The 55504-nt window shown below is 74.4% G+C and carries 57 protein-coding genes and 1 tRNA gene (1 of these 58 cut by a window edge); 31 read left to right on the plus strand and 27 right to left on the minus strand.

Going from position 1 to position 55504, the window contains the following annotated elements; genetic code table 11:
• From KIK08_RS05720 to KIK08_RS05735, 4 genes are all read right to left on the minus strand, one after another.
• On the minus strand, positions 1-833 hold an 833-nt coding region (locus tag KIK08_RS05720; protein ID WP_214401940.1), incomplete at its 3' end, for a coiled-coil domain-containing protein.
• 44 nt (positions 834-877) lie between these two features.
• A complete protein-coding gene (locus tag KIK08_RS05725) occupies positions 878-2317 on the minus strand; it encodes a coiled-coil domain-containing protein (protein WP_214401941.1) in 1440 nt (479 codons plus the stop codon).
• Positions 2318-2965: 648 nt separating this feature from the next.
• Complete coding sequence (locus tag KIK08_RS05730) at positions 2966-3187, minus strand: hypothetical protein (protein ID WP_214401942.1); 222 nt, start codon at positions 3185-3187, stop codon at positions 2966-2968.
• 962 nt (positions 3188-4149) lie between these two features.
• Positions 4150-5229 (minus strand): alpha/beta fold hydrolase, encoded by a 1080-nt coding sequence (locus KIK08_RS05735; RefSeq protein ID WP_214401943.1) that lies wholly within the window; start codon positions 5227-5229, stop codon positions 4150-4152.
• A gap of 224 nt (positions 5230-5453) precedes the next feature.
• On the opposite strand from KIK08_RS05735, the gene KIK08_RS05740 reads away from it, so the two are divergent.
• Positions 5454-7040 (plus strand): alpha/beta fold hydrolase, encoded by a 1587-nt coding sequence (locus KIK08_RS05740; protein WP_408004645.1) that lies wholly within the window; start codon positions 5454-5456, stop codon positions 7038-7040.
• A 40-nt stretch (positions 7041-7080) separates the two neighbouring features.
• Here KIK08_RS05740 and KIK08_RS05745 read toward each other — a convergent pair whose 3' ends face one another.
• Positions 7081-8352: a VOC family protein gene (locus tag KIK08_RS05745; protein ID WP_214401944.1), complete on the minus strand. Its 1272-nt coding sequence runs from the start codon at positions 8350-8352 to the stop codon at positions 7081-7083.
• Complete coding sequence (locus tag KIK08_RS05750; protein ID WP_214401998.1) at positions 8349-8834, minus strand: RNA polymerase sigma factor; 486 nt, start codon at positions 8832-8834, stop codon at positions 8349-8351. Before KIK08_RS05750 ends, KIK08_RS05745 begins: the two co-directional genes overlap by 4 nt.
• Before the next feature lie 167 nt (positions 8835-9001).
• Between KIK08_RS05750 and KIK08_RS05755 the strand changes: the two genes are divergently transcribed.
• On the plus strand, positions 9002-9805 hold the full coding sequence (locus KIK08_RS05755; protein WP_214401945.1) for an MBL fold metallo-hydrolase: 804 nt from the start codon (positions 9002-9004) through the stop codon (positions 9803-9805).
• Here KIK08_RS05755 and KIK08_RS05760 read toward each other — a convergent pair.
• Positions 9793-10614: a class I SAM-dependent methyltransferase gene (locus KIK08_RS05760; protein WP_308257422.1), complete on the minus strand. Its 822-nt coding sequence runs from the start codon at positions 10612-10614 to the stop codon at positions 9793-9795. The genes KIK08_RS05755 and KIK08_RS05760 overlap by 13 nt on opposite strands.
• Before the next feature lie 123 nt (positions 10615-10737).
• Here KIK08_RS05760 and KIK08_RS05765 point away from each other — a divergent pair, with 123 nt between their 5' ends.
• Together KIK08_RS05765 and KIK08_RS05770 are read left to right on the plus strand one after the other, a co-directional pair.
• Positions 10738-10935, plus strand: coding sequence for a hypothetical protein (locus KIK08_RS05765; RefSeq protein ID WP_214401946.1), 198 nt, complete (start codon positions 10738-10740; stop codon positions 10933-10935).
• A 26-nt stretch (positions 10936-10961) separates the two neighbouring features.
• A complete protein-coding gene (locus KIK08_RS05770) occupies positions 10962-11999 on the plus strand; it encodes a LacI family DNA-binding transcriptional regulator (protein WP_214401947.1) in 1038 nt (345 codons plus the stop codon).
• 4 nt (positions 12000-12003) lie between these two features.
• Here KIK08_RS05770 and KIK08_RS05775 read toward each other — a convergent pair whose 3' ends face one another.
• The 4 genes from KIK08_RS05775 to boxC all read right to left on the minus strand — a co-directional run bounded on the left by KIK08_RS05775 (position 12004) and on the right by boxC (position 16199).
• Positions 12004-12255 (minus strand): hypothetical protein, encoded by a 252-nt coding sequence (locus KIK08_RS05775; RefSeq protein ID WP_250556384.1) that lies wholly within the window; start codon positions 12253-12255, stop codon positions 12004-12006.
• 69 nt (positions 12256-12324) lie between these two features.
• Positions 12325-12843 (minus strand): TrmH family RNA methyltransferase, encoded by a 519-nt coding sequence (locus tag KIK08_RS05780; RefSeq protein WP_308257423.1) that lies wholly within the window; start codon positions 12841-12843, stop codon positions 12325-12327.
• Positions 12844-13068: 225 nt separating this feature from the next.
• Complete coding sequence (boxB, locus tag KIK08_RS05785) at positions 13069-14481, minus strand: benzoyl-CoA 2,3-epoxidase subunit BoxB (RefSeq protein WP_214401948.1); 1413 nt, start codon at positions 14479-14481, stop codon at positions 13069-13071.
• 8 nt (positions 14482-14489) lie between these two features.
• Positions 14490-16199, minus strand: a complete 1710-nt coding sequence (gene boxC / locus KIK08_RS05790) for a 2,3-epoxybenzoyl-CoA dihydrolase (protein ID WP_214401949.1) — start codon at positions 16197-16199, stop codon at positions 14490-14492.
• Between the two features lie 173 nt (positions 16200-16372).
• Between boxC and KIK08_RS05795 the strand changes: the two genes are divergently transcribed.
• Positions 16373-16981, plus strand: a complete 609-nt coding sequence (locus tag KIK08_RS05795; protein WP_214401950.1) for a hypothetical protein — start codon at positions 16373-16375, stop codon at positions 16979-16981.
• A 6-nt stretch (positions 16982-16987) separates the two neighbouring features.
• Here the strand turns inward: KIK08_RS05795 and KIK08_RS05800 are convergent, their stop codons facing one another.
• On the minus strand, positions 16988-18580 hold the full coding sequence (locus tag KIK08_RS05800) for a benzoate-CoA ligase family protein (RefSeq protein WP_214402006.1): 1593 nt from the start codon (positions 18578-18580) through the stop codon (positions 16988-16990).
• A gap of 133 nt (positions 18581-18713) precedes the next feature.
• On the opposite strand from KIK08_RS05800, the gene KIK08_RS05805 reads away from it, so the two are divergent.
• Together KIK08_RS05805 and KIK08_RS05810 are read left to right on the plus strand one after the other, a co-directional pair.
• Positions 18714-19850, plus strand: coding sequence for an NDMA-dependent alcohol dehydrogenase (locus tag KIK08_RS05805; RefSeq protein ID WP_214401951.1), 1137 nt, complete (start codon positions 18714-18716; stop codon positions 19848-19850).
• A gap of 116 nt (positions 19851-19966) precedes the next feature.
• Positions 19967-21808 (plus strand): AAA family ATPase, encoded by a 1842-nt coding sequence (locus KIK08_RS05810; RefSeq protein WP_214401952.1) that lies wholly within the window; start codon positions 19967-19969, stop codon positions 21806-21808.
• A 21-nt stretch (positions 21809-21829) separates the two neighbouring features.
• Here the strand turns inward: KIK08_RS05810 and KIK08_RS05815 are convergent, their stop codons facing one another.
• Complete coding sequence (locus KIK08_RS05815) at positions 21830-22513, minus strand: helix-turn-helix domain-containing protein (protein ID WP_250556385.1); 684 nt, start codon at positions 22511-22513, stop codon at positions 21830-21832.
• 70 nt (positions 22514-22583) lie between these two features.
• Here KIK08_RS05815 and KIK08_RS05820 point away from each other — a divergent pair, with 70 nt between their 5' ends.
• Entirely contained in the window at positions 22584-23384 is an 801-nt protein-coding gene (locus KIK08_RS05820) for a PIG-L family deacetylase (protein WP_214401953.1), read from the plus strand.
• On the opposite strand, the gene KIK08_RS05825 is transcribed toward KIK08_RS05820, so the two are convergent.
• Both KIK08_RS05825 and KIK08_RS05830 read right to left on the minus strand, forming a co-directional pair.
• On the minus strand, positions 23385-24128 hold the full coding sequence (locus KIK08_RS05825) for a hypothetical protein (RefSeq protein WP_214401954.1): 744 nt from the start codon (positions 24126-24128) through the stop codon (positions 23385-23387).
• Positions 24125-25369, minus strand: a complete 1245-nt coding sequence (locus tag KIK08_RS05830) for a polymorphic toxin type 30 domain-containing protein (protein WP_214401955.1) — start codon at positions 25367-25369, stop codon at positions 24125-24127. Before KIK08_RS05830 ends, KIK08_RS05825 begins: the two co-directional genes overlap by 4 nt.
• 129 nt (positions 25370-25498) lie before the next feature.
• Here KIK08_RS05830 and KIK08_RS05835 point away from each other — a divergent pair, with 129 nt between their 5' ends.
• The 5 genes from KIK08_RS05835 to KIK08_RS05855 all read left to right on the plus strand — a co-directional run bounded on the left by KIK08_RS05835 (position 25499) and on the right by KIK08_RS05855 (position 31075).
• Positions 25499-26023: a pyridoxamine 5'-phosphate oxidase family protein gene (locus KIK08_RS05835; protein ID WP_214401956.1), complete on the plus strand. Its 525-nt coding sequence runs from the start codon at positions 25499-25501 to the stop codon at positions 26021-26023.
• Between the two features lie 128 nt (positions 26024-26151).
• Complete coding sequence (gene ctaD, locus KIK08_RS05840) at positions 26152-27906, plus strand: aa3-type cytochrome oxidase subunit I (RefSeq protein ID WP_214401957.1); 1755 nt, start codon at positions 26152-26154, stop codon at positions 27904-27906.
• Positions 27903-29156, plus strand: coding sequence for a phosphoserine phosphatase SerB (gene serB, locus KIK08_RS05845; RefSeq protein WP_214401958.1), 1254 nt, complete (start codon positions 27903-27905; stop codon positions 29154-29156). The genes ctaD and serB overlap by 4 nt, the downstream gene beginning before the upstream one ends.
• A complete protein-coding gene (locus KIK08_RS05850) occupies positions 29153-29875 on the plus strand; it encodes a peptidyl-tRNA hydrolase (protein ID WP_214401959.1) in 723 nt (240 codons plus the stop codon). The genes serB and KIK08_RS05850 overlap by 4 nt, the downstream gene beginning before the upstream one ends.
• 21 nt (positions 29876-29896) lie before the next feature.
• Positions 29897-31075 (plus strand): winged helix DNA-binding domain-containing protein, encoded by a 1179-nt coding sequence (locus KIK08_RS05855; RefSeq protein ID WP_214401960.1) that lies wholly within the window; start codon positions 29897-29899, stop codon positions 31073-31075.
• A 16-nt stretch (positions 31076-31091) separates the two neighbouring features.
• Here the strand turns inward: KIK08_RS05855 and KIK08_RS05860 are convergent, their stop codons facing one another.
• On the minus strand, positions 31092-33113 hold the full coding sequence (locus KIK08_RS05860) for an ATP-dependent DNA helicase (RefSeq protein WP_214401961.1): 2022 nt from the start codon (positions 33111-33113) through the stop codon (positions 31092-31094).
• A 201-nt stretch (positions 33114-33314) separates the two neighbouring features.
• On the opposite strand from KIK08_RS05860, the gene KIK08_RS41550 reads away from it, so the two are divergent.
• Together KIK08_RS41550 and KIK08_RS05870 are read left to right on the plus strand one after the other, a co-directional pair.
• Positions 33315-34202 carry a thioesterase family protein gene (locus KIK08_RS41550; RefSeq protein WP_214401962.1) on the plus strand — a complete coding sequence of 296 codons (888 nt, stop codon included), beginning with the start codon at positions 33315-33317 and terminating at the stop codon, positions 34200-34202.
• Positions 34203-34343: 141 nt separating this feature from the next.
• On the plus strand, positions 34344-34730 hold the full coding sequence (locus tag KIK08_RS05870) for a DUF397 domain-containing protein (RefSeq protein ID WP_214401963.1): 387 nt from the start codon (positions 34344-34346) through the stop codon (positions 34728-34730).
• On the opposite strand, the gene KIK08_RS40905 is transcribed toward KIK08_RS05870, so the two are convergent.
• The 3 genes from KIK08_RS40905 to KIK08_RS05880 form a co-directional block, all read right to left on the minus strand.
• A complete protein-coding gene (locus KIK08_RS40905) occupies positions 34727-34861 on the minus strand; it encodes a hypothetical protein (protein WP_256446132.1) in 135 nt (44 codons plus the stop codon). The genes KIK08_RS05870 and KIK08_RS40905 overlap by 4 nt on opposite strands.
• Positions 34862-35233: 372 nt before the next feature.
• Positions 35234-35788, minus strand: coding sequence for an isochorismatase family protein (locus KIK08_RS05875; RefSeq protein WP_214401964.1), 555 nt, complete (start codon positions 35786-35788; stop codon positions 35234-35236).
• A gap of 1 nt (position 35789) precedes the next feature.
• A complete protein-coding gene (locus tag KIK08_RS05880; protein WP_214401965.1) occupies positions 35790-37094 on the minus strand; it encodes a nicotinate phosphoribosyltransferase in 1305 nt (434 codons plus the stop codon).
• Between the two features lie 65 nt (positions 37095-37159).
• On the opposite strand from KIK08_RS05880, the gene clpS reads away from it, so the two are divergent.
• The 14 genes from clpS (at position 37160) to rdgB (ending at position 46174) form a co-directional block, all read left to right on the plus strand.
• The gene (gene clpS / locus KIK08_RS05885; protein WP_214401966.1) at positions 37160-37456 is read left to right on the plus strand and encodes an ATP-dependent Clp protease adapter ClpS; all 297 of its coding nucleotides are present in this window, start codon (positions 37160-37162) and stop codon (positions 37454-37456) included.
• Positions 37457-37460: 4 nt separating this feature from the next.
• Positions 37461-38012, plus strand: coding sequence for a DUF2017 domain-containing protein (locus KIK08_RS05890; protein ID WP_308257425.1), 552 nt, complete (start codon positions 37461-37463; stop codon positions 38010-38012).
• Entirely contained in the window at positions 38009-38899 is an 891-nt protein-coding gene (locus KIK08_RS41555; protein ID WP_214401968.1) for a GNAT family N-acetyltransferase, read from the plus strand. Before KIK08_RS05890 ends, KIK08_RS41555 begins: the two co-directional genes overlap by 4 nt.
• 9 nt (positions 38900-38908) lie before the next feature.
• On the plus strand, positions 38909-39364 hold the full coding sequence (locus KIK08_RS05900) for a M67 family metallopeptidase (protein ID WP_214401969.1): 456 nt from the start codon (positions 38909-38911) through the stop codon (positions 39362-39364).
• A gap of 43 nt (positions 39365-39407) precedes the next feature.
• The gene (locus KIK08_RS05905) at positions 39408-39680 is read left to right on the plus strand and encodes a MoaD/ThiS family protein (protein WP_214401970.1); all 273 of its coding nucleotides are present in this window, start codon (positions 39408-39410) and stop codon (positions 39678-39680) included.
• A gap of 19 nt (positions 39681-39699) precedes the next feature.
• Positions 39700-40650, plus strand: coding sequence for a PLP-dependent cysteine synthase family protein (locus tag KIK08_RS05910; RefSeq protein WP_214401971.1), 951 nt, complete (start codon positions 39700-39702; stop codon positions 40648-40650).
• A 191-nt stretch (positions 40651-40841) separates the two neighbouring features.
• Positions 40842-41432, plus strand: a complete 591-nt coding sequence (locus KIK08_RS05915; RefSeq protein WP_308257426.1) for a rhomboid family intramembrane serine protease — start codon at positions 40842-40844, stop codon at positions 41430-41432.
• On the plus strand, positions 41433-42260 hold the full coding sequence (locus KIK08_RS05920) for an MOSC domain-containing protein (RefSeq protein WP_308257428.1): 828 nt from the start codon (positions 41433-41435) through the stop codon (positions 42258-42260).
• A 9-nt stretch (positions 42261-42269) separates the two neighbouring features.
• Positions 42270-43088, plus strand: a complete 819-nt coding sequence (gene murI, locus KIK08_RS05925) for a glutamate racemase (protein WP_214401973.1) — start codon at positions 42270-42272, stop codon at positions 43086-43088.
• A gap of 33 nt (positions 43089-43121) precedes the next feature.
• Positions 43122-43487: a hypothetical protein gene (locus tag KIK08_RS05930; RefSeq protein WP_214401974.1), complete on the plus strand. Its 366-nt coding sequence runs from the start codon at positions 43122-43124 to the stop codon at positions 43485-43487.
• Positions 43480-43905: a hypothetical protein gene (locus KIK08_RS05935; RefSeq protein ID WP_214401975.1), complete on the plus strand. Its 426-nt coding sequence runs from the start codon at positions 43480-43482 to the stop codon at positions 43903-43905. The genes KIK08_RS05930 and KIK08_RS05935 overlap by 8 nt, the downstream gene beginning before the upstream one ends.
• Positions 43906-43913: 8 nt before the next feature.
• Positions 43914-44696, plus strand: coding sequence for an MBL fold metallo-hydrolase (locus tag KIK08_RS05940; protein WP_214401976.1), 783 nt, complete (start codon positions 43914-43916; stop codon positions 44694-44696).
• Between the two features lie 114 nt (positions 44697-44810).
• Entirely contained in the window at positions 44811-45581 is a 771-nt protein-coding gene (gene rph / locus KIK08_RS05945; protein ID WP_214401977.1) for a ribonuclease PH, read from the plus strand.
• Positions 45578-46174 (plus strand): RdgB/HAM1 family non-canonical purine NTP pyrophosphatase, encoded by a 597-nt coding sequence (rdgB, locus tag KIK08_RS05950; RefSeq protein WP_214401978.1) that lies wholly within the window; start codon positions 45578-45580, stop codon positions 46172-46174. Before rph ends, rdgB begins: the two co-directional genes overlap by 4 nt.
• 9 nt (positions 46175-46183) lie before the next feature.
• Here rdgB and KIK08_RS05955 read toward each other — a convergent pair whose 3' ends face one another.
• Complete coding sequence (locus KIK08_RS05955) at positions 46184-47035, minus strand: aminotransferase class IV (RefSeq protein WP_214401979.1); 852 nt, start codon at positions 47033-47035, stop codon at positions 46184-46186.
• 107 nt (positions 47036-47142) lie between these two features.
• On the minus strand, positions 47143-47544 hold the full coding sequence (locus KIK08_RS05960) for a carboxymuconolactone decarboxylase family protein (RefSeq protein ID WP_214401980.1): 402 nt from the start codon (positions 47542-47544) through the stop codon (positions 47143-47145).
• A gap of 262 nt (positions 47545-47806) precedes the next feature.
• On the opposite strand from KIK08_RS05960, the gene KIK08_RS05965 reads away from it, so the two are divergent.
• A complete protein-coding gene (locus KIK08_RS05965) occupies positions 47807-48508 on the plus strand; it encodes a TVP38/TMEM64 family protein (protein WP_214401981.1) in 702 nt (233 codons plus the stop codon).
• Between the two features lie 3 nt (positions 48509-48511).
• Here KIK08_RS05965 and KIK08_RS05970 read toward each other — a convergent pair whose 3' ends face one another.
• The 5 genes from KIK08_RS05970 to bcp all read right to left on the minus strand — a co-directional run bounded on the left by KIK08_RS05970 (position 48512) and on the right by bcp (position 54112).
• Positions 48512-50017, minus strand: a complete 1506-nt coding sequence (locus tag KIK08_RS05970; RefSeq protein WP_250556387.1) for a High-affinity nickel-transporter — start codon at positions 50015-50017, stop codon at positions 48512-48514.
• Positions 50014-51390: a tetratricopeptide repeat protein gene (locus KIK08_RS05975; RefSeq protein ID WP_214401982.1), complete on the minus strand. Its 1377-nt coding sequence runs from the start codon at positions 51388-51390 to the stop codon at positions 50014-50016. The genes KIK08_RS05970 and KIK08_RS05975 overlap by 4 nt, the downstream gene beginning before the upstream one ends.
• Positions 51391-51539: 149 nt before the next feature.
• Complete coding sequence (locus KIK08_RS05980) at positions 51540-53270, minus strand: DUF4331 domain-containing protein (protein WP_214401983.1); 1731 nt, start codon at positions 53268-53270, stop codon at positions 51540-51542.
• A 251-nt stretch (positions 53271-53521) separates the two neighbouring features.
• Positions 53522-53595 (minus strand) — tRNA-Leu (locus tag KIK08_RS05985).
• 49 nt (positions 53596-53644) lie between these two features.
• Entirely contained in the window at positions 53645-54112 is a 468-nt protein-coding gene (gene bcp, locus KIK08_RS05990) for a thioredoxin-dependent thiol peroxidase (RefSeq protein WP_214401984.1), read from the minus strand.
• 106 nt (positions 54113-54218) lie between these two features.
• Here bcp and KIK08_RS05995 point away from each other — a divergent pair, with 106 nt between their 5' ends.
• Positions 54219-54440, plus strand: a complete 222-nt coding sequence (locus KIK08_RS05995) for a DUF3618 domain-containing protein (RefSeq protein WP_214401985.1) — start codon at positions 54219-54221, stop codon at positions 54438-54440.
• Between the two features lie 173 nt (positions 54441-54613).
• Here the strand turns inward: KIK08_RS05995 and KIK08_RS06000 are convergent, their stop codons facing one another.
• Positions 54614-55504 carry the 3' portion of an NAD(P)/FAD-dependent oxidoreductase gene (locus tag KIK08_RS06000; RefSeq protein WP_214401986.1) on the minus strand. The gene runs 330 nt beyond the window's last position, so only the last 891 of its 1221 coding nucleotides appear in the window; its start codon lies off the right edge, out of view — the gene reads right to left on this strand; the stop codon is at positions 54614-54616.

Here is a 55504-nt window from a genome sequence, read left to right on the forward strand (position 1 = left end):
TGCAGGGTCGCCTGCTGACCGCCGGGCTGGGGGGCGCCCGGCGCCGGGCGGCGCTGCTGCGGGGCCGCGGCGCCGTTGGGGGCCGGCCGGCGGCCGTCGCCGCCCTTGCTCAGCTCGCCAGTGAGCAGGTCGGCGAGGCGGCCCAGCTCCGAGCGGATGTCGGCCTGCAGCCCCTGCAGCCGGTTGATCTCCTGGGCGGCCTGGTCCTGGGCCCGCTTGGCCGCGGTCTCGGCGCGCAGCCGGATCTCCGCCGCGTTGGCCTCGGACTCCTCGCGGAGCCGGTCGGCGGCGCGGGCGGCGGTGGAGTGCAGCTGCTCGGCCTGCTCGCGGGCCGCGGCCAGCTGGTCGGCGATCTGCTGCTCGCGCTCCTGCAGCTCGGTGTTGCGCTGGGCGGCCTGCTGCTCCAGCTGCGACGCCCGCGCGATCAGGTTCTGCTCGACCTCGTGGCGGTGCTTCTCCGCCTCGGTGCGGGCCCGCTCGATGATCGACGCCGACTCCTTGGTGGCGTGGCTGCGGGCCTCCGCCGCCTCCTGCTCGGCCAGCCGCAACAGCTTCTCGGCGCGGTAGCCGAAGCTGTCCTCCTTGGCCGCGGGCTCGCCGTGCGGCGAACGGGCCCGCAGCTCCCGCAGCTCCTTCTCGGTCGCCTCGGCGTGCTCGGTGGCGAGCTTGCGCTGGCGCTGGGCCTCGGCCAGCTCCTCGCGGAGCGAGGTGACCTCGGCGCGCCGCTGGGCGAGGAAGTCGTCGACCTGGCGGCGTTCGTAGCCGCGCAGGACGGTGTCGAAGCTGGGCTCGGGATGGGTGGCGGGGGACGGCACGGCTGAGGGGGCGGCCACGTGGAATTCCTCTGGTCAGGGCGGGGCGGGTGGGAACGGGAGGGTCAGTTGTCCGACCGGGAGCCCGCGCCGATGCGAGCCGACGGGCTCGGGCGGTCGCCGGTCGGTCTCGGCCGCGGAGTGGCGGACGGCCGGCCGCCCGGGTCCGCGTCCGGCTCCGGGGCGGCGCCATCGGCGGCCGCCGGGGCGGCGGGGCGCGGGCCGCTGGACAGCGACTCCGGCATGCCGGGCGCGTCGTCGGACAGGCTCGGCGGGCGGTGGGTGAACAGGTCGGCCGGGTCCGACTGGGCGGGGATGTAGGGCCGGGCCAGCCCGGGACCGGCCAACTGCTCGGTCCGCTCGGCGTCGCCGAGATCGCGACCGGGCGCGCCGCCCGGATCCCGGTCCGGGACGGTGGGCGCGGAGCGCTCGGCCTCGATCACCGTGCGGCCGGTGCCCGGCCAGGACGCGTCGGCGGGCTCGTCGTCGGACCGGTCGTCGCGCGCGCCGCCCGCGGCCCAGCCCGCCGACCAGCCCGCCGCGCGGGCCGGGGCGATGGGCGTGGGCTCCACCGGCGTCGACGGCTTGGACTCGACGAGCCGCAGGTCGGGGGTGCCCTGGCTGGGCGCGATCATCCGGGGCAGCGTCCAGTCCAGCAGGGCGCGCACCGAGGTCAGCTGCTCGGAGACCTGGTGCTGCAGCATCCGCAGCTCCTCCAGCTCGCGGTGCGCCTCGGCGACGCTCGCGGTGGCCTCGCTGCGGATCAGCTCGGCCTGCGCGGTGGCCTGCGCCAACAGCTCGCGAGCCTCCTTCGCGGCGGCGTCGCGGATGCGGATGGCCTCGGCGCGGGCCAGGGTCTCCTTCGCGCTGAGCTCGTCGAGCACGGCGCCGCGCCGCTGGGTGAGCACGTCGTCCAGCTCGGCCTCGGCCGTGGCCCGCTGCGCGTCGAGATCGGCGGCGAGCTGCTCGATGTGGCGCTCGCGTTCGGCGCGCAGCGCCTCCAGCCGGGCCCGGCCCTCCTCCAGCTCGTCGCGCAGCGCCTCGCGGGCGGCCCGCAGCTCGGTCTCGAACGCGGCCCGCTCCTGGTGGGACCGCTCCTGCAGCTCGTCGGCCTCGGCCTGGGCCATGCTCAGCACCTGGGCGGCGCCCGCGGTGGCCCGCCTGCGCATCTCGCCTGCGTCGTCCTGCGCGATCTGCACCATCTGCTGCAGGCGCTGGCTCATCCCGTCGACCGTGGACGGCACGGTGGACAGCTCGGCCACGGCCGCGGTGAGCCGCTCGATCTCGGCGCGCGCCTCGTTGGCCGCCGCCCGGGCCTCGTGCGCGTCCGCGCGGGCCTGCTCCAGCTGGGAGGCCGCCATCCGCAGGTCGTCGCGGGCGACGTCGCGGGCCAGCGTCGTCGAGTCCAGCTCGGCGCGCAGCCGGCGCAGCCCGTTCTCCACCTCGACCCGGTCGTACCCGCGGCGCACCACGGCGAAGGGGACGTCGTCGTGCTCAGGTCTCATCGGGCGGACGCTCCTCGATCATCACGCGATGCCCGCGCACCTGGTGCCGCCGAGGCGTCCGACCGGTGGGAGCGGCCGGGCCGGGGGAGCTGACGCCGGGCGACAGGTACGCAGCGTGCAGCAGACACCTTTTCAGGGGAGCAGCAGAAGAGCAATCCTCCGAACGGCATCTCGCGCTGGGTGGTCGGTCGTCACCGTGAGACGTGGGGGCGACACGCGGGCGTAACCGTCGGTGGGCTGTGGTGCACTGGTGGTATGGCCTTCGTGCACGGACACGCCCGCGACAGCGGCTGGGTCGTGGCGCACGTGCGCGCCCCCGTCGACGCGCAGGAGGGTCAGCTGTCCCTCGTCCCGGAACCGGACGAACCTGAGCCTGAGACATCCCCCGCCGGCGAGGACGAAGGCCCGGCGAGCGCGGCCGGGAACTCCGCGATCACCCACAGCTGATCGCCGCGCCGCACACCCCGGTGTTGCCGTCTTCGCAGGGGGAGCGTGAACCCAGCAGGTGCCACAGCATCTGCGAAGACCCCACCGCCCCTGCGACGACGGGCCGGCGCGGCCGCCGGTCCGTCAGAGTGGAGGTCGGTCAGCGGGGGGTCGGTCAGCGGGGGGTCGGTCAGCGGGGGGTCGGTCAGCGGGGGAGGTCGGTCAGCGTCGAGCTCGTCGGGGCCGGGTCGCTGCCCATCCGCTGCAGCCCCACCACCCGCAGCAGCGCCAGCGCCTCGGCCGCGCGGGCGCCGGGGGCGCGGAGTAGACCAGCAGGTGCTGATCGTCGCCGCTGACCTCCAGCGCCGTGCACTCCAGCTGCAGCACGCCCAGCTCGGGGTAACGGTTGTACTTGACGTCGCCGGCGTGCTGCGAGGGGCCCACCCTGGGCTGCGCAACCCGCCCCGTGCTGCGCGTCCGGCCCCTGGTGTCCTCGCAGGCCCAGCTGTGCCTCGCAGCGCCCGGTGGGTGTTCGCAGTCCGCCGGCGTGCTGCGAGGGCGCACCCCGGGCTGCGGGACCCGCCCCGTGCTGCGCGTCCGGCCCGACGCGCGTCCTCGCAGCTCCTGCTGCGTCTCGCAGCGTCTGGTGGGTGCTTGCAGTCCGCCGGCGCGCTGCAGCACGCACCCCGGGCTGCGGGACCCGCCCCGTGCTGCGCGTCCGGCCCTTGGCGTTCTCGCAGGCCCAGCTGCGCTTAGCAGCGTTCGGTGGGTGTTCGCAGTCCGCCGGCGTGCTGCGAGGGCGCACCCCGGGCTGCGGGACCCGCCCCGCGCTGCGACGATCCGGCCCCGTGCTGCGGGGGCCCCACCTCGAGCTGCGGGACCCGCGCCGCGCTGCGCGCCCCTGCCCGGCGGGTTCTCGCAGGCCCAGTTGCGTCTCGCAGTGTCTGGTGGGTGCTCGCAGTCCGCCGGCGCGCTGCGAGGGCCCACCCCGGGCTGCGGGACCCGCCCCGCGCTGCGCGTCCGGCCCCTGGCGTCATCGCAGGTCCGGTGGCGCCTCGCAGCGTTTGGTGGGTGCTCGCAGTCCGCCGGCGTGCTGCGAGGGCTCACCCCGTGCTGCGAGGGCGCACGCCGCGCTGCGCGCCTGGCCTGGCGCGTCCTCGCAGGCCCAGCTGCGCTTCGCAGCGTTTGGCGGGAGTTCGCAGTCCGCCGGCGCGCTGCGAGGGTGCACCCCGTGCTGCGAGGGCGCACCCCGTGCTGCGAGCGCACCCCGAGCTGCGACGACACATCCCGCGCTGCGCGCCCGGCCAGGGCGTCCTCGCAGGCCAAGTTGCGCCTCGCAGCACCCGGTGTGGGTGACCCGGGAGTTCCTGCCGCTGCTGCGGCGGTGTCCCGTCCCCTGTGAGGCGTCAGGACCCGAGGAACTCGGTGAAGATCCCGACCCACTTGTCGGCCGAGTCCAGGAACGGTGCGTGGCCCGACTCGGGGAACATCTCCGAGCGCACGGTGCCGCCCGCCGCAGCGTAGCGGCCCAGCACCTGCCGGATCTGGCTGACCATCGGCTGCTGCGGGTAGACCGCCGCGCCGGGCCACCCGGGGATCTGGCCGGCCGCGCCGAGCACCCCGGCCTCCAGCGGGGAGCCGTCGGCGATCACCAGGTCGGCGGCGCCGTGGGTCCAGAGGATCGGCGGCTTGGGGTCGAGGTCGAGGATGCCGGTCCAGTTGCAGTACTTCGGGGACAGGGCGTTGAGGATGCCGCGGTCGCCGGGGGCGAAGCCGGGCCAGTTCGGCGAGGTGGTCGAGTCGCCCGGGTAGTTGTCCGGGCCGGTGGAGGTCTTGAGGATCTCGGCGACCAGCATGTCCTCGCGCTCGGGCTGCTCGCGGAACGTCGGGGCCACGTAGAAGGTGCGGAACAGGCTGCGCGCGGAGAACGGGTTCTCCGCCGAGGTGTCGCCTGCCTCGATGGCCTCGACGACCCCGGGGTTGATCCCGCCCCCGCCGGAGCCGGCGAAGTCGTCGAAGCAGGGCCGCCCGTCGGGGTGCGTGCCGCCGTAGCCGTAGGGGGAGACCGGGTCGACGTAGGTCAGCGACGCGACGGGGTGCGCCATCGCGTAGGCGGAGATGGCGGCGCCGCCGGTCGACCACCCGGCCAGGTGCGGCGCGCGGGTGACGTCGAGGTGCTCCAGCACGGTGCGGATGTCGGTGGCCCAGTCGCGCAGGCCGCCGGTGGCGTCGAGGGGGACGGGGCTGGAGTCGCCGAAGCCGCGCATGTCCGGGGCGATGACCCGGTACCGCTCGCCCAGCCTGGGCATGACGTGCTCCCAGAACCGGGAGGTGGACAGGTTGCCGTGCACGAGCACGACGGGTTCGCCGTCCGCGGGGCCGGTCTCCAGGTAGTGCAGCCGGGTGCGGTCGAGCTCGGCGGTTCCCTCGCGCACACCCGGGGGCAGCGGCAGGCGGTCGGCCCCGGCGGGCCCGGCAGTCGTCATGGGCGGAATGCTCCTGCCGGGGGAAGGCGCTGGTCAAGTGGCGGGTACCGACGAGTAGATGATCACCGCCGGGCTCCGCGCGGCTACCAGGGGTGACCGCTCACCTCTGTCGTGTTCCCCCGTCAGGGACGGGGTGGCACGCTCTTGCCGGTCGACCCCGACCCAGCGATAGCTTGCCCCTCCCGGTCCCACCCGCGGCCGGAGGTGCGAAACAAGGGAGTGCAGTGCGCAGAATCCCGGCAGTGCTGACGACGGCGGCCCTCGTGCTCGCCGCCGCGTTCGCCGCCCCCGCGGCGGCCCAGGCCGACGAGCCGACGCCGCCCGACTTCCAGCCGGCCCCGGTCGCCTGGGCGCCGTGCACGAGCGCGGGCCTGGCCTCAGCGGGAGCCGAGTGCGGCTTCGTCGAGGTTCCCCTCGACTACGCCGACCCGGCCGGCACCAGGATCAAGCTGGCGGTCTCCCGGATCAAGGCGAGCGTGCCGGCCGACCAGTACCAGGGCGTCATGCTGGTGAACCCGGGCGGCCCCGGCGGTTCCGGGCTGGCGTACTCGCAGCTGGGCGCCGCGGTGCCGGACGGCGCGGGCGAGGCCTACGACTGGATCGGCTTCGACCCGCGCGGCGTGGGCTCCAGCGTCCCCGCGCTGAGCTGCATCCCGGACTACGCCGGCTACAACCGGCCCGACTACCAGCCCGAGGGCGGCCAGGAGGCCGAGTGGCTGGCCAGGGCCGAGTCCTACGCGAACGCCTGCGCGGCCAACGGCGGCGAGCTCCTCGACCACCTCAGCACGGTCGACGCGGTCACCGACATCGACAGCATCCGCAAGGCGCTGGGCGCCGAGCAGATCAACTGGTACGGCTTCTCCTACGGCACCTACCTGGGCCAGGTCTACGGCACGCTGTTCCCCGACAACGTCCGGCGCATGGTCCTCGACGGCGTCGTCGACGCCCGCGACGTCTGGTACGAGGCCAACCTGAACCAGGACGTCGCCTTCGAGCACAACATCCAGGAGTTCTTCGACTGGGTGGCCGAGGCCGACTCCGTCTACGGCCTGGGCGCCACCGGCGACGAGGTCGAGGCGCTGTACTACAGCACCCAGGACGAGCTGCGCGCCACGCCGGCCGGCCCGATCGGCCCGTCGGAGTGGAACGACCTGTTCCTGGGCGCCGGGTACAACGTGCTGTCCTGGCCGGGCATCGCCGACGCCTTCGCGGCGTGGGTGAACGACAAGGACGCCGCGGCGCTCAAGGACGCCTACGACGGCTCGACCGACACCACCGACGACAACGGCTACGCCATCTACCTGGCGGTGCAGTGCACCGACGCGCAGTGGCCGACCGACTGGGACGTCTGGCGCGCCGACAACACCCGGGTCGACGCCGAGGCGCCGTTCGAGACCTGGGCCAACGCCTGGTTCAACGCCCCGTGCGCGTTCTGGCCGGCGAAGGCGGGCGAGCCGGTGGAGATCGACGGCTCCGGGGTCGAGAGCGCGCTGCTGATCAGCGAGACCTTCGACGGCGCCACGCCGTTCAACGGTGCGCTGCACGCCAGGGAGCTGTTCCCGAACTCGGCGCTCATCGAGGGCGTCGGCGGCACCACGCACTCGTCGTCGCTGTCCGGCGTGGCCTGCACCGACGACAAGATCGCCGCCTACCTGGCCACCGGCGAGCTGCCCGAGCGGCAGCCGGGCGAGGGCTCGGACGTCCAGTGCGACCCGCTGCCCCAGCCCGAGCCGACCGCGGACGCGGAGGGCGGCGACGGGTCCGGGGCGAGCACCGGGGCCCGGGTGGCCGAGGGCCTCACCCGCAGGTAGCCCGTTGGCGGGTCTCCCGGTCCCGGACCGGGAGACCCGCTCACGCCCCCATCAGGCCGAACGCGGTGCCCTGGTCGTCGACGCACTCGGCGAGCACGCCGTCGCGGCCCGGCGCGGGCTCGGTGGCGGTGCCCCCGGCGGCCCGGACCGCGGCCACCGCGGCCCGGATGTCGGCGACCTCGAACCACGGCACGACGACCGCCGTGTCGCCCCGCACGAGCCCGCAGGACGGCGCCGGCCACCGGCCGTCGGCGAGCGGGTGCCAGTAGCCCGGGTCGGTGCCGGGGTGGAACCGCCAGCCCAGCACCGTCGAGTAGAACGCCCGGCTGCGGGTCGGGTCGGGGCTGCGCAGCTCGTAGTAGCCCAGCTCGCCGGGCCCGTGCGGGGCGCGCGCGCCCCCGCCGAGGCCGTCGGGCGGGGTGAACACCGCGAACGGCTGGCCCTGGTCGTCGGTGCACCGCGCGGACCGGCCGTAGGGCTCGTCGGTCGGCTCCTCGGCGGTGCCCCCGGCGGCGCGCACCAGTGTGGCGGCCTCGGCCACGTCGGCCACCGCCCAGCACGGCATGAGCGTGGGCCGCTCGCCGCCCCACAGGCCCAGGCGCGAGCCGAGTCCGGTGACCTGGCGCCCGGGCTCGGTGGGGTCGCCGGTCACGGTCCAGCCGAGCACGGCGGTGTAGAAGCGCTCCGCGGCCGCCACGTCCGGGGTCCACAGGGAGGCGTAGCCCAGGTCGCCCGAGCGCGGTCCGCCGGGCGCCGCGGAGACCATCCAGCGGTGCCCCGACGGGTCGATGACGACGCCACCGCGCCCGTGCGGCGAGTCGGTGACCGGCCGGTCCAGCTCCCCGCCCGCGGCGAGGGCCGCGGCCACCGCGGCGTCCGGGTCGGGCACCTCCAGCATCAGCGACTGGCTCGTCCCGCCGCGCGTGACCGGCGCGGCCAGGCCGAGCTCGGGGAACTCGTCGGCCAGCATGAGCACCGAGTCGCCGATGGCCACCTCGGCGTGCCCGATCCGGCCGTCCGGCATGACGATCGGCTCGCCGCGGCGCACCGCGCCGAACGCGGCGACGTAGAACTCGACGGCCCGGGCGGAGTCGGTGACGGCCAGGTACGGCGTCAGCGCGTGCAGTCGCGCGGCTGCCGGGGCCGGGACCGGGCCGGCGGCGGTTTCGGTGGTCGTGGTCATGACGTCCCCTTCCGGTGCGAGCAGCGCCCGCTCGATCCGGGCGCGCAGGGCGGCGGCGAACCCCGGGTCGGGGTCCACCGGTGCGAGCGGGGCGCGGAGGGCGAGCAGCGGGTCGGTCGGGTCGGTCATCGGTCCCCTCCTCCCCCGAGTGCGGCGTAGCTGCGGCGGAACGCTGCCCTGGCCCGCACGAGCAGCGCCTCGGTTGCGCCGACGGTGCGGCCCAGCGCCCTGGCGACCTCGGGGACCGGCAGCCCGTCGAGGTAGCGCAGGGTCAGGGCCGCCCGGTGCATGCCGGTCTGCTCGTCGAGGACCTGGCGGGCGAGCAGCGCGTCGAGCCGCTCGTCCCACGGGTCGTCGGGCGGGTGGGGTTCGGACCCGACGGCGCGCAGCCCGCGCCGCTCCCGCTCGGCGGCCCGCCAGTGGTCGACGAGCTTGTGCCGGGCGATCCCGACCAGCCAGCCCGTGCTCGGGGCGGGCGGGGGAGTGCGCCGGCACGCGGTCACCGCGGCCAGGAACGTCTCCGCGGTCAGGTCCTCGGCCAGCGCCCGCCGCCCGCACCGGGCCAGCAGGTAGCCGTAGACCTGGGGCAGCGCGTGGTCGTAGAGCGCCATGAGCGCCGCGCCGGCATCCGCCCGGACCTTCCGTTCCACGTCCCTCCATCGTCGGGCGGGCCGGCATCCCGACGGTGCGTCACCTGGATGGAGCAATGGGCGGATGTCCGGCCGCGGGCGCGGTGATCGGATGGTCACGCACCCGTGGGCGGGGTAGTCCGCGGGACATGGACGCTTCCCTGACCTTCGTCGGCACGGCCACGACGGTGCTGCGGCTGGGCGGGTTCACGCTGCTCACCGACCCCAACTTCGTCCGCAGGGGGCAGCGCGTGCACCTCGGCTACGGCCTGACCAGCAAGCGCCGCACCGAGCCCGCGATGCGGATCGCGGACCTGCCCGACCTGGACGCCGTGCTCCTCTCGCACCTGCACGGCGACCACTTCGACCGGGTGGCCAAGCGCGACCTGCCCCGCGAGCCGCGGGTGCTGACCACCACCCACGCCGCCCGGCGACTCGACCGGTGGGGCTTCCACCCGGTCGGCCTGGACACCTGGCAGGAGCACGTGCTGCGCCGCGGCCCGGAGGTGCTGCGGGTGACCTCGGTCCCCGGCCGGCACGGCCCGGTCGGCGTGCACCGGCTGCTGCCGCCGGTGATGGGCAGCGTGCTCGACCTGGAACGCGACGGCCGGCGGGTGCTGCGCGTCTACGTCACCGGCGACACGCTGAACGTGCCCGAACTGCGCGCGGTCCAGGAGCGCTTCCCGGACGTCGACGTGATGGTCGCCCACCTCGGGGGAACGCGGGTCCTGGGCGTCCTGGTCACGATGGACGGCCGGCACGGCGGCGACCTCGTCGAGCTGATCGGGCCGGGGGCGGTCGTACCGGTGCACTACGACGACTACGGCGTGTTCCACAGCCCGCTGTCGGCGTTCATCGCCGAGATGCGCGGGCGCGGGCTCGGCGGCCTGCTGCGCACGGTCACCCACGGCGACACGGTCGAGTTGCGCTCCCGGACGGCTCAGAACGCGTAGCGCAGGTAGCGGCCGACGTCGCGCAGCCTCGGGATGCGGGCCAGTAGGCCCATCTGCAGCCGCCCCACCAGCGGGAACTCCTCGATCCCCGGTACGGCGACCGAGCGCACGTCGTCGAGCAGCCGCAGCCGGGGGTGCCAGGCCAGCGGGGCGCGCGGGTCGTCGAGACCCCAGTGCAGCCGCGAGCCCGACGTCCGCACGGCCGTGACCCGGCGCTGCAGGCGGATGCCGATCGTGCCGTAGACGTCGAACAGCAACTGCCCGCTCGGGAACCGGCCGGCGATCCGCTGCACCAGCCGCCGGACGTCGGCCTCGTGCAGGTACATGGTCAGACCCTCGGCCACCGCGACGACGGGGCGGTCGGCGGGCACGTCGGCGAGCCGGCGCTCGTCGAGGACGGACGCGGCGACGAGCGCGTAGTCGCCGTCCGGGCGCGGCAGCAACCGCTCCCGCAGCGCGACGACGTCGGGCAGGTCGACGTCGACCCAGCGCACGGACGGGCCGTGCTCGACCCGCAGCGACCGCGCGTCGAGCCCGCAGGCGAGGTGCAGCACGGTGGCGGTGGGCTCGGCGGCGAGGAACTCCGCGGTCCAGCGGTCGAACCACCGCGAGCGCAGCGCCACGCCCGCGGCGCTGGTCGGGTTCATGCCCGCCTTGGCGACGTCGTAGTCGACCTGGTCGAGCACCCGGGCCGCCCACGGGTCGCCCAGGATCGGGTGGTCGGAGCGCGCGTCGCGGGCCTTGCCGCACAGCGTCGCCAGCATCGTCTCCGGCGGCCCGGTCAGTGCGACCCGCGCTCGTTCCGTCACGGCTTCCCCCGTCCGTACGCCGGCAGTGCGGCGAGCATGCTCCTCCGGAAGTCTCTTGACCGCTATAGAGAGCGGACGTACTGTAGCGCTAAAGTTCTGGAGCGCTACAGAAGGAGACCCGCTGTGTACGAGCTGCCGATCGCCACCCACATCGCCACCGACGCCGTCCGCCGCCAGTTCGACCCGGCGGCGCCCGCGGAGCCCGACCGCCCGCCGCGCGCGTTCCGCCCGGTCCGACGCGTCCGGGCCGCCACCGCCGTCGCGCTGCAGCGCGTGGCCTCCGCCGTCGAGCCCCGGCCCGAATGCAACCCGGCACGCTGACACCTACCCTCGGCACCGTGCCGAGGGTGACCCTGAAGACCGTCGCCGACCGGGTCGGGGTCAGCGCGATGACCGTGTCGAACGCGTTCTCCCGGCCCGACCAGCTCTCCGCGGCGCTGCGCGAGCGCATCCTCACCGTCGCGGCGGAGCTGGGCTACGTCGGGCCCGACCCGGCCGCGCGCACCCTGGCCCGCGGCGCCACCGGCACCGTGGGCATCCTGCTCACCGAGTCGCCGCAGCACGCCTTCTACGACGAGTACACGATCGCCTTCCTGGCCGCGATCACCCAGGAGCTGGCCGGCGCGGGCCTGGCGCTCACCCTGCTGCCCAGCGGCCGGGCGGGCGACGTCGTCCCGGCCCGCGACGTCGCCATGGACGGCGCCATCGCCTACTCCTGCCGACCCGGCGTCGACGGCGTCGACTGGCTGCGCAAGCGCAGGCTGCCCCTGGTGTTCGTCGACCAGCAGCCCGAGCGCGGCCACACGTCGATCAACGTCGACGACCGGGCCGCGGCCGCGGCCGCCGCGCGGCACGTCGTCGACCTCGGGCACCGGCGGGTCGCGCTGGTAACGGTCGGCCGCGAGGTGACCGACCCGGACACGGCCCCCAGCGACTACATGGTCGCCCGGCAGCGGATGCGCGGCTGGCTGGACGTGCTCGAGCCGGCCGGGATCGAGCCGGTGGTGCGGCGGTCGGACTACGACAACCCGGAGGCGGGTGCCGCGGCCCTGCGCGACCTGCTCGACGGCCCCGACCGGCCGACGGCCGCCCTGTGCTTCTCCGACGCGCTCGCGTCCGCCGTCGTGCGGGTCGCCGAGGACGCCGGGCTGCGGGTGCCCCACGACCTGTCGGTCGTCGGCTTCGACGACACCCCGCTGGCCCGGCGGATGCGCCCGGCGCTGACCACCGTCCACCAGGACGCCGGCGAGAAGGGCAGGCTGGCCGCCGCCGAGCTGGCCGCCGCCGTCGCCCGCCACCGGGCCGGGGAGGAGCCCGTGGTGCGCAGGCTGGAGCTGCCGACCGAGCTGGTCGTCCGGGAGAGCACGGCGCCGCCGCCGGCCTGATCCCTCAGCAGGCCTCCAGGGCCGCCGGGGCCGCGAGGATCTCGTCCACCAGCCGCGGCACGAGCCGATCGGTGTCGAACCGGTAGCCGAACTCGGCGTAGGCGGACAGCTCGCGCTGCAGCAGTGCGCCGACCGGGCCGGGGTGCACCCGCCGGGCGTGGAACGCGGCGGCGCGCACCCGCGACCGCTCGTGCGCGGTGAACTCGCGGGCATCGCCGCGCAGCTTCGGGCCGGTCGGGCTCGGGTTGGGGATCATCGGTTCGCCCTCCTTCTCGTCGACCCGACACGGGAGCAGGAGGTGGCGAGGGTGCCCGCAGATACGCGGTCAGATCATCCCGGCGAGCCGGTAGGCGACCAGCGACCCGGCCACGGCGACGTTCAGGCTGAGCCCGGTGCCGATCATCGGGATCTCCACGGCGCCGTCGGCCATCGCCATCGCCTCGTCGGGCACACCGTCGCGCTCGTGCCCGAGCAGCACGACCGTGCGCTCGCGGGCCGCGGGCAGGTCGCCCAGCCGCACGGCCCCGTCGGCCAGCTCGACGGCGAGGACGCGCGTGCCCAGGCCGCGCTGGTGGGCCAGCCACCGCAGCGGGTCGGCGGCCCGGTGCACGCAGGACCTGCGGCGCAGGGTGTCGCCGCGGGCCAGCGGCGCGTCCCATCGGCGCCCCCGGGGGACGACGAGGCAGGCGCCGACCGCGTCGCAGGTGCGCAACAGCGTGCCCAGGTTGGCCTCGTGCATCGGCCACAGCGGGGCGATGAAGAGGTGGTCCCAGCACGGGTGCGTGCGCGGCCGGCGCTGGCGGCGCAGCTCGGCCCGGCTGCGGACGTGCGGGTGGCCGGTCACCGGCCCGAGGGGGGTCGCCCTTCCATCGCAGCGGCGCTTCGCGGTGCGCCGGGACCATCGACGGGGATGTGTCCGCCCACGGTACCGCGCGCGACACCGGGTCAGCCCTCCTCGCCGCGGGCCCGGCGCAGCACGAGCCGTCTTCGCAGAGGCCGTGTCCTCCTAGCAGGCTTCAGGGAGCCTGCTAGGAAGACAGAAACCCTGCGAGGACAACACCAATCCTGATTACGCCAGGTGGACGTACTCGTAGTCGACGGGCTTGTCGTTGATCCCGTTCGTCGGCGGCGCGATCCAGCCGGCGATCTTGCCGGGCTCGTACACCGGCCGCATCAGCGAGCGCACGTGGGTCTTGTCGGCCTCGGTGGGCAGCCACTGGTCCTTCTTCGCCGCCCACGCGTCGGGCCCGACGACGTCGCCCTTCGGCGTGACGTGGTGCTCCCGGAACTGCCCGACCTCCCGGTTGAACCCGACGTGGGGCAGGTAGAGCCGGTGGGTCAGGCCCGACTTCTCCAGGATCCGGTTCCAGCGCTTGAGCCCGGTCTGGCAGTCGGCGATGTACTCGCGGCGCAGGTCGTGGTTCAGCGCGAGCAGCGCGGAGATCTCCTCGGTGGCCACCTGGTTGTCGCGCACGACGTCGATGAGGGCGGCGTCCTCGGTGAGCCGGTGGTCGTCCTTGCGCCGCTCCTCCTGCCAGCGGCCCTTGAGCCCGGCGGTGAAGTAGTTGGCCGCGTTCGTGGAGCGCTCGGAGCCGAAGAGGTCGAGCGAGACCGAGTAGTGGAAGTTGACGTACTTCTGGATCACGTCCAGCGGGATGCCGCCGTGCGGGGCGATGTCCTCGGTGTCGTGCTCGCGCATCAGCTCCACGGTCCGCGTCACCACCCGGTCGATGCCGGTGGTGCCCACGAACATGTGGTGGGCCTCCTCCTTGAGCATGAACTCGCAGGTGCGGCTCAGCGGGTCGAAGGCGCTCTCCTTCAGCGACCCGAGCTGGTACTTGCCGTCTCGGTCGGTGAAGTAGGTGAACATGAAGAACGACAGCCAGTCGGGCGTCTCCTCGTTGAACGCGCCGAGCATGCGCGGGGAGTCGAGGTCGCCGGAGTTGCGCTGCAGCAGCGCCTCGGCCTCGTCGCGGCCGTTGCGCCCGAAGTAGGCGTGCAGGAGGTAGACCATCGCCCAGAGGTGGCGCCCCTCCTCCACGTTCACCTGGAACAGGTTGCGCAGGTCGTAGAGCGAGGGGGCCGTCTCGCCGAGGCGGCGCTGCTGCTCGACCGAGGCGGGCTCGGTGTCGCCCTGGATCACGATCAGGCGCTGCAGGTCGGCGCGGTACTCACCGGGCACCTGCTGCCAGACCGGCTCGCCCTTCTGCTCGCCGAAGGCGATGCGGCGGTCGTGGTTGCGCTCGGCCAGGAACACGCCCCAGCGGTACTCGTCCATGGCGACGTGCCCGAAGTGCGCCCAGCCCTCGCGGCCTACCGCGACGGCGGTGCGCAGGTAGACGTCCTCGGTGGGGACGGCCGGGCCCATCGTCTTCCACCAGGTCAGGAAGTTGGGCTGCCAGGACTCCAGCGCCCGCTGCAGCTTGCGGTCACCGGCGAGGTCGACGTTGTTCGGGATCTTCTCGCTGTAGTCGATGCTCATTTCTTCCCTCACACCCGCCTGCGGTCGAATTCGGCCCGTCGTCCCGTTCCGTAGCGGCGCAGCGCGCCGTCGGGCCCCGATGCGTTCGGTCTGATGAAGATCCAGTTCTGCCACGCGGTGAGCCGGGCGAAGATCCGCGTCTCCATGGTCTCCGGGCCGACGAACCGGTGGTTGGCCTCCATGCCGGTCAGCGCGTCCGGCGACAGCGACGCCCGCTCCTCCAGCATGATCCGGATCTCGTCGTCCCAGTCGATGTCGTCCAGCGCCTCGGTGACCAGGCCCAGCTCCATGGCCTCGACGGCGTCGATGCGGCGCCCGGTCTCCTGCTGCAGCTTCGCGACGTGGTCGTCGTCCCCGTAGAAGCGGCTGGCCAGCCGGGACAGCCCGTTGCCCATCGGGAATGCGCCGAAGTTGGACCCGGTGAGCACGATCTGGGCCGGCTCGCCCTCCTGGCTGTCCTCCTCCAGGAAGCCGTCGAGCATGTACTGCCGGTCGCAGGCCAGCGCCAGCTCCAGCAGCGCCCCGGCGAAGCACGAACCCGGCTCGATCAGCGCGACGAGGCTGCGCGAGGTGACGTCCAGGCGCTTGAGGACCCGCTTGAAGTAGTGCCGGATCTCGTTGACCAGCCAGTCGTCGCGGCTGTGCTCGGCGATCACCCGCTCGAAGGCCAGCGCGTCCTCGACGTCGCCCCTCGTCCGGATGACCCAGGTGCCCAGCTCCAGCTCGTTGGCCCGCAGCCGCAGCACGAGGTCGTCGAGCTCGCGGGTCATGGCCAGCGGCCAGAACGCCGCGCCGAGTTCGTGGACGCGCTCGACGGTGTCCGGGACGTCGCCCTCCGGGCCCAGGACGGTGATCTCGACGAGCCCGCGGTCGCGGTCGAAGGCGGCCCGCACGTGCTGGTAGCTGATGCCGTCGGGGGTCTCGGTGCGCTGCAGCGGCGGCAGGTCGATGCCGGTGGCGCCGGTGGGGCGGCTCGACCGGGCGGCGGCCTCGGCGGCCCGCCCGGCCACCTTCTCGTCCCACTGGCGCTTGGGGACGACCTCGTCGACCAGGCGCCACTCGACGGCCTGCTTGCCCCGCACGCCCTCGGACCTGGTGGCGAAGACGTCGGCGCGGTCCTTGCGGACGCGGCGCTTGTCGGTCACCCGGGTGAGCCCGCCGGTGCCGGGCAGCACGCCCAGCAGCGGCACCTCGGGCAGCGCGACGGTGGAGGAGTTGTCGTCGATGAGCATGATGTGGTCGCAGGCCAGCGCCATCTCGTAGCCGCCGCCGGCTGCGGTGCCGTTCACCGCCGCGATCCAGGTCTGGCCGGAGTTCTCGGTGGCGTCCTCGATGCCGTTGCGCGTCTCGTTGGTGAACCGGCAGAAGTTGACCTTCCACGGGTGCGGCGAGCCGGCCAGCATGCGGATGTTCGCGCCGGCGCAGAAGTTGCGCTCCCGGGCGCTGGTCAGCACGACCGCGCGGACCTCGGGGTGGGAGAAGCGCAGCCGCTGGGTGGCGTCGTAGAGCTCGATGTCGACGCCCAGGTCGTAGCTGTTCATCTTCAGCTCGTAGCCGGGGACGAGCCCGCCGTCCTCGGCGACGTCGAGCCGGAGGTGGGCGACGCCCGTGTCGGCCGCGCCGTCGAGGTCGAGGTGCCAGTGCCGGTACGAGCCGGGTTCGGCGTCGAAGGACACCTTCGGGACGGCCTCGCGGTCCGGATCGACGGTGCTCGTCATCGGGCTCCTCCAGGCGCGGCGGGGCGGACGGCCGAAACTCTACAGGTCGCTGTCGAATCGCGCTAATGCTGTCGAACGATTAATGTGCAGAGCAGTGCTCTTGACAGTGAGCGGCTGTCTCGGCAACATTGCACTCATCAGAGAGCACCGCTCTCAAACAGGAGGATCCGCCCGTGTCCACGATCACCGCCCCCGCGCCGACCGCCCGCGTGTCCGCCGGCACCGTGCCCTTCGCGGCGGCCGGTCTGCTCTTCGTCGCCTACCCAGTGCTGCGCCCCTGGGCCGACCAGGCCCCCGAGGGCATGCCGGAGGCGTTCGCCTCGCCCGCGTGGCTCGCCGGGCACCTGGCGGCCGCGGCCGGGTTCCTGCTGGTCGGCCTCGGCCTGCTCGCCCTGCGCGACCGGCTCGGCACCGCGACGGCGCGCGCCGCGCTCGTCGTGTGGTGGACCGGCGCCGCCATGACCCTCACCTACTACGGCGCCGAGACGTTCGCGCTCAACGCGCTCAGCGACCGGCCCGACCTGCCGGCGATGGCCGAGGCCATCCGGATGGGCCCGACGCAGGTCGCGGTGTTCGGCGTCGGGCTGGTGCTGCTGGCCGTCGCGGGCGTCCTGACCGCGCTGGCGCTGCGCCCGGGCTGGGTCGGGGTGCCGTTCGCGCTCGGGATGGTGCTGTTCCTGCCGCAGTTCTTCACCGGGCCCGAGCTGCGCATCGCCCACGGCGTGCTGCTGGGGGCGGGCTGCCTGCTCATCGCGGTGCGGGCAGCGCGGACCCACCGCTGACGACGGTCAGGCCTGGGCCTCGGCGACGTCGGTGGGCAGGGACGGGGGAGGGGCGACCTGGGCCGCCAGGGCCCGCAGCCGGAAGCGCTGGATCTTGCCGGTGCCGGTCTTGGGCAGCTCGTCGATCTCGATCACCCGGCGGGGGCGCTTGAACGCCGCCATCCCGGCCCGGCAGAACGCGATCACCTCGGCCTCGTCGACGTGCCGGCCGGGCCGCGGCACGATGTAGGCGACCGGCTTGTCCAGGCCGTCCTCGTCGGGCACGCCCACGACCACGGCCTCGGCCACGTCCGGGTGCTCCAGCAGCCGGGTCTCCACCTCGGCCGGGCTCACCCAGATCCCGCCCACCTTCAACACGTCGTCGGCGCGGCCCAGGCACGTGTAGCTGCCGTCCTCGCCGAGCACGTACTGGTCGCCGGTGCGCATCCACTCGCCCTGGAACACCGCCCGGTTCACCGCGGTGCGGCACCAGTAGCCGGTGCAGACCGACTCGCCGGCGACGAACAGCATCCCCGGCTCGCCGGGCCGGTCGATCACCGAGCCGTCCGGGCGGCGCAGCTCGACCCGGTAGCCCGGGACCGGGAAGCCCGAGCTGCCCGGCACGACCTTGCCGGCGACGTTGGAGATGAAGATGTGCAGCGCCTCGGTGGAGCCGATGCCGTCGAGGATCTCGAAGCCGTACTGCTCCAGGACGCCGTGGTACATCCGGGCGGGCAGCGCCTCGCCGGCGGAGATCCCGTTGCGGACGGTCGCGAACGTCTCGCGGGGGAAGTCGGCGGCCATCAGCGGCCCCCAGAAGCTGGGCCCGCCGAAGAACAGCGTCACCCCGTGCTCGGCGATCCGGTCGGCGTAGAGCCGCGGGTTCGGCCGCGAGGGCTCCAGCACCGCGCTCGCCCCGGCCGCGAGCGGGAAGAACAGCGAGTTGCCGATGCCGTAGGCGAAGAACAGCTTGGCCGCCGACAGGCAGACGTCGTCGGGGCGGACGCCGAGCACCTGCGCGCCGTAGGTCTCGGCGACGAACCGGATGTCGGTGTGGCGGTGCATCGCGCCCTTGGGGGTGCCGGTGGTGCCCGACGTGTAGAGCCACAGCGCGGGCGACTCGTCCCAGGTGGCGTAGGCCGCCTCGACGGGCGCGGCCTCGCGCAGCCGGTCCCAGGTCAGCGTGGTCACGCCGGGCACGTCGGGCGCGGTGTCGCCGGTGAGCACCAGGTGGCCGAGGTCGGGGGCGCCCTGTGCGGCGGCCACGACCGAGCCGGCGAACTCCCGGCTGCCCAGCAGCACCCGGGCCCGCGAGTCGACCACCAGCTTGGCCAGCTCGCCGCCGGTGAGCATGGTCGATGTCGGCACCGCGACGGCGCCGAGGTACATCGCGGCCAGGATCCCGGTGGCCAGCTCGACGTCGTCGGTCATGCACAGCATGACCCGCTCCTCGGGCCGTACACCGAGCGCGGCGAGCCCGCCGGCGACGCGGCGCACCTCGGCGGAGAGCTGTTCGTACGTGTGCGAGCCACGCGGATGACGCAGCGCTATCCGCTGTCCGTCGCCCTCCGCAACCCGTCGTTCGGTGAGGTACACAGCGGCGTTGAACAGCTCCGTCACGACGGCCCTCCTATGGTGGGGATGCGCGGCGCACTCTACTGCGTGACCTCCGGCGGGCCACGTTTCGTAGACCTTCCCAACGCATGCATGCGCTGCTATGAACGGCGATGACGTCGATCGAAGGAGATCAGAGATGGCAAAGCTGTCGACCCGCGGAGCGGTGATCCGCCAGGCCCCCGGCAAGTACGAGGTGGTCGATCTCGAGGTCGACGACCCGCAGGACAACGAGATCCAGGTCCAGCTGGTGGCCTCCGGCATGTGCCACTCCGACGACCACGTCGCCACCGGCGACATCCCGGTCGGCAAGTACCCGTTCGCCGGTGGCCACGAGGGCGCCGGCATCGTCACCAAGGCCGGGCGCAACAACAAGGGCCTCAAGGAAGGCGACCACGTCGTCTTCTCGTTCCTGCCCTCCTGCGGGCACTGCCGCTGGTGCGCCTCCGGCCAGCAGAACCTGTGCGACCTGGGCGCCACCCTGCTGACCGGTTCGCGCTGGGGCGACCCGAACGACTACCGCATCCACCTGGCCGAGGGCGGCGACCCGGTCGGCCAGATGTGCGGCATCTCCACGTTCCTGCAGGTGACCACGACGTCCGCCGACTCGGCGGTCAAGGTCCCCGACGACATCCCGCTGGACAAGGCCTGCCTGGTCGGCTGCGGCGTCGGCACCGGCTGGGGCTCGGCGGTCAACTCCGCCGAGGTCAAGCCCGGCCACACCACGATCGTCATGGGCATCGGCGGCATCGGCATCAACGCCGTGCAGGGCGCCGCGCACGCCGGGGCGTCGAACATCATCGCCGTGGACCCGATCGCGTTCAAGCGCGAGAAGGCCCAGGAGCTGGGCGCCACGCACGCCGTGGAGTCCATGGAGGAGGCCACCGAGCTGGCCAAGCAGTTCACCAACGGGCAGGGCGCCGACTCGGCGATCGTGACCGTCGGCGTGGTGAAGGGCGAGCACGTCGGGCAGGCCATGGCCTCGATCCGCAAGGCCGGCACCGTGGTCGTCACCGGCCTGGGCGACATCACCGAGGTCGGCGTGCCGATCGCGCTGTCCGACATCACCCTGATGCAGAAGCGGCTGCAGGGCGCGCTGTTCGGGCACTCCAACCCGAACTGGGACATCCTGCGCCAGCTGCAGCTCTACCGCGAGGGCGTGCTCAAGCTCGACGAGCTGATCACCAAGACCTACAGCCTCGACGAGGTCGCGCAGGGCTACCAGGACATGCACGACGGCAAGAACATCCGCGGCGTCATCATGTACGACAGCTGACCTTCCGCACAGCAACGTCACGAAAGCCACCGTCGGACACCTGGTGCTCCGGCGGTGGCTTTCCTGATACTGAATCCGGTGTCCGAGGCGGACGCCGGCGCGGACGAGGAGGTTCGGTGGCAGAAGCAGTGGTCGGTTTGCGGCGGGAGCGGGAGGTGCTCACCGTCGCGCTGGCGACCGGGCGGCACGTCGTGCTGGAGGGGCCGCCGGGCACCGGGAAGTCGACGCTGCTGCGGTCGATCGCCGGCGAGAGCGGCCGGCAGATGGTGTTCGTGGAGGGCAACGCCGAGCTGACCCCGGCCCGGCTGGTCGGCCAGTTCGACCCGGCCCAGGTGCTGGCCGAGGGCTACCACCCCGGGGCGTTCGTGGACGGCCCCCTGCTCACCGCGATGCGCGAAGGCGGGCTGCTCTACCTCGAGGAGCTCAACCGCATCCCGGAGGAGACCCTCAACGTCCTGATCACGGTGCTCACCGAGGGTGAGATCGTGGTCCCGCGGTTGGGCCACGTGCACGCCGACAAGGGCTTCCGGCTGATCGCGGCGATGAACCCGTTCGACGCGGTGGGCACCGCCCGGGTCAGCCAGGCCATCGCCGACCGCATGTGCCGGGTCGTGCTGGGCTACCAGGACGAGCCGGCCGAGCGCACGATCACCGGCTCGGTCACCGGCCTCGACGGCCGGGCCGTCGAGCTGGCCGTGGCGCTCACCCGGGCCACCCGCGAGCACCGCGACGTGCGGATGGGCTCGTCGGTGCGCGGCTCGATCGACCTGGCCACGATGCTGGTCGGCCTGTCCGACCTGCGCGGCGAGGGCATGCTCCGCAAGGAGACCGGCCGCGACGCCGCGCACGCCGCGCTGTCCGGGCGCATCCGGATCGCCGACGGCGTCGACCGCACCCCCGAGTCGGTGATCGACGAGCTGCTGGACAGGTTCTGGCCCGACGAGGACGGCGAACCCGGCCAGGAGTCCGACAGCGACACCTCCTCGGACGGCCAGGGAAAAGCTGACGGCCTGCCGGAACCCCCGGCAGGCTTCCAGCCCCGCTCGCGGCCCGGTCGGGAGCGGGCCGGGCGCACGACGAGCCGCCAGCAGCTGAGCGCCCGGCACGAGGGCTTCGAGGAGGTGTCGCCGGAGCTGGGCGAGCTCGACGAGCAGGCGTTCGAGGCGCTCGCCCAGCAGGACCCCGACGCCGCCGCCGCGATGCTCGCCGACCTGGCCGTGGCCACCGACGAGCAGCTGCGCGCCGCGGCGCGCCGGCTGGCCGGGCGCGTCTACCTGCGGATGGCCCGGATCGGGCCGAGCCGCTCGCGCGGCACCCGCAAGCTGGGCGCCTCCCGCAGGCTCGACGGCGACCTGGACCTCGACCGCACCCTGGACGCCTGGGACCCGGCCGGGACGCGCCGGCCCGGGGTCGACGACGTCGTCACCCGCACCTGGACCGCGCACCGGCGGGCGGTCTGCCTCGCGGTGGACATGTCCGGCTCGATGCAGGGCCTGGCGGTCGCGCTGGCCTCGGTGGCCGCCGCCGGCGTCGTGCTGGCCGACGACGCGATGGGCGGCAAGCTGGAGTCCTCGGTGCTGGCCTTCGGCCAGGACGTGCGGGTCCTGCAGGCCCGCGGGGTGCGCCGCGCGCCCCAGGAGCTGGTGGCCGAGCTGGTCGGGCTGCGCGGGCACGGCACCACCGACCTGGCCGCCGCCCTGCGGGCCGCGTCGGTGCAGCTGTCCGGCGCGGTGGCCGAGGAGAAGCTCGTGCTGCTGCTGTCGGACTGCCTGCACACCAGCGGCGACGAGCCGGCCAGCGCGCTGGCCGGGATCGACCGGCTGCACGTGCTGGTCCCGGTGGGCGGCGCGGAGGCCGAGGCGGCCGCGGCCGGCCTGGTCGGGCGCCTGGGCGGCACCAGCGGCGTCGTCCGCCGCCCGGCCGACATCGGCCCGGCCCTCACCCGCATCCTCGGCTGACCGGCCCTCGTCCGGCGGCTGTCAGGCGTGGGTGACGGCGTGGAAGCCGTCCGGGCCGACCGTGCGGGTCAGGGTGCGGACCACCCGCGCCGGGTCGTCGTCCGGGCCCGAGATGTAGGTGGGGACGCCGTCGCGGCCGAAGGTCAGCACGCTCCCGCCGGGCAGCTCACCCAGGTGCCCGGCCACCGCCGCGAAGTCGGGGTGCGGCTGGAAGCCGAGCGTGCGGGCGTACTCCACGGCGCCGAGGACGAGGTGGCGGGCCAGCTCCGCCGGCGCCTCCACCGGCTCCATGGCCTGGAAGAACATCGGGCGGAAGTCGGCCAGCTCCCGGTCGCCCATCACCATCGGGCCGAGCGCGTTCTTGACGCCGAGGCAGTACGTGTCGACCAGGTAGCCGCACACCGACAGCCGCTGCGGTCGGTCGCGCCGGGCGAGCAGCACCGAGACCAGCCCCTCCATGCCGGCGTCGGGGTCGTCGTCCCAGTCGGGGTGGTCGTCGGGGACCCCCAGCCCGGCGCTCCACCCCCGGCTGACCCACACGCCGACCAGGGTGCCGGCTTCGGCGCGGTGGGCGTCGCGACCCAGCTCGCGCACGATCCGGGTGACCTCGGCCGGACGGGCACCGGTGGCCCGGGCGATGTCCTTGGGTGAGCGTCCCTGCGACCGCAGCGCGCGGACCCGCTCGACCAGTTCGTCGTCAGCCATGACCCACAGTGGACCAGGGCGGCCGGTGCTGCCCTCGGTCGCCCCCGGCTCCGCCGGATAGCCTCCCGCCGTGGGCACCATCGTCTCCTTCCAGGCGCACCCCGACGACGAATCGATCACCGTGGCCGGCACGCTGGCCCGGGCCGCGGCGGCCGGGCACCGGGTCGTGCTCGTCTTCGCCACCCGCGGCGAGCTGGGCGAGCCGGTCCCGGGGGTGCTCGCACCGGGGGAGAACCTCTCGGTGCGCCGCGCCGCGGAGTGCTACGCGGCCGCCGCGGCGATCGGGGCGAAGCGGGTGGAGTTCCTCGGCTACACCGACTCCGGGATGAAGGGCGAGGCCACCAACGACGCGCCGCACTGCTTCTGGCGGGCCGACGTCGACCACGCCGCGCGCATGCTGTCGGTCATCCTCGACGAGGAGGAGCCCGACGTCCTGACGATCTACGACGACAACGGCGGCTACGGCCACCCCGACCACATCCAGGTGCACCGCGTCGGCAAGCGCGCCGGCGAGCTGTCGGCGGTGCCGGTGATCGCCCAGAACACCACCAACCGCGACTGGCTCACCCGCGGCATGCGGGGGATGGCGCAGGAGGAGGGCCGGGAGTTCACGCCCCCCGAGGAGCTCCCCGAGGTCGGCAAGCCGGAGGCGGAGATCACCCACCGGGTCGAGGCCGTCGACTTCGCCGACGAGAAGCGGGCCGCGATGCGCGCGCACGCCAGCCAGATCGCCCCCGACCACTTCCTGCTGGCCATGCCCGACGCGGTGTTCGCGATGGGGCTGGGCACCGAGTTCTACATCGTCGACCCGCCGGTCAACCCGGCCGCGGCCCCGGAGCTGTTCGAGGAGCTGTTCACCCCGATGCGCTGATCAGCGCGGCCGGTGCAGCGCGGCCGTCAGGTCGGCGAGGAAGCCCTCCTCGACCGGGTCGAGCCGCGCGCCGGCCAGGTGCGTCACGACCCGGTCGAGCACGCGCGCCGGCACGCTGCCCCGCTCGGCCAGCACGAGCAGCGCAGACAGCAGCACCGGCCGGGCCGGACGACGTTCCAGCTCGACGGCCCACGCCAGGACCGTCGCGACGGTCGAGGACTCCCCGGCGTCCAGGTCGCCGGCCGCGGCGTGGCCGGCGACCGCGGTCGCGGCCGCCCTGCGGTCGGCGTCGACCCCGCTGGCCAGGCCCCGCACCAGCGCCAGGCAGCGCTGGGCGCCGAGCGGGCGCCCGCTGCCGCCCGGGCTCGCGGGGCCGGGGCGGGCCAGCGCCTCGACGAGGCCGTCGTAGAAGTCGAGTTCGGCGGGGGAGACGTCCGCCCGGTCGAGCGCGGTGGTCACCAACCGCAGCGCGGCCGCCGGCGCGCGGTCGTCGGCCGCCAGGCTCTCCAGCGAGTCCAGCATGTCGGCGCGGACCAGCCCGCCCGGCGGCTCCCGGACCGCGGCCCAGGCCAGGACCCACGCGGCCGTGACGTCCTCGGTGTAGTCGAGGCCGCCACCGCCGAACCAGTCGCCGGCGACCACGGCCGCACCCAGCCGCTCCTCCCGGTCACTGCTGGTGAGCCCGCGCACCAGGGCCAGGCAGTCCGCCGCGCCGATCGTGTCGCCCTCGATGATGCGGGTCATCCGCCGTCCCCTCCCGGACCGGCCAGGTCGGCCGCGTCGGGCGCCAGCGCGGCGACGTTCGGCACCACGACGCGGTGCGACCCGGGCGCGGGCAGGCCCTGTGGGTAGGGGATGTGGGTCGCGTTCGCGGCTTCCTCCCTGTAGGCCGACGAGTTCGGGTTCTCCACCGAGTTCTTGGTGTGCTTGCCGCCCTGCGCGTCGAGGTAGTGGTTGCCGACCTTCTCCCGGTAGATCGGACCGGCGCCCGCGTTCTCGGTCGGCGGGCGGGACGGGTCGCGGCCGTGCGCCTCCCAGCGCACCTTCTTGCCGTCCGCCGGATTGATCCACTCGTAGCGCTCGCCCTTGTACCTCGGGTTTCCGAACGGCAGCCGCGTGGCGCCGTCGGGCACCATCGGCGGCTTGCCGCGGACGAACATGCGCGCGTCGTCCAGGGTGCGCACCGCCTTGTACCCCTTGACCGCGAACTTCCCCCCGGTCGCCACCCACCCGGCGACCGGCACCATCGCCGCGGCCGACAGCGCGGCGTTGAGCTCGTCGCCCTCGGCCAGGTACCAGAGGGCGTTCGCGCCGTCGGCCACCTCGCCGATGACCGGCACCAGCCCGACCACGTCCAGCACGGTGTGACCGATCGTGGACAGCAGGCCGTGGTCCTCCTCGGGAGGTGCCTCCTGGGCGCCCCATGGCAGCGCGCCGCCCCGGGCGGCGGCGTCCAGGTCCGCCGCCGTGCTGCCGAACTCGCCGGGGTCGAGGCGGCCGTCGCCGTCGTCGGCCCGGTAGGTCGTGCCCCCGTACAGCGCGTTGATCGCGTTGGCGCACCGGCGCTGCGCGTCGTCGAAGTCCGCGACGGCCGCGTTGACCTGCGACAGCATCGCGTTGCTTCGGTCCGCCTCCTCGGCGGTGGGCTCGTCGGTGACGCCGGCGACGAACGCCGAGGCATCGGCCCGCAGGGCGTCGAGCCGGTCCTGGATCACGCGCACCTCGGACGCGTAGCCGGCCAGGATCCGGCCCACCGTGGAGACGTCCTCGCCCATCGACGCGGCCGTCCGCTGCACCGGCGCCGTGCTGAGCAGCAGCCGACCGACCTCGGGTGCGTCGTACACGGGAGCGAGCTGCTGCCAGGTCGAGTGCACGCGGGCCCCGGTGTCCGCGATGCCGGCACCCGCGGAGACCAGGTCGTCGGCGTGCCGGGCGAGCGCGTCCATGTCGCCGTCGATCACCGGGATCCCGGTCGGGTCGATCATGGTTCCCCCGCTCGGCTCGTGAGCTGCGTTCCCGTCACACGGTGATCGGACGGCCACAGGTTCAGGGCCGGTCGGCGGACCGCCCAAATGGACGAAGGTCGAGAACCGCCCGCGCTCTACGGTCGCCCCATGAGCGCAGACCCCGCCCGCGAGCCGCGGGCCGAGCGCCCCCACATGCCCGACTACGGCGTCGACACGGCGGCCTGGGTGCCGCTGTCGTGGTCGTGGGCCGCGGAGAAGCTGCGCTCCGGGCGCAACTACTGGGTCGTCACGGTCTCGGGGGCGGGCCGGCCGCACGCGCTGCCGGTGTGGGGCGTCTGGGACGACACCGAGCAGCGCTTCGCCTTCTCCTGCGGCCCGCGTTCGCGGAAGGCGGCCGACCTGGCGGCCAATCCGTGGGTGTCGGTGGCCGCGGACGACACCGTCGAATGCCTGTCGGTCGAGGGCCGGGCCTCGGTGCTCGCCGATCCGGCCCGCCGGCGGGCCTGGGTGGAGCGCTACCTCGCCAAGTACGTGCCGATCGCCCCCGACCTGACCGCGGAGTTCCTCGATGCCAACCTGCTCGTGGAGATCGCCCCGCGGCGCGCGTTCGGGATCGTGGAGCGCGCGGACGAGTTCGCCGAGCGGGCCACGCGCTGGAGCTGGCCGGGGTGACGGTGACCGGGCGTGTGACGCCCGTCCCGACGGGTGGGTCCCGGCCCCCGGCCCGCGCCTTCGACGGCCAGTAGAGCTACGATCCACGCAGCTCCACCCGACCCCGCAAGGCCAGTGCAGGAGGCTCTGTGACTGCCGTCGCCCCCAAGCCGATCGCGACGCGCCCGTACCCGGCGCGCCGTACGGCCAAGGGATCCACCTTCCTGAAGATGCTGCGGACCACGGACCCGAAGGACATCGCGATCCTTTACCTGGTCACGTCGTTCGGGTTCTTCCTGGCCGGCGGGGCGATGGCGCTGCTGATGCGCGGCGAGCTCGCGGTGCCCGGACAGCAGTTCCTGTCCAACGAGCAGTACAACCAGCTGTTCACCATGCACGGCACGATCATGCTGCTGCTCTACGCCACGCCGATCCTGTTCGGCTTCGCGAACTACATCGTGCCGCTGCAGATCGGCGCCCCGGACGTGGCGTTCCCGCGGCTGAACGCGTTCTCCTACTGGCTGTTCCTGTTCGGCGGCCTGACCGTCATGTCGGGCTTCCTGACCCCGGGCGGCGCGGCCGACTTCGGCTGGTTCGCCTACACCCCGCTGTCGGACGCGATCCGCTCGCCGGGCGCGGGCGCCGACCTGTGGATCGTCGGACTGACGGTCGGTGGTCTGGGCACGATCCTGGGTGGCGTCAACTTCATCACCACGATCGTCTGCATGCGCGCGCCCGGGATGACGATGTTCCGGATGCCGATCTTCACCTGGAACATCTTCGTCACCGCGATCCTCATCCTGATCGCGTTCCCGGTGCTCACCGCCGCGCTGCTGGGCCTGCTGGCCGACCGCCACCTCGGTGCCCACGTGTTCGACCCGGCCAACGGCGGGGTGATCCTGTGGCAGCACCTGTTCTGGTTCTTCGGCCACCCCGAGGTCTACATCGTCGCGCTGCCGTTCTTCGGCATCGTGTCGGAGATCTTCCCGGTGTTCAGCCGCAAGCCGATGTTCGGCTACAAGACCCTGATCTACGCGACGATCGCGATCGGGGCGCTGTCGATCGCGGTGTGGGCGCACCACATGTACGCCACCGGCGCGGTGCTGCTGGCGTTCTTCTCGCTGACCACGTTCCTGATCGCGGTGCCCACCGGCATCAAGTTCGTGAACTGGATCGGCACCATGTGGAAGGGCAAGCTGACCTTCGAGACCCCGATGCTGTTCTCCATCGGGTTCCTGGCCACCTTCCTGTTCGGCGGCCTGACCGGGGTCCTGCTGGCCTCGCCGCCGCTGGACTTCCACGTCTCGGACACCTACTTCGTGGTGGCCCACTTCCACTACGTGCTGTTCGGCACGATCGTGTTCGCCACCTACGCCGGCATCTACTTCTGGTTCCCGAAGATGACCGGCCGCTTCCTCGACGAGACCTGGGGCAAGGCCCACTTCTGGTTGACCTTCGTCGGGTTCCACATGACGTTCCTGGTGCAGCACTGGCTGGGCAACGAGGGCATGCCCCGCCGCTACGCCGACTACCTGCCCACCGACGACTTCACCGTGCTGAACTCGATCTCCTCGGTCGGCGCGTTCATCCTCGGTGCCTCGACGCTGCCGTTCATCTGGAACGTCTTCCGCAGCTACCGCTACGGCCGCGTGGTCACGGTGGACGACCCGTGGGGCTTCGGGAACTCGCTGGAATGGGCCACCAGCTGCCCGCCGCCGCGGCACAACTTCACCGAGCTGCCGCGGATCCGCTCCGAGCGCCCGGCGTTCGAGCTGCACTACCCGCACCTCGTGGAGCGGTTCCGCAACGAGGCGCACATCGGCGGGCACTCCGACCCGGGTGAGAAGGCCAGCCAGGCCATCGGCCCGGAGACCCAGCCGGACGGCGACCCCAAGTCCCGGTGACCGAGAGCGCTCCGAACGGCACCAGCGTCCTCATCACCGTCACCGGGCCCGACCGGCCCGGGGTGAGCTCGGTGCTCTTCGCCGCGCTCACCCGCCACGGCGTCGACCTCCTCGACGTCGAGCAGGTCGTGATCCGCGGCCAGCTGAGCCTCGGGGCGCTGGTCGTGGCCCGGCACGACCCCGAGGCCCTGCAGGAGGCGGTCGAGCAGGCGATGGCCAGCATCGCCATGACCGTGCAGACCTCGGTCATCGAGGCCGACGACGAGTCGGCGCGGCCGCTGTCCACGCACGTCGTGGTGCTCACCGGCGCGCCCATCACGGCCAAGGCGTTCGGGTCGATCGCGCAGGCGCTCGCCGACGTGGGCGCCAACATCGACGCGATCCGGCGGGTGGCCGACTACCCGGTCACCGCGCTGGAGCTGCTGGTCTCCCCGGTCCCCGGGCGCGGGTCCTCGCACTACCCGCCGGGCACCCTGCGCGCGAAGCTGGTCGAGGTCGCGCACGCGGCCGGCGTCGACGTGGCCGTCGAACGCCACGGGCTCGGCCGGCGCAGCAAGCGGCTGATCGTCTTCGACGTCGACTCCACGCTCGTGCAGGGCGAGGTCATCGAGATGCTGGCGGCCAGGGCGGGCGCCGAGGCCGAGGCCGAGGTCCGCGCGGTCACCGAGGCGGCCATGCGCGGCGAGCTCGACTTCGCCCAGTCGCTGCACCGCCGCGTCGCCGCGCTGGCCGGGCTGCCCGAGTCGGTGCTGGAGGACGTGGCCGCCGAGCTGGCGCTCACCCCGGGCGCGCGCACGACCATCCGCACCCTCAAGCGCCTCGGCTTCCGCTGCGGCGTGGTCTCCGGCGGGTTCACCCGGGTCATCACCCCGCTGGCCCGCGAGCTGCACCTGGACTTCTGCGCGGCCAACGAGCTGGAGGTCGTCGACGGCAGGCTCACCGGCCGGGTGGTCGGCGACGTCGTCGACCGCCCCGGCAAGGCCGAGGCGCTGCGCCGGTTCGCCGGGAAGTTCGGGGTGCCACTGGAGCAGTGCGTGGCCGTCGGCGACGGGGCCAACGACATCGACATGCTCACCACGGCCGGGCTGGGCATCGCGTTCAACGCCAAGCCCGCGCTGCGGGAGGTCGCCGACACGGCGCTGTCGCACCCCTACCTCGACGTGGTGCTGTTCGTCCTCGGGCTCACCCGCGAGGAGGTGGAGCGCGCCGACGAGGCCGAGGGCGTGCTGCGCCGGGTGCCCATCCCATGACCGCCGCGCTGGAGCCCGTCGCCGCGCGCTACCTGGGCGGGCCGACGACCATCCCGCCCGAACCCGACGGCATCGTCCGGGCCATGACGATGGTGCTGCGGCTGGAGCGCCCGCCGGCCGCGCGCACGCCCGTGCTGGAGGCCGCGGCCGCCGCCGCCCTCGCCGTCTGCCTCGACCCGCGCGCCCAGCCGGGCGGGGAGTGGGCCGAGCCGGTGGCGACGTGGGTGGGCAACCGCATCCGCAAGATAGCGCGCCGGGCCCGCACCGCGCACTGGACGGCCGTGCAGGAGCTGCCCGGCGTCACCTGGACCGTCGGCCCGCAGGACAACCCGGCCCAGGTCAGGGCGCTCGTTCCGGGCCCGGTCGACGAGGTGCCCCGGACCGTGTCGCGGCTGCAGATCGGCGGCACCGACCTCGACCCCGACGAGCCCGGCCCGCCCCCGCCGGGGCAGCCGGTCATCTGGCTCAACGCCGGGCTGGAGATGTCGGTGGGCAAGGCCGCCGCCCAGGTCGGGCACGCCTCCATGCTGTTCGCCGCCGCCCGCGGGCTCACCGAGGTGCCGCCGTTCGCGGTGCGCGACGCCGAGGGCGAGCGGTGGGACGCGCTGTGCGCCATGGCCCGCTCCGGGGAGGCCGTCGCCGTCCGGGACGCGGGCTTCACCGAGGTCGCCCCGGGGTCGATGACCTGCGTCGTCACCACCACCCCAGACCGGCCGTAGCCCGCCTGGCATGCTGCCCCGGTGATCCGCCGCATCGACGTCGCCGAGCGTCGGGCCCGGCTGGCGGTGCGGCAGCGGCACGTGGCCGCCGCCCGCACCGACGACGTCGTCGCGATCGCCGACGGGCTCGTCGCGCTGCACTCCAGCGACCCGGTCAGCGTCTACCTGTCGGCTGCGGCGCGGATGGTCCGGCCCGACCTGACCACGCTGGAGGCCGCGCTCTACGACGAGCGCACCCTGCTTCGCCACCACGCCATGCGCCGCACGCTGTGGGTGTTCGGGCACGCGGCGGCCCGCACCGCGCACCACGCCGCGACCGTGAAGATCGCGGCGGTGCAGCGGCGCCAACTGCTCACGATGCTGGAGGCGGGGGGCGTGGCCCGGCCGGCGGAGTGGTTCGCCGACGCCGCCGTGCAGGTCGGCGAGCTGCTCGCGGCGAGCGGTCCGCTCACCGCCCGCGAGGTGGGCGCGACGCTGCCCGGGATCGCGCTGCCGGTGCCGGTGGGCAGCGGGACGTTCGCGACCACCCAGGCCGCGCACACCCGGGTGCTGCTGGTGCTCGGCTTCCAGGGCCGCGTGCTGCGGGCCCGGCCCACCGGCTCGTGGATCAACGGCCAGTACCGCTGGGCGTCCGCGGACGCCTGGTTCCCCGACGGCTTCGACGCCGACGGCGCCGACCAGCGAGGGCACGCGGCCGAGCTGGCCCGCCGCTGGCTGCGGGTGTTCGGCCCGGGCCTGGCGACCGACCTGCAGTGGTGGGCGGGGTGGACGGTCGCGACCACGAAGCGGGCGCTCGCCGACGTCGGGGCGGTCGCCGTGGAGGTCGACGAGGGCACCGGCCACGTCCTGCCCGACGACGTCGACCCGGTGGGCCCGGTCGAACCGTCCGCGGTCCTGCTGCCCGGCCTCGACCCGTCGACGATGGGCTGGAAGAACCGCGCCTTCCACCTCGATCCCGGGCACGTGCCGGTGATGTTCGACCGCAACGGCAACGGTGGCCCCGCGGTGTGGGTGGACGGGCGCATCGCCGGCGGCTGGACCCAGCGCAAGGACGGCACGATCGCCGTGCGGATGCTCACGGACGTCGGCGTCGAAGCCACCGCCGAGATCGAGGCCCGAGCGCATGCGCTCGAAGCGCTGCTGGGCCCCGTCCGCTTCACCACCCGCTTCCCGGCCCCCTTCCAGTCCGAGCTCGCGTGACCCGGGACGGGGTGGGTCAGGTGGCGCCGCGGAGGCGGCGCAGGGCCGCGTGGACCTTGTCGCGGTCGTCGGTGGTCCAGAACGGCGGCAGGCTCGCCCGCAGGAAGGCGCCGTAGCGCGCGGTGGCCAGGCGCGGGTCGAGGATCGCCACGACGCCGCGGTCGTCCATCCCGCGCAGCAGCCGCCCGGCGCCCTGGGCCAGCAGCAGCGCGGCGTGCGTGGCCGACACCGACAGGAAGCCGTTGCCGCCGCGGGAGTCGGTGGCCCGCTGCCGGGCCGCCACCAACGGGTCGTCCGGGCGGGGGAACGGGATCCGGTCGATGATCACGCACGACAGCGACGGGCCGGGCACGTCGACCCCCTGCCACAGCGACAGGGTGCCGAACAGCGAGGTCTCCTCGTCCTCGGCGAACTTCTTGACCAGCTGCATCGTCGAGTCCTCGCCCTGGCACAGCAGCGGGGTGTCCAGCCGGCCGCGCAGCGCCTCGGTGGCCTGCTTGGCCGCCCGCATCGACGAGAACAGCCCCAGCGTGCGCCCGCCCGCCGCCTCCACCAGCCCGGCGATCTCGTCCAGGTACGACGGCGGCAGGCCGTCGCGCCCGGGCGGGGGAAGCCGCTTGGCCATGTAGAGGATGCCGCTGCGGGCGTGCGCGAACGGGGAGCCGACGTCCAGGCCCGACCACTTCGGCGCGGACGGGTCGGGCACGGGGTCGTCGCCCGCCGCGGCGACCGCGGTCGACGGCGGCAGCCCCCACTGCCGGGCCAGCGCGTCGAAGTTGCCGCCGAGCGCGAGCGTCGCCGAGGTCAGCACGATGGTCGAGCGCCCGAACAGCCGCTCGCGCAGCAGCCCGCCCACCCACAACGGGGCAGCCCGCAGCACTTTGTGCCGGGAGCCGTCGGGGCCCTGCTCGGCCAGCCAGACGACGTCGCGGCGCTTGGCCGGGTCGGGTTCGTCGAATGCGCCGAGCAGTCGCACGGCCGTGTCGGCGACCTCCTCAAGCGCCGCCTGGGCCTGCTTGCGCCCGCCCGCGGCCTCCGGGTCCTCGCGCCGCTCCCCGCCCAGCGACGCCTTGCAGGACGCGGCCGCGTCGCGCACCGCCGACAGCGCACCCACCACCGCCTTCGGCAGCGACTCCCAGCGCCCGGGCGGCAGGTCCTCCAGCACCATGCCCAGGCCCTCGCCCGCCTCCAGGAGCCGGTCGGCCACGTCCTGGTCGACGAGCTTGCCGACCCGGCGGGCGGCGGTGACCACGATGCCCGAGGTCAGCTCGGCGGTGGCCACCCCGGTGACCCGGTCGACCAGCTCGTGGGCCTCGTCGACGACCACGACGTCGTGCTCGGGCAGCACCGGGCGCCCGTCCATGGCGTCGATGGCCAGCAGGGCGTGGTTGGTGACCACGATGTCGGACTTGCCGGCCTCGCCGCGGGCCTTCTCGGCGAAGCACTCCTCGCCGACCGGGCAGCGCGCCGCGCCGAGGCACTCCCGCGCGGTGACGCTCACCTGCCGCCAGGTGGCGTCGGTGACACCGGGGACGAGCTCGTCGCGGTCGCCGGTCTCGGTGGTGTCGGCCCACTCGTGCAGCCGCTTGACCGCCCGGCCCATCGCCGAGATCGCGAACGGGTCGAACAGCTCGTCGGCGGGGTCGACGTCGTCGGGGCCGTGCAGCTTGTTGAGGCAGAGGTAGTTGCGCCTGCCCTTGAGGATGGCGAACGTCGGAGCCCGCCCGAGCAGCGGTTTGAGGGCCTTGGCCAGGCGGGGCAGGTCGCGGTCGACCAGCTGGCGCTGCAGCGCGATGGTCGCGGTGGAGATCACCACCGTCTTGCCCTTGGTCACCGCGTGGTGGATGGCGGGCACCAGGTAGGCCAGCGACTTGCCGGTCCCGGTGCCGGCCTGCACGGCGACGTGCTCGCCGGTGGCGATGGCCGAGCGGACGGCCTGGGCCATCGCGTCCTGGCCCTCGCGCCGCGTCCCGCCCACCGCCTCGACCGCCGCTTCCAGGAGTTCGGCGACGCCGGGGAGCTGGGTCGTGGGAGGCACCGGGCGAGGCTACCGGGACGCCCGCGCGGCCCGGGTCGGAACGCCGGGATCGCGGTGCGCGTCCGTCCGGTGTCACCCGGATGGCCAGCAGGTGACGGCCGCGTGACCTGCGCTTTCCGTGGGACGGGTAGCAGGTTCACCCGTGTGATCCGCGGCGGGGGCCCTTGTCAACACCCGTTCGAGGGACGCCATCATGACGCCGTGACGTCCACGCAGCTCCGTCCCGCTCCGGCCGCCGCGTACCCCGTGCGGATCGAGCACGAGGCCCGCTACAGCGACCTCGACCCCAGCCGTCGCATCGGCCGCGACGCGCTCGTGCGCTGGTTCGAGGACGCCCGGGTCGCCGTCGAGCGCGACGCCTTCGGCGCCGATCTGGTCACGCGCATGCGCAGCGAGGTCCGGCTGCTGCTGGCGTCCGTGCGGGTGGAGGTGCTGGCGCCGCTGCGGGTCACCGGCCGCTACCGGATCGCGGTGGGGGTCACCCGCATCGGCACGTCCTCGTTCAGCTACGCCTACGGCGTCTTCGCCGGCGACGAGTGCGTGGCCACCGGCGAGTCGACGAGCGTGCACGTCGTGCGCGGCGAGTCGGCCCCGCTGCCCGACGAGATCCGCGCCGCACTGTCCGCCCTGCGGATGCCCGGGCCCGAGCCGGTGCGCCCGGAGCGCTCCCCGGCGCTGCTGGTCCGCGAGAACTACCCGTTCCGCCTCGACGTCCGCACCCGCTTCGGCGACCTGGACACCAACCGCCACGTCAACAACGTCGCGCTCGCCGGCTGGTACCTCGACGGGCTCGCCGAGCTGCACCTGGACGTGCTCGGCTACCCGACCGGCGGCCCGCTGGACGGCCTGTCGCCCAGCTCGCTGCGCGTCGACTACCTCGCCCAGGTGCACTACCCGGGCATCCACCAGCTGCGGGTCGGCGTGCTGGAGCTCGACGAGACGTCGGTGCGCTACGCGTGCGGGCTGTTCGACGGCCCCCGCTGCATCGGGCTGGCCGAGGCGCTCGGCGCGCACCACGCCCCCGGCGAGGACGGCGACCCGGTCGAGCTGGCGCGCGGCTTCGAGCCGTTCCGGATGCGGGGCCTCTGACCCGATCCGGGTCCGGGCGCACCGGATCGGGTGCGGTGCGGGGCCGACGGGACGGGCCGTCCGCGGGTCTACCATCCGCACACCCCGGCCGCTCCCCGCGTCGCCGGTGGTCCCGTCCGGAGCGTTCCCCAGGAGTGCCGCATGCCCGATGCCGCCGTGCCCGCCGCCGACCGTCCCGCGTGGCGGACGTCCAGCCACAGCGCGGGCGGTGCCTGCGTCGAGGTGGCCCCCGGCCCGCGCGGGGTCCTCGTGCGCGACAGCAAGGACCGCGGCCTCGGCCCGATGCTGCAGCTCGACCACACCGCCTGGCGGGAGCTGCTGGCCGCGGCGGCGTCGCGGCGCACCGGCGCGGTCGGCGGGCTGCGGATCGCCCAGGGCGTGCGCCGCACCCTGCACGCCGGGGCCCAGGTCGTCACGTTCTGGCACGTCAGCATGGCCGGGCTGACGCTGCACTACACCGACGCGGAGTGGGCGGCGTTCGCACTGGGCGTCCGGGAGGGCGAGTTCGAGTTCGCCCCGGCCGTCTAGTCCGGTCGGCGCCGCAGGCCTTCCGGGGTGAAGGCGAACTGCTCGGCGAACGGGCCGTCGTCGGTGCGCACGGCCAGCAGCACGGGCTCCGCCAGGCCGGAGTCCGGCCGGTTCCACAGGTGGAAGGTCACCAGGGGCTGGCTCCGGGTCGGTCGCCGCGTAGCAGAGCGCCTTCGGCCACTCCGGGTGCGTCCCGCCGGACAGCAGCGACGGCTCCCCGAACGCGGCCTGCACGTCGGACCACGTGCGGTCCAGGGCGGTGAGCTCCGCGATCCCGTCGCGCAGCGCCCGGTACTCCTCGCCGTCGAGCTGCGGGGCCGGCAGCTCGTGGAGGAACGCGCCGACCACCCCGAGCGGGGTGAAGGCGCCCTGCTCGGACCAGCGTTGCCGCTGCTCGGACAGCAGCCCCGGTCGTGCGAGCCGTACATCCCGGGTCGGCGCAGGACGTCGCCGAGGCGCCACAGCACGTGAGCGTGGATCTCGGCTGACGTCGGAGCGCCGCCCTACCGGACGGTGACGGCGGCGGCCCGCAGCTGCTCCAGGGCGCGCTCGGTGGTCTCCGGGGCGACGCCCGCGCACAAGTCCAGCAGGACGGTCGTGGCGAAGCCGGCCGCCGCGGCGTCCAGGGCGGTGGCCCGGACGCAGTGGTCGGTGGCGATGCCGACCACGTCCACGGCGTCGACGCCGCGCCCGCGCAGCCAGTCGACCAGCCGGGCCCCGTGCGGCTCGGCGCCCTCGAAGCCCGAGTAGGCGGCCTCGTACTCGCCCTTGCTGAACACCGCCTCGATGCGGGCCACGTCCAGCTCCGGGTGGAACGACGCCCCGGGCGTCCCGACGCGGCAGTGCGGCGGCCACGAGTCGACGAAGTCGGGGGTGTCGGAGAAGTGGGCGCCCGGGTCGACGTGGTGGTCGCGGGTGGCGACCACGTGGTCCCAGGGGCCGTCGGCGACGCGCAGCCGCTCGGAGATGGCGGCCGCGACGGCGGCGCCCCCGGTGACGGCGAGCGAGCCGCCCTCGCAGAAGTCGTTCTGCACGTCGACGACGATCAGCGCGCGCATGTCAGCTCATCCCCTCGAACACGGTGGGCAGGGCGGGTTCGCCGCGGGAGAGCTTGAGCCCCTCCCACGGCACGGACACCAGCGCGGCGCGCAGCCGCTGCCGGGACTGCTCCAGGGTCTCCACGCCGGGGACGGTCTTGCCGCCGCGGACCAGCGGCACCGGCATCACCCGGTCGTGCGGGCCGAGCTCGACCGGGGTGGCGGCGGGGTGCACGACCTCCTCGATCGCGGTGCCGGTGGGCTTGTAGCGGCGCACCGCCGACTTGCGCCCGCCCCGGGACTCCTTCGACGCGCTGCGCTTGGCCACCGGCCGCCCGTCGACCTCGACCAGCTTGTAGACCATGCCCGCGGTCGGCGCGCCCGAGCCGGTGACGACGGACGTGCCGACGCCGTAGGAGTCGACGGGTTCGGCGCGCAGCGAGGCGATCGCGTACTCGTCGAGGTCACCCGACAGCACGATCCGGGTCTTCGTGGCGCCGAGGCCGTCGAGCTGCTCGCGGGCCTGGCGGGCCAGCTCGCCCAGGTCGCCGGAGTCGATCCGCACGGCGCCCAGCTCGGGCCCCGCGGCCTGCACGGCCAGCTCGATGCCGCGGCGGATGTCGTAGGTGTCGACCAGCAGCGTCGTGCCCGGTCCCAGCGCCGCGACCTGGCTGCGGAACGCGCTCAGCTCGTCGTCGTGCAGCAGGGTGAACGCGTGCGCCGCGGTGCCGGCGGTGGGGATGCCGTGGCGGCGTTCGGCCTCCAGGTTGGACGTGGCGGAGAACCCGGCCAGGTAGGCGGCCCGCGCCGAGGCCACGGCGGCCGCCTCGTGGGTGCGCCGCGAGCCCATCTCGATCAGCGGCCGGCCGCCGGCCGCGGTGACCATGCGGGCCGCGGCGGAGGCGATCGCGCTGTCGTGGTTGAGGATCGACAGCGCCAGCGTCTCCAGCACGACGGCGTCGACGAAGGTGCCGGTGACGGTGAGGATCGGCGAGCCGGGGAAGTACAGCTCGCCCTCGGGGTAGCCGTCGATGTCGCCGGAGAAGCGGTAATCGCCCAGCCAACGCAAGGTGTCCGGGTCGACGACGTCGGCCAGCGCGGCCAGCTCCTCGGAGCCGAACTGGAACCGCTCGATCGACTCGAGCAGCCGCGCGGTGCCGGCCACCACGCCGTAGCGGCGGCCCTCCGGCAGGCGGCGGGCGAACACCTCGAAGGCGCAGTGGCGCGACGCGGTACCGTCCGCCAGCGCCGCGGCGAGCATCGTCAGCTCGTAGCGGTCGGTGAGCAGAGCGGTGCTGACCCCCGCGGAGGACGGACTTCCGGTCATGGCCGGAAGCCTAGAGGTGGCATGCACCGTGCAGATGGGATGTACCGGGTGTCACCATGGAGGGCATGACCGTGCCGCAGTCGACCCCCACCACCGTGGTGGATCCGGACGTGGATGAGGCCGGCTCCACCGATGTGCCATGGCAGGCGATCGTCTGGAACGACCCCGTCAACCTCATGTCCTACGTCACGTACGTGCTGCAGAAGATCTTCGGCTACCCGGAGCCGAAGGCCACCGCGCTGATGCTCGACGTGCACCACAAGGGCAGGGCGGCGGTGTCGGCCGGCGACAAGGACAAGATCGAGGGCGATGTGGCCAAGCTGCACGCCGCCGGCCTCTGGGCCACGATGCAGAAGGTGTGAGCGGGTGAACGGCTGGAAGCGCGCTGGCCGCGGGTCGCGGGTCCGCCTCGTGACGACGCTGGAGGCCCAGGAGGCGGCGGTGCTGCGCGGGCTGGTCGGCGAGATCCGCCGGATGCTGGCCGGGCGCAACGAGGAGAACCCGGCCGACGAGCTCGCCGTGCTCACCGGCATGCGCACCGGCCCGTCGACCAAGCCCGACGACCACGTCCTGGCCCGGCTGCTGCCCGACTTCAGCACCGACGACGAGGACCTCTCCGCCGGCATGCGCTCGCTGCACGAGCCCGAGCTGATCGACGCGAAGGACGGCGCCGCCCAGGTCGTCGAGCAGACGCTGCCCGAGACCGGCGGCCGCATCGAGCTCAGCCCCGAGCAGGCCGACGCCTGGCTGGCCTCGCTCAACGACGTGCGCCTCGCGCTGGGCACCGCGCTCGACGTCAGCGAGGAGATGCCCGACGAGCTCCCGCCGGACGACCCGCGCACCGCCCACCTCGGCGTCTACCACTGGCTGACGTTCGTGCAGGACGCGCTGGTCCAGGCCCGCATGCAGGTCAGGTGAGGGAGCCCGCGAGCGAACCGTCGACGCGGCGCGGGACCGACCTGCCGGAGCTGCTGCGCGGGCTCGACCCGCACCTGCGCGAGGGCGTGTACGTGTTCGCCACCGTCCCGGCCGGCACCGTCCTGGACGTCGCGCCGGTGGCCACGATGGTCGAGGACGAGGGCACGACGGTCGTCGTCGCCGAGGCCGACGCGCGGCGGCTGGGCCTGACCGCCGAGTACCGCTGCGCGTGGATCACCCTGCGGGTGGCGTCGTCGCTGGCCGCGGTCGGCATGCTGGCCCGGGTGACCGCGGCGCTGGCCCGGCGCGGCATCAGCGTCAACCCGGTGGCCGGCTTCCACCACGACCACCTGTTCGTGCCGCACGAGCGGGCCGCCGACGCGATGGCCGCGCTCGACGAACTGCGCGCCGGCTCCCGGCGGATCGTCGTCGGCGACCACGAGATCGACGACGACCCCACCCGGATCGACCGCGACGTGGTCTGGCGGTACCTGTCGACCGAGGCCTACTGGGGCCGCTGGCGCACGCGCGCGGACGTCGAGTTCCACCTCGACGAGGCGTTCCTGCTGCTCGGGGTCTACCACCGGGGCTCGGGGGAGATGGTCGGGTTCGCCCGCGGCACCGGCGACGGGCTGTCCTTCGGCTACCTGGCCGACGTGTTCGTGCTCGACTCCGCGCGCGGCGCCGGGCTGGGCAAGGCGCTGGTGGAGGCCGTCGTGCGGACCGACCCGCGGATCCGCTGGGTGCTGTTCACCGCCGACGCGCACGGCATGTACCGGCGGTACGGCTTCGCCGAGCCGGACGCCACGGCGATGGTCCGCCCCCCGGACGCGCCGACGGGTGTGAACCCGCCCGCAGACGTGCAGGGACCGGCCACGGGCCCGTAGGCTGGGCCGGTGCTGGTGATCCGAGCTGATCTCGTCGACGAGATCGTCGCCCATGCCCGTCGGGACCACCCCGACGAGGCGTGCGGGGTCATCGCCGGGCCGGAGGGCTCCGACCGCCCCGAGCGGTTCATCCCGATGGTCAACGCCGCGCGCTCGCCGACGTTCTACGAGTTCGACTCCGGCGACCTGCTGCGCCTCTACCGCGACATGGAGTCCCGCGACGAGGTGCCGGTGGTCATCTACCACTCGCACACCGCCACCGAGGCCTACCCGTCGCGCACCGACATCTCCTACGCCTCCGAGCCGGAGGCGCACTACGTGCTCGTGTCGACCCGCGAGCCCGACTCGCACGAGTTCCGGTCGTTCCGCATCGTGGACGGCGTGGTCACCGAGGAAGACGTGGACGTCGTCGAGAGTTACATGTTCGCGCACACCGGTGCCGACGACGTCCCCGATCACGACTGATCGCGCCTCGCACCACCCGACCGACCCCTCCTGGAGCACCCGCATGGCCGTGACCGTGTCCATCCCCACCATCCTGCGCACCCACACCGGCGGCGAGAAGAGCGTCGAGGCCAAGGGCAGCACCGTCGGCGAGGTGATCGACGACCTGGAGTCGCGGCACAGCGGCATCGCCGGGCGGCTGATCACCGACGGGTCGCTGCACCGGTTCGTCAACATCTACGTCGACGACGAGGACATCCGGTTCGCCGGCGGCCTGCAGGCCCCGGTCGGGGAGAACTCGAACGTCACCATCCTGCCCGCCGTCGCGGGCGGCTGATACCGCGGGAGAGGGGCCCATGGCCCGGTACGACTCGCTGCTGCAGGCGGTCGGCGACACCCCGCTGGTCGGCCTGCCGTCGCTGTCGCCCGCCGAGAACGTGCGGCTGTGGGCGAAGCTGGAGGACCGCAACCCGACCGGCTCCATCAAGGACCGGCCGGCCCTGGCCATGGTCGAGAAGGCCGAGGCCGACGGCCTGCTCACGCCGGGCTGCACGGTCCTGGAGCCGACCTCGGGCAACACCGGCATCTCGCTGGCCATGGCCTGCAAGCTCAAGGGCTACCGGCTGGTCTGCGTGATGCCGGAGAACACCTCGGTGGAGCGGCGCCAGCTGCTGCGGATGTACGGCGCGGAGATCATCTCCTCGCCGGCCGCCGGCGGGTCGAACCAGGCCGTGGCCATGGCCAAGAAGCTGGCCGCGGAGAACGCCGACTGGGTAATGCTCTACCAGTACGGCAACCCGGCCAACGCCGACGCGCACTACCGCACCACCGGCCCGGAGATCCTGCGCGACCTGCCCGGCATCACCCACTTCGTCGCCGGGCTGGGCACCACCGGCACGCTCGTGGGCACCGGCCGCTACCTGCGCGAGCACAAGCCCGACGTGCAGGTCGTGGCGGCCGAGCCGCGCTACGGCGAGCTGGTCTACGGCCTGCGCAACCTCGACGAGGGCTTCGTCCCCGAGCTGTACGACCCCGACGTGCTCACCGCGCGGTACTCGGTGGGCTCCCGCGACGCGCTGCGCCGCACCCGCCAGCTGGTCGACCAGGAGGGGATCTTCGCCGGGATCTCCACCGGCGGCATCCTGCACGCCGCGCTGGCGGTGGCGGAGAAGGCGGCCGGGGCGGGGGAGAGCGCGGAGATCGTGCTGGTCGTCTGCGACGGCGGCTGGAAGTACCTGTCCACGGGCGCCTACTCCGGCGAGCTCGACGAGGCCGTCGAGGGCATCGAGGGCCACCTCTGGGCCTGACCCCGGCCGAGGTCCCGCTGGAAGCGCCGCCGGAGTGGCACGAGAGTGGCTCTCGTCCAACCCCGCTGCACGAGAGTGGCTCCCGTCCGACCCGGCGGCGCGAGCGTGGCCCTTCGTTCTCGACGGAGTCGGGGCTGGTGCGTACGGTGGATTACATGGTTGCGCCCGCGTCTCGCCGGTCCCTCGCCCGCGTGATACCGGCGCAGCCGGTCCTCGCCGCGGTCACCATGCTCGCGTTCACCGCGGTGCTCTACCTGAGCGAAGCGCTCGACCAGTTCACCCCGCTCGACCTCGACGACGACGGCATCCGCCCGTGGTCGCTCGACGGGCTCGACGGCATCCTCTGGGCGCCGCTGCTGCACGGCGGCTGGGGCCACCTGATCTCCAACACGGTGCCGTTCCTGGTCTTCGGCTTCCTGGCCATGGCCGGTGGCATCCGCCAGTGGCTGGCGGTCACCGCGATCGTCTGGCTGGTCGGCGGCGTCGGAGTGTGGCTCACCGGGGGCAGCCCGCTGACCAGCCACATCGGTGCCTCCGGGGTGATCTTCGGGTGGCTCGCCTTCCTGCTCGCGCGCGGGTTCTTCGCGCGCAGCGGGCGCCAGATCGCGCTGGCCGCGGTGCTGCTGTTCGTCTGGGGCGGTCTGCTGTGGGGCGTGCTGCCCGGTGCGCCCGACGTGTCCTGGCAGGCGCACCTGTTCGGCGCGCTGGCCGGCATCCTGGCCGCCCGCGTCGTCGCCCGCCCGTCCCGGCGCGAGCCGCGGCCGCTGCCCGGCGCGTTCTGAGTGGCCGAGCACGTTCCCGGCGCGGTCGGGACGGCGCTGGCGCTGCGCCGCTACCCGGTCAAGTCGATGCTCGGCGAGGATCTCGACGAGGTCGAGCTGGGCGCCGCCGGGGTGGACGGCGACCGCGTCCTCGCCCTGATCGACCCGACGACCGGGCGGGTCGCCACCGCGAAGCACCCGCGGCTGTGGCGGGCGCTGCTGCAGTGCTCGGCGGCCCGCAACGGCGCCGGCGTCCGGATCACGCTGCCCGACGGGCGCACCGTCGCCGCCCACGACGACGGTGCCGACCGGGCCCTGTCCGACGCACTGGGCCGGGAGGTGCGGGTGGCCGCGGCCCGGCCCGAGGGCGCCGAGGTGGAGCGGCCCGACCCGGAGGACGTGCTCGAGCACGGCGTCGAGGCCGAGGTGCCGTTCGCGACCCTGGAGATCGCCCAGGGCACGCCCGGCGGCACGTTCGTCGACTACGCCCCCGTGCACCTGATCACCACGGCCACCCTCGACCACATCGGCGCCGAGGCGCTGCGGTACCGGCCGAACCTGGTCGTCGGCACGCCCGACGGGACGCCGTTCGCGGAGAACGACTGGGTCGGGCGCGAGATCGCGGTCGGCGACGTCCTGCTGCGCGGCACCCTGCCCACCCCGCGGTGCTCGGTCCCGACCCTGGAGCACGGCGACCTGCCCCGCGCACCGCACGCCGTCCGCACCCCGATGGCCGAGAACCGCATCGAGGTCCCCGGGTTCGGGGTGCTGCCCTGCGCGGGGCTGTACGCCGAGGTGCTGGTGGGCGGGACGGTCCGGGTCGGCGACCCGGTCACCCTGCGCGTCTAGGGTGGCGGCGTGAGCCTCGACGCCCCGATCGGCATCTTCGACTCCGGGGTCGGCGGTCTCACCGTGGCCCGCGCGGTCATCGACCAGCTCCCCGCGGAGCGGATCGTCTACGTCGGCGACACCGCGCACAGCCCGTACGGACCGCTGCCCATCGCCGAGATCCGCCGCCACACCCTGGCCATCGGCGACGAGCTGATGGAGCGCGGGGTCAAGGCGCTGGTCGTGGCCTGCAACAGCGCTGCGGCGGCGTGCCTGCCCGACGTCCGCGAGCGCTACCCGGTCCCGGTCGTCGAGGTCGTGCGGCCCGCGGTGCGCCGGGCCGTGGCGGCCACCCGCAACGGCCGGATCGGGGTCATCGGCACGGTGGCGACGATCACGTCCGGGGCCTACCAGGACTCCTTCGCCGCCGCCCGCGACACCGAGATCACCGCGGTCGCCTGCCCCCGGTTCGTCGACTTCGTCGAGCGCGGGATGACCAGCGGGCGCCAGGTGCTCGGGCTCGCGCAGGGCTACCTGGAGCCGCTGCAGCGGGCCGGCGTCGACACGGTCGTGCTGGGCTGCACGCACTACCCGCTGCTGAGCGCGGTCCTGCAGATCGTCCTCGGGCCGGAGGTCACGCTGGTCTCCAGCGCCGACGAGACCGCGAAGGACCTGGTGCGCGTGCTGATGGCCGCCGACCTCCTGCGCGACCCGGAGGGCCCGCCGCCGGCGCCGCACGAGTTCCTGGCCACCGGCGACCCCGAGCCCTTCGGCCGGCTCGGCCGCCGCTTCCTCGGCCCGGAGATCCGCTCGGTGGCCCCGCTGAGCAGTGCCGTCCCGACCGGCTGAGGGCGGCCCACCGGGTTTCGGTAGCGTCGGGGGGTGTTCGACGCGCTGGTCATCGTGACGCTGGTGGCGACGGGCGCGCTCGCCGTCTTCGGGCTGGTCGAGACCGCCCGCAACCGCCCGCCCGGCAAGCCGCTGGCCTACGCCGTGTACGCCACGGTGGCGCTGCTCGTCGTACAGGCCGCGATCGCCGCCGTACGGGTCTTCGGCGGCGTCCAGGTGCCGGAGACCACCACGTTCCTGATCTACCTGCTGGTCTCGGTGTGCGTGCTGCCCATCGCCCTGCAGTGGGCCAACGCCGACCCGAACCGGTGGGGCGGGGCGATCGTCGCCGCCGGTGCCGTGGGCGTGGCCGTGGCCGTGCTGCGGCTGCAGGGGATGTGGGCGGTGGCCGGTGCCTGAGCCCGACGAGCGCCGCGCCGCGCCGCCGAAGGCCACCGCCACCGGCCCCGGCCGGGTGCTGATCGCCGTCTACGGGATCTTCGCCCTGTCCGCGACGGCCCGCGCCGGCGTGCAGATCGCCGGCCGGTTCTCCGAGGCCCCGGTGGCCTACCTGCTCTCCGGGTTCGCCGGTCTGGTCTACATCCTGGCCACGCTCGGCCTGGCCGGCAGCGGCCCGGCCGCGCGCAGGCTGGCGTGGGTCGCGGTGGGCATCGAAATGGTCGGCGTGCTGGTCGTCGGCACGATCACCGCGTTCGTGCCCGGCGAGTTCGGGCCCGACGACACGGTGTGGTCGGTCTACGGCCGGGGTTACGGGTTTATCCCCCTCATCCTCCCGATGATCGGCTTGTGGTGGTTGCGGAGGACGCGCGCGCGTTAGCGTGCGGCATGGAGCTGATCGTCCTGGGCTGTGCGGGCAGCGGCCCCGGCCCGACCTCGCCGGCCTCCGGCTACCTCGTGCGGGCCGGCGCCACGACCGTCGCGCTCGACATGGGCAACGGCACCTTCGGCCCCCTGCAACGCCACCTCGACCCGTTCGAGCTCGACGCGGTGGCGTTCTCCCACCTGCACCCCGACCACTGCGCGGACTTCACCGCACTGGCCGTGCACCGGCGCTACCACCCGTACAAGCCCTACGACCCGGCCGTCCGGCGGCTGCCGGTGCTGGCGCCGGAGGAGGCACCCGAGCGGTTCGCCGCGGCCTACGCGCCGTCGGCGCAGGAGCGCGCCGAGACCGACATGACCGACGTGTTCGCCTTCACCCCGCTCTCCGACGGCGCGAGCACCGCGGTCGGCGACGTCGGCGTCGAGGCCCGCGTCGTCGACCACCTGTGCGAGGCCTACGCGCTGCGCCTGGAGCACGCCGGGCGCAGCCTCGTCTACAGCGGCGACACCGGCCCGTGCGACGCGCTCGTCGAGCTGGCCCGGGACGCCGACGTCCTGCTCGCCGAGGCGACCTGGCCGCACACCGGCGTCTGGGACGAGCCGCCGCCCGGCGTGCACCTGTCGGGCCGCCAGGCCGGGGAGCACGCGTCGAAGGCGGGCGTCGGCCGGCTGCTGATCACCCACGTGGCCGCCTGGTTCGACCGGGAGGCGATCCTGGCCGAGGCGCGGGCCGCGTTCGACGGCCCGGTGGAGCTGGTCGAGGCGGACCGCGCGTATCTGATCTGATCAGCTCGTCCGCGCGGGAGGCTCGCGACGGTCTCGTCGGGGACGACACCCGGACGTCGCCGCCGTGGCTCATCCGATCGGAAACCCGCTGGCGGGCGTGCCTAGACTCGCCCGGTGAGCACCGACCAGGCACCCCGACCAGACGCCCGGAAAGACGGCAGGAAAGACGACGAGCTGCGCCCGGTGAAGATCACCCGCGGCTTCCAGAAGCACCCCGCAGGCTCGGTGCTCGTCGAGTTCGGTGACACGAAGGTCCTGTGCGCGGCCAGCGCCACCGAGGGCGTGCCGCGCTGGCGCAAGGGCTCCGGGCTGGGCTGGCTGACCGCCGAGTACGCGATGCTGCCCTCGGCCACGAACACCCGCAGCGACCGCGAGTCGGTCAAGGGCCGCGTCGGCGGCCGCACCCACGAGATCAGCCGGCTGATCGGGCGCTCGCTGCGCGCCTGCATCGACCTGGCCGCACTCGGCGAGAACACCATCGCCCTGGACTGCGACGTGCTGCAGGCCGACGGAGGCACCCGCACCGCCGCCATCACCGGCGCCTTCGTGGCCCTCGCCGACGCCGTCACCTACCTTGGCGCGCACGGCAGGCTCGCCGACCCGAAGCCGCTGTCCTGCCGGGTCGCCGCGGTCAGCGTCGGCGTCGTCGACGGGCGGGTCCGCCTCGACCTGCCCTACGAGGAGGACTCGCGCGCCGAGGTCGACACCAACGTCGTCGCCACCGACACCGGCACCCTCATCGAGGTGCAGGGCACCGGCGAAGGCGCCACGTTCACCCGCCGCACCCTCGACGCCATGCTCGACAGCGCGCTGGTCGGCATCCGGCAGCTCTCCGAGCTGCAGGCCGCCGCCCTGGCCGAGCCCTACCCCGGAGAGCTGCCGTGAAGCTGCTGCTGGCCTCCCGCAACGCCGGCAAGATCGCCGAGCTGGACCGCATCGTCGCCGCCGCCGAGCTGGCCAACCTGCAGATCCTCGGCCTGCGCGACGTGCCCGACTACCCCGACGCCCCCGAGACCGGGGCGACCTTCGGGGAGAACGCCCTGGCCAAGGCCCGCGACGCCGTGGCGGCCACCGGGCTGGCCGCCGTCGCCGACGACTCCGGCCTCGCGATCGACGCCCTCAACGGCATGCCCGGCGTGCTCTCCGCGCGCTGGTCCGGCCGCCACGGCGACGACGCGGCCAACCTGCGCCTCGTCCTGGGCCAGCTCGGCGACGTCCCCGACGAGCGGCGCGGCGCGGCGTTCGTCTGCGCGGCGGCCCTCGTCGTCCCCGGCCGCCCCGACGTCGTGGTGCACGGGGAGTGGCGGGGGCGGATCATCCGCGAGCCGCGCGGGACCAACGGCTTCGGCTACGACCCGATCTTCGTCCCGGAGGGGGAGGAGCGGACCTCCGCGCAGCTGAGCGCGCAGGAGAAGGACGCCGACTCCCACCGCGGCCGCGCCCTGCGCGCCCTCCTGCCCCACCTCCGCGCCCTCTAGCCCTCACCGTCAGGCGGGGAAGTTGAGGAGCTTGGCGATGCGGGTCGTCTCGGGGGAGGGACCGAGGGGGGTGTCGTCGAGGGTGCGGATCTCGACCAGGCCGCGGGCCGACGACGTCAGCCAGACCCCCTCGGCGTCGACCAGTTCGGCCGGGCGCACGAGCCGTTCCCGCGCGGTCCAGCCCAGCTCGCCCACCCGGGAGAGCAGGTGCGCCGCCGTGGTGCCGGCCAGGATCCCGGTCTCGGCGGGCGGCACGGTGCACAGCTCCCCGTCGCGCAGCCAGACCAGCGACGACGTCGGTGCCTCCAGGGCGTAGCCGTCGCCGGAGACCCACAGCACGTCGTCGGCGCCGTGGGCGGTGGCCCAGCGCTGGCAGGCCATGTTCACCGCGTAGGACAGCGTCTTCGCCCCGGCGAGCAGGGCGGGCTCGGCGGTGCGCGCGGCGACCGGCAGCCCGAGCGAGAGGGTGCGCACCGCGATGCCCGAGCGCCGCTGGGCGCGCTGGTGGTCGGTGATGGGCTTGAGCGTCGCGTAGACCGTGGGCGGGCCGCCGGTCTCGCGGCCGCGGGTGCACACGATCCGCAGCGCGCCCTCGTCGGCCGAAGGCCACGCGGCGCAAGCGGTCTCGGCGAGCGCGACGAGCGCTTCCCGCGGCGGCAGGTCGATCTGCAGCGCGGCGGCCGAGCGGGCCATCCGGTCGAGGTGCGCGTCGAGCAGCCAAGGCTGCCCGCCGCGCACGTCCGCGGTCTCGAAGACGCCGTCGCCGCGCACGGCGCCGAGGTCGTCGGCGCGCAGGATCGGGGTGTCGGCGGGGGTCACGGCGGGGACCAGGTCGGGCCCGAGGACGACAAGCAGGGTCACAGGACCAGCAGCCTATGCCAGCGCGGGGGGCGGCCCGGTTCAGGAAAGCCACGATGCTGCCCGCAGAGGGCAGCATCGTGGCTTTCCTGAACTCCGAGGCGGCGGGGTCAGTCGCCGGCGAGTTGCTCCTCGGCCAGCACCCGCTGCGCGACCCGGAACGCGGAGTTGGCCGCGGGCACCCCGCAGTAGATCGCCGACTGCAGCAGCACCTCGACGATCTCGGCCCTGGTCAGGCCGTTGCGCAGGGCTCCGCGCAGGTGCAGTTCCAGCTCGGCGAAGTGGCCGTGGGCGACGAGCGCGGTGAGGGTCACCGCGCTGCGCATGCGCCGGTCGAGGCCGGGGCGGGTCCAGATGCCGCCCCACGCGTAGCGGGTGATCATCTCCTGGAACTCGGCGGTGACGTCGTCGGCGCGGCCGAGCGCCGCGTCGACGTGCTCGGGGCCGAGCACCTCGCGGCGCACGGCCAGGCCGTCGGGGTCGAGGTCGAGGGGGCGCGCGGGGTCGGTCATGGCGATCACGCTAGCCCGGCCACCCCGGCACGAGCGGCGCGTTCGACCGGATGCAGACGTCATCGGCCCGGTGGTCGCGTAGCCGACCTGGTTCACGCGCACGCTCGGCCGGCCCGCCGCGGTCCGCGCGGCGAGGTCATGGCGGGAGCCGTAGCCGGCGCTGCGTCAATGTGACGGGAATCGCCGGTGGAACGGCCGGATCACGCCAGGGGACCACCCCCTGCGGCCGGGTCGGCCCCTCGGCGCCGGTACCGTCAACTGAGTGATCTGGCGACGGGTCGGCGCCGGCCTGGCGCTGCTGGCGGTGGCGGCGCTGGCCGCCTACCTCCTGCGCGACGGCATCCCCGACGTCCGGCAGACCGTCGCCGCCGCGGGTCTCTGGGCGCCGGTCGTGTTCGTCGCGCTGCACGCCGTGATCTGCGCCGGGCCGGTCCCGCGCACGGTGTTCACCGTCGCCGCGGGCGTGCTGTTCGGTCCGGTGACCGGCATCCTCGCCGCCCTCGGCGGCACCGCGGCCGCGGCTGGCCTGGCGTTCGTGCTGGCCAACGCGACCGGTGGGCGGCTGGTCGAGCGGCACGCGCACCGGGCGCCGGTGGCCTGGATCCGCCGGCGCGTGCGGCACCGGGGGCTGCTGGCGATGATCTCACTGCGGCTGTTCCCGTTCATGCCGTTCTCGGTGATGAACTACGCCTCGGCGCTGTCCGGCGTGGGCGTCGGCTCCTACCTGCTGGGCACGGTGATCGGCGTGCTGCCGGGCACCATCTCGATCGTCGTGCTCGGCGACGCCGCGGTCAGCGGCAACCCGCACCCGATCAGCTTCGTGGTCTCGGGCGTGTCCGCCGTGGTCGGCGCGGTCGGCGCCTTCGTCGTGGCCCGCCGCCCGCTGCCGACCGAGCCGGAGCCGGCCGCCGAGGTCGACGACGACCCAGGGGCCGACCCCGGCGAGTTCGGGCGGGCGGCCTGAGCGTCAGAGGCTGCGGACGACCAGTCCCACCCCGACGACGAGCACGAGCGCCGCGGTCAGCACGGGCATGGCGCTCGACAGGCGGGCCGAACGACCGCGCAGGCGGACGGCCACCGCGGAGCCCTCCAACCGGTCGCGCAGCACGACCAGCAGCAGGCCGGCCGCGGTCAGGGTGGCCGCCATGCCCAGCCCGTAGGCGAGCACGAGGCCGACGCCGAACCAGGTGCGGCCCAGGCCGATGGCGCCGAGCAGGACCACCAGCGCGGTCGGGCTGGGCACCAGCCCCCCGGCGACCCCGAGCCCCACCAGCGCGCCGCGCCCGAACCGCTCCCCGTCCCCGGGTCCGTGCCCACGCCCGTGCCCGTGCCCGTGCCCGTGCCCGTGGCCGTGCCCGTGCCCGTGGCCGTGTCCGTGGGTCACGCCGCCGGCCAGCACGAGCTCCGGCTCGGAGAAGGAGGCCCGGCGGGCCCGCAGGGCCGAGCGCAGCAGTCCGGCCCCGATCGCCGCGACCAGCACCCCGCTCGCCACCCCCAGCCACCCCAGCACCCCGGTCGGCGCGACCGCCGCCGAGACGCTGATCGCCAGCCCGAGCACGAGGACCCCGGCCGTGTGGGTGATCGTCACCGTCGCCCCGACCACCAGCGCGTCGCGCCGGGTGCCGCGCCGCCCGGCCAGGTAGGCGGCCATCACGGTCTTGCCGTGCCCGGGCAGCAGGGCGTGCGAGGCGCCCAGCACCAGGGCCAGCAGCACGGCCAGCAGCCCGACCCAGCCGGTCAGCTCGGCGCTCCCGACGAGATCGGTGAAGACGCCGTCGAGCTCGGCCAGCAGGCCCTCGACGGAGGGGCCACCCGCCGCGGCGACGGAGCCCGGGGCTCCAACGCCGGGCTGCGTGCCCAGCACGACCGAGCGCTGGTCGAGCGGGCTGCTCAGCAGGTCGGCGGGATAGGCGCGGAGCCGGTCGCTGACGCTGGTCGCCGGCACCGGCGGGTCGACCAGCGCCACCCCGGAGCCGACGGCGGTGATCTCCCGCCAGCCGATCCGGTCGGCCAGGTGCGCGTCGACGAGCTCGACGGTCGCCGGCCGGTCGAGCGCGGCCGGGGCGGTGAGCGCGCATTCCACGCGGGTCGTGGGCAGGCCGGCCTCGCCCGCCGGCTGCGTCAGCGCGGCGCCGGTCACCGTCCAGGCGAGCGGCACCCCGTCGACCGTCGCGCGGACGTCGGCGGCGAGGGCCGCGCAGTCGGCGTCGGCGCGCCGCCGGGCCTCGGCGGCGTCGACCGCGCCGCTGGCGTCCCGGTCGATCTCCGGGGTGAGCTGCAGGGTCGGGACCTCGGCGTGGTCGACGACGGCCAGCAGCTCGACCCGGTCCGGGAACAGGGTCAGCCCGTCGTGGTGGTTGACGGTCAGGTTGCCCAGCGGGTGCGCCTCGGCGGCACCACCGGGGACCAGGGCGGCCGCGCCGGCGCACAGGGCGGCGACCACGCCGATGCGGGCCGGCCAACGGGCGGTCATCGCTGTCCTCGCAGGGTGTCGAGGGTCTGCCGGGCCGTCGCCGCGAGCAGCGGGGAGAAGTGCGGGTTGGTCGCCAGTGCGCCGTCGAGCACCGCGATGGCCTCGTCGGTGCGGCCGAGCCCGGCCAGCACGAGGCCGAGGTGGGCGTCGGTCGCCGCGTCCCGGCGGCCCAGCGAGGTGGCCCGCTCGGCGTAGGGGAGGGCCTCGGCGTCGAGCCCGGCGCGGTGCAGCGCCCAGGCCAGCGCGTCGGCGGTGAAGATGCTCGGGGCCTTCGCGTACTCGGCCCGGGCGAGCGCGACGGCCTCGGCCGGGTCGCCGTGGTCGGCGGCCAGCTGGGCCGCGGCCAGGCCGTCCCGCGCGCCGGACGCCTCGGCGAGGCGGTGCTGCTCGCCGAGCAGCCGGTACCGGGCCTGCGCCTCGGCCGTGCGCCCGGCCGACTCCAGCAGCTCGCCGTGCTCGAGCAGGTACTGCGGCAGCGGCACGCGCTGGGTCAGCACCCGGTAGCCCTCGATCGCCTCGTCCACCCGACCGGTCGCGGCCAGCACCTTCGCCCGGCCCTGCAGCAGGGCGGCGTGGTCGGGGTCGGCCAGCAGACCGCGCTCGTAGTGCCCGCCGGCCACCTCGACCCGCCCGTGGTTCCAGGCCAGCTCGCCCAGGTAGTACTCGCAGAAGGCGGTCTCGTCGGTGCTGGTCGCCGCGGCCAGCGCGCGTTCCAGTGCCGCGCGGGCGCCGTCGACGTCGCCGTGCAGCTCCAGCTCGTAGGAGGCGCGGGTGAAGGAGGCGACGCCGGGACGCAGGTCCAGCATCCGCTGCACGGCGGCGGTCGCGGCGGCGGTGTCGCCCAGCTGCGTTGCGGCGTCGGCGAGCACGCCGTTGGCCTCGGCGCTGGCCGGGTTGACGGCCAGGGCCCGCTCCGCGTAGCCGCGGGCGGCGGCGAAGTCGTGCCGGGCGTTGGCCAGCGCGCCCAGCCCGACCAGGGCGGCGGCGTTGCCGTCGGGCGCCAGCTGCAGGGACCGCCCCAACGCGCCCTGCGCCTGCCCGTAGTAGGCGGGGTTGGCGGTGACCCTGGCCTGCTCGACGTAGGCGCCGCCGAGGCCGGCCCAGGTGGCCGCGTCGGTCGGCACCCGGCGCAGCCGGGCCTGGGACTGCTCGATCGTGGCGGAGAGCCGGTCGCTGACCGCGGACGGCGTCGCAGCCGGGTCGGCGGCGCGGGTGGCCTGCAGGCCGGCGGCCAACGCGGTGGCCAGCAGGCCGGCGACGGCGACGGCCATCGCGACGAGGCGCAACCGGGAGCGGCGGGGAGCGGGCTCGGGGCGGTCGGCGGTGTCGGTGGGCTCGGGACCGGTCTCGACGGGCGGTGCGGCGGCGGCCATGGCGGGTCCTGTCCGGGATGCGGTGCGGCGGTCGATGGGGAGGACCGGGAGGCGGGGCGGCACCACCGCCTCCCGGTCCGGTCGGGTGGGGGAGCGCGGCGGGGGCGATCGGCGTGGGACGCGATCGCCCCCGGCGCGGGGTCATCCGCTCAGCCGGTCATCGCCGGCGGAGCGCCCGGACCCTGCGGGCCGGCCGGTCCGACGCGCCCGCGGCGCCGCCGCAGCGCCAGCGCGACCACGGAACCGGCCAGGAGGGCACCGCCCAGGCTGCCGGCGGCCGCGACGGCCATCGGGCTCCAGTCGGTGCTGCTGGCGGCGGGGCGGACGGCGGCGTCCACCGTCGCGTTCTCCGACCCGCTGCCCGAACCGCTCTCGGACCCGCCGCTCGACGACGGGGTCACGCCCGAGCCGTCCTTGTCGTCGCCGCCAGCGGCGGCGCCGTCGGCGGCCGTCCGGTTGCCCGGCAGCGCGACGTACGGGAACTCGTCGAGGAACGCGACGTCGTTGGCGTCGACCTTGTCGCCCGCGGCCAGCGCGTCGACCAGCGTGCCGGTCTGCGCGGCCCCGGCCACGGCCTGCAGCGAGATGTCGATGATGTCGTCGCCGAGGCGGCGCCCGTTCGGGAAGCCCTGCAGGTCGCCGGCCAGCACGCCGAGGCGGTCGGGGTCCTTGGTCGGCTCGACGGAGGTGTTGAGCCGCAGCATCTCCGAGGGCTGGAACTGGGCCGGGTCGGCGTCGGCGTTGAGCACCTGGCTGTTCAGGTCGGCCTGGATCGGCGGCGCGGTGCCGTCGAGCGTCGGCGCGTTCTTCGCGATGCCGGTCAGGTAGATCTCGACCAGGTCGTTGCGCGGTGTGGCGGGCGCGGGCAGCCCGTAGATGCCCTCCAGCAGCCGCGCGACCTCGGGGTCGGTCACCCGGTCGACGACCTCGGGGATGGTCGCGTCCTTCACCGGCGCGAGGCCGTTGAACGCGTCCTTCAGCCCGGCCGGCAGCACGACCTCGTTGACCAGCGGGTTGCCCAGCCGGGAGACCTGCACGTCCGGGCCGGTCGGGGTGGCCATGCCGGGGGAGAGCTGCAGGGTCTTGCGCTCGGTCGCGCTCCAGGTGCCGATCACCGGGTTGCGCTCCGGGTCGCCGTTGGCGGTGACCTCGGTCAGCGGCACCTGCAGCGCCCAGGTGTTGACGTTGGTCGCGGCCAGCGTGTCCTGCCCGGTCTCGGACAGGTCGCCGCCGTAGAGCAGGTCGAAGACCCGCAGGTCGGCGAAGAACGGGTCCTCGGCAGCGCCGACGTAGGTCTGGCCGCCCCCGGGCAGTTCGGTGATGGCCTGGTCGCGCAGCGGGGCGTAGTCCGGGATGGAGGCCGCGCCGACGTTCGACGGCGCCACCTGGCCCTCGCCGATCTTCTCCCAGCCGCCGCCCTTGCTCACCGAGACCGTGTAGTACTGCCGGAACAGCAGGTTCTCGTCGTCCAGGCTCTCGATCGGGCCGTTGTTGTAGAGGAACGTGTCGTTGCCGCGGCGGTCCTCGGTGCGGACCGTGAGCCGGTAGCTGACGTCGGACTTCGCGTTGCCGTCGTTGTCGATGTGGATGTCGTAGTTGGCGTCGGTGGCCCACGGGTAGAACGTCGGGCCGCCGTTGGGCTCCTGCAGGCCGAACCAGTTGGCCACGAAGGTGACCGTGTCGGGCTTGTCGGGGCTGACGAAGGCGTAGACGTCGGTGTTGTCGACGGCCGGGTCGGCGGCGATGAGCGGGGCCTCGCGGTGGCTGGAGGCGCCGGCCGAGCCGGCCGAGAACGTCGCCAACGCCGTGGTGAGCGCGATGGTGCCCGCGGTCGCGAGCGCACCGGCCACCCGGCGGCGGGAGCGGTGTGAGCGAGACATCGTGTCCCTTTCGGAGGACAGCATGGGACGACCGGGAAACGGGGGAACGTCTCCGGTGCATGGGCGTGCGGAACCGAGCCCGGAATACGAGTACGCCGGACGGAGTAATTGTGGGAATCGAACGGTCGTGCGTTCGCTGATGCACTGGCCCGAGCTGTGCGGGACCGAGCTGCACCAACACCTCCACTTTCGTGGGGCGTCGGGGAACGGTTCACCCGAATGTTTGATGCAACCGACTTGCAACAAGGCGGTGCCGGCGGCGGGATTCGAACCCGCACTGTCGGCGTTCTAAGCGCCGTCTCTCTGCCAGTTGGAGTACGCCGGCCGACCGTCCGGCCCGGCCGGGGCCGGACGGTGCGCGCTCAGGATACGGGTCAGACCTTCAGGTCCTTGCGCAGCTTGGCGACGTGCCCGGTGGCCCGCACGTTGTACTGCGCCTCCTCGACGTTGCCGTCCGGGCCGACGACGAACGTCGACCGGATCACCCCGGTCACGGTCTTGCCGTACATCTTCTTCTCCCCGAACGCGCCCCACGCCGTCAGCACCTCGCGGTCGGGGTCGGACAGGAGCGGGAACGTCAGCCCCTCCTTGTCGCGGAACTTCGCCAGCTTCGCCGGCTTGTCCGGGGACACCCCCAGCACGGCCAGGCCGGCGTCGTTGAGCTCGGCGAGGTTGTCGCGGAAGTCGCAGGCCTGCTTCGTGCAGCCGGGCGTGCTGGCCGCCGGGTAGAAGTAGACGATGACGCGCCGGCCGCGGTAGTCCGACAGCGACACCGGCTTGTCGTCCGCGTCGTGCAGCGTGAAGTCCGGCGCGGGGTCGCCGGGGGCGAGTCGGGTGCTCATGGGGGTCGATCCTGGCAGACCCGGTCGGGTGCGGCGGCCCGACCGACGCCCCCGGCCCCGGCCGTCTACCGTGTGGAACCCCAACCCCGAACAACAGGAGGGCGTCGTGGCGCGCGACCCGGACACCATCCAGCGCGAGATCGAGAGCGCCAGGACCGCCCTGGCCGAGAGCCTGGACGAGCTCAGCGACCGGGCCAACCCCAAGCACCTGGTGGAGTCGGGCAAGGAGAGCGTCCAGCAGAAGCTGAACGACCCGAAGATCCGCTACGCGCTGATCGGCGTGGGCGCCCTGGTCGGGCTGCTGGTCATCCGCAGCCTCTTCCGCTGACACCACCCGCTGTCGCCGTGCATACGTGAGGACGTATGCACGGCGACCCGGGACCGCCGGGGGATGCGCTCTGCGGCGGTGGGCGAGAGCGGCTCTCGTCCAATCTGGTTGGACGAAAGTCCCTCTCGTGCGCGCGGCGCCGGAATCGCGCTCGTGGGCGAGGGCGCTGTTGCTCAGGCGAGGGTGGTGGCGTGGGCCAGCGTCTCCGCCCGGGTGGCGCCGGTGGTCAGCAGCTGCCGGTACCGCACGATGCGCCGGGCGGCGCCGAAGCCGGCCACCGCGACCAGCTGGTCGCCGGCGAGGTAGGCCGCGACGGTGCCCCGGATCGGGCCGCCGCTGAGGCCGTCGCCGTGCAGGGGGACGACCTCGTCGGCGTGGTCCGGCCGCCCGAGCAGCTGGATCTTCAGGCCGAACTGGTCGGACCAGAAGTAGGGCACGGCGGGCGGCGGGGGGTCGGCGCCGAGGATGTCGCGGGCGACGACGGCGGCCTGGTCGCCCGCGCTGGTCCAGTGCTCGTGGCGGTGGTGGCCGCCGCGGGTCGGGTCCTCCCACAGCGCGACGTCGCCGACGGCCCAGGTGGCGTCGAGGCCGGCGACGCGGCCGGTGGGGCCGCAGGTGAGGCCGCCGGCGACGGTGGCGCCGGAGCCGGCCACCCAGTCGAGGCGCGGTTCGCCGCCGATCCCGACCACCGCCGCGTCGGCGACGACCTCGGTGCCGTCGGCGAGCTGGACCGTCACGCCGGTGGGCTCGGCCGGGCCCGCGGTCATGGCGGTGATCTTGACCTCGGTGCGGAGGTCGACGCCGCCCTCGGTGAGCAGCCGGCCGGCGAGCGCGCCCAGCTCGGTGCCGAGCGCGCGGACGGACGGGACCGGGAGCGCCTCCAGGACGGTGACGGCGATGCCGCGCTCGCGGGCGGTGCTGGCCACCTCGGCGCCGATGAACCCGGCCCCGACGACCAGCAGGGAGCCGATCCGGTCGAGGGTGGCGCGCAGGGCGAGCGAGTCGTCGAGGGTGCGCAGGGTGTGCACGCGGTCGGGCTGGCCGGGCAGGGTCCGCGCGGCGAG

Source organism: Pseudonocardia lacus, assembly GCF_018531445.1.
Lineage (GTDB): Bacteria > Actinomycetota > Actinomycetes > Mycobacteriales > Pseudonocardiaceae > Pseudonocardia > Pseudonocardia lacus.

Excerpts from the sequence above, each read along its gene's own strand:
- KIK08_RS05975 (WP_214401982.1), bottom strand. The coding sequence starts at position 51,390 with ATGGCCGCCGCCGCACCGCCCGTCGAGACCGGTCCCGAGCCCACCGAC.
- bcp (WP_214401984.1), bottom strand. The coding sequence starts at position 54,112 with ATGAGCACCCGACTCGCCCCCGGCGACCCCGCGCCGGACTTCACGCTG.
- KIK08_RS05815 (WP_250556385.1), bottom strand. The coding sequence starts at position 22,513 with ATGGCTGACGACGAACTGGTCGAGCGGGTCCGCGCGCTGCGGTCGCAG.
- KIK08_RS05835 (WP_214401956.1), top strand. The coding sequence starts at position 25,499 with ATGAGCGCAGACCCCGCCCGCGAGCCGCGGGCCGAGCGCCCCCACATG.
- boxB (WP_214401948.1), bottom strand. The coding sequence starts at position 14,481 with ATGAGCATCGACTACAGCGAGAAGATCCCGAACAACGTCGACCTCGCC.
- KIK08_RS05910 (WP_214401971.1), top strand. The coding sequence starts at position 39,700 with ATGGCCCGGTACGACTCGCTGCTGCAGGCGGTCGGCGACACCCCGCTG.
- KIK08_RS05960 (WP_214401980.1), bottom strand. The coding sequence starts at position 47,544 with ATGACCGACCCCGCGCGCCCCCTCGACCTCGACCCCGACGGCCTGGCC.
- boxC (WP_214401949.1), bottom strand. The coding sequence starts at position 16,199 with ATGACGAGCACCGTCGATCCGGACCGCGAGGCCGTCCCGAAGGTGTCC.
- KIK08_RS05830 (WP_214401955.1), bottom strand. The coding sequence starts at position 25,369 with ATGATCGACCCGACCGGGATCCCGGTGATCGACGGCGACATGGACGCG.
- KIK08_RS05875 (WP_214401964.1), bottom strand. The coding sequence starts at position 35,788 with ATGCGCGCGCTGATCGTCGTCGACGTGCAGAACGACTTCTGCGAGGGC.
- KIK08_RS05970 (WP_250556387.1), bottom strand. The coding sequence starts at position 50,017 with ATGACCGCCCGTTGGCCGGCCCGCATCGGCGTGGTCGCCGCCCTGTGC.
- KIK08_RS05850 (WP_214401959.1), top strand. The coding sequence starts at position 29,153 with ATGACCGCCGCGCTGGAGCCCGTCGCCGCGCGCTACCTGGGCGGGCCG.
- KIK08_RS05775 (WP_250556384.1), bottom strand. The coding sequence starts at position 12,255 with ATGATCCCCAACCCGAGCCCGACCGGCCCGAAGCTGCGCGGCGATGCC.
- KIK08_RS05940 (WP_214401976.1), top strand. The coding sequence starts at position 43,914 with ATGGAGCTGATCGTCCTGGGCTGTGCGGGCAGCGGCCCCGGCCCGACC.
- KIK08_RS05805 (WP_214401951.1), top strand. The coding sequence starts at position 18,714 with ATGGCAAAGCTGTCGACCCGCGGAGCGGTGATCCGCCAGGCCCCCGGC.
- KIK08_RS05750 (WP_214401998.1), bottom strand. The coding sequence starts at position 8,834 with ATGGCGCTCTACGACCACGCGCTGCCCCAGGTCTACGGCTACCTGCTG.
- KIK08_RS05755 (WP_214401945.1), top strand. The coding sequence starts at position 9,002 with ATGGACGCTTCCCTGACCTTCGTCGGCACGGCCACGACGGTGCTGCGG.
- clpS (WP_214401966.1), top strand. The coding sequence starts at position 37,160 with ATGACCGTGCCGCAGTCGACCCCCACCACCGTGGTGGATCCGGACGTG.
- KIK08_RS05905 (WP_214401970.1), top strand. The coding sequence starts at position 39,408 with ATGGCCGTGACCGTGTCCATCCCCACCATCCTGCGCACCCACACCGGC.
- KIK08_RS05735 (WP_214401943.1), bottom strand. The coding sequence starts at position 5,229 with ATGACGACTGCCGGGCCCGCCGGGGCCGACCGCCTGCCGCTGCCCCCG.
- KIK08_RS05745 (WP_214401944.1), bottom strand. The coding sequence starts at position 8,352 with ATGACCGACCCGACCGACCCGCTGCTCGCCCTCCGCGCCCCGCTCGCA.
- KIK08_RS05870 (WP_214401963.1), top strand. The coding sequence starts at position 34,344 with ATGCCCGATGCCGCCGTGCCCGCCGCCGACCGTCCCGCGTGGCGGACG.
- KIK08_RS05725 (WP_214401941.1), bottom strand. The coding sequence starts at position 2,317 with ATGAGACCTGAGCACGACGACGTCCCCTTCGCCGTGGTGCGCCGCGGG.
- KIK08_RS05880 (WP_214401965.1), bottom strand. The coding sequence starts at position 37,094 with ATGACCGGAAGTCCGTCCTCCGCGGGGGTCAGCACCGCTCTGCTCACC.
- KIK08_RS05825 (WP_214401954.1), bottom strand. The coding sequence starts at position 24,128 with ATGACCCGCATCATCGAGGGCGACACGATCGGCGCGGCGGACTGCCTG.
- KIK08_RS05980 (WP_214401983.1), bottom strand. The coding sequence starts at position 53,270 with ATGTCTCGCTCACACCGCTCCCGCCGCCGGGTGGCCGGTGCGCTCGCG.